At 63.1% G+C, this 54713-nt stretch carries 60 protein-coding genes and 1 tRNA gene (1 of these 61 running past the window's edge); 27 read left to right on the top strand and 34 right to left on the bottom strand.

The window, feature by feature from the left end:
* The 5 genes from prf1 to QZ650_RS06500 form a co-directional block, all read right to left on the bottom strand.
* Positions 1–376 carry the 5' end (the start) of a peptide chain release factor aRF-1 gene (gene prf1 / locus QZ650_RS06520; protein WP_292518519.1) on the bottom strand. The gene continues 896 nt to the left of window position 1, outside the view, so the window shows 376 of its 1272 coding nt (coding positions 1–376); the start codon lies at positions 374–376; its stop codon lies off the left edge, out of view.
* Between the two features lie 120 nt (positions 377–496).
* Positions 497–991, bottom strand: coding sequence for an NUDIX hydrolase (locus QZ650_RS06515; protein WP_292518521.1), 495 nt, complete (start codon positions 989–991; stop codon positions 497–499).
* 4 nt (positions 992–995) lie between these two features.
* Positions 996–1661: a 7-cyano-7-deazaguanine synthase QueC gene (queC, locus tag QZ650_RS06510; RefSeq protein ID WP_292518634.1), complete on the bottom strand. Its 666-nt coding sequence runs from the start codon at positions 1659–1661 to the stop codon at positions 996–998.
* The gene (locus tag QZ650_RS06505; RefSeq protein WP_292518522.1) at positions 1661–2269 is read right to left on the bottom strand and encodes a radical SAM protein; all 609 of its coding nucleotides are present in this window, start codon (positions 2267–2269) and stop codon (positions 1661–1663) included. The genes queC and QZ650_RS06505 overlap by 1 nt, the downstream gene beginning before the upstream one ends.
* Positions 2256–2669: a 6-carboxytetrahydropterin synthase gene (locus QZ650_RS06500; protein WP_292518524.1), complete on the bottom strand. Its 414-nt coding sequence runs from the start codon at positions 2667–2669 to the stop codon at positions 2256–2258. Before QZ650_RS06500 ends, QZ650_RS06505 begins: the two co-directional genes overlap by 14 nt.
* A gap of 173 nt (positions 2670–2842) precedes the next feature.
* Between QZ650_RS06500 and QZ650_RS06495 the strand changes: the two genes are divergently transcribed.
* The 3 genes from QZ650_RS06495 to QZ650_RS06485 are packed head-to-tail and all read left to right on the top strand — an operon-like array spanning position 2843 to position 6093.
* Positions 2843–3271, top strand: a complete 429-nt coding sequence (locus QZ650_RS06495) for a 30S ribosomal protein S12 (protein WP_292518526.1) — start codon at positions 2843–2845, stop codon at positions 3269–3271.
* A gap of 7 nt (positions 3272–3278) precedes the next feature.
* Entirely contained in the window at positions 3279–3869 is a 591-nt protein-coding gene (locus tag QZ650_RS06490) for a 30S ribosomal protein S7 (protein ID WP_292518528.1), read from the top strand.
* 31 nt (positions 3870–3900) lie between these two features.
* Positions 3901–6093 (top strand): elongation factor EF-2, encoded by a 2193-nt coding sequence (locus tag QZ650_RS06485; RefSeq protein WP_292518530.1) that lies wholly within the window; start codon positions 3901–3903, stop codon positions 6091–6093.
* A 192-nt stretch (positions 6094–6285) separates the two neighbouring features.
* On the opposite strand, the gene QZ650_RS06480 is transcribed toward QZ650_RS06485, so the two are convergent.
* Both QZ650_RS06480 and QZ650_RS06475 read right to left on the bottom strand, forming a co-directional pair.
* Positions 6286–7257 carry a hypothetical protein gene (locus tag QZ650_RS06480; RefSeq protein WP_292518531.1) on the bottom strand — a complete coding sequence of 324 codons (972 nt, stop codon included), beginning with the start codon at positions 7255–7257 and terminating at the stop codon, positions 6286–6288.
* 251 nt (positions 7258–7508) lie between these two features.
* Positions 7509–8069 (bottom strand): hypothetical protein, encoded by a 561-nt coding sequence (locus tag QZ650_RS06475; protein ID WP_292518532.1) that lies wholly within the window; start codon positions 8067–8069, stop codon positions 7509–7511.
* A 112-nt stretch (positions 8070–8181) separates the two neighbouring features.
* Here QZ650_RS06475 and QZ650_RS06470 point away from each other — a divergent pair, with 112 nt between their 5' ends.
* The gene (locus tag QZ650_RS06470; protein ID WP_292518533.1) at positions 8182–8880 is read left to right on the top strand and encodes an MBL fold metallo-hydrolase; all 699 of its coding nucleotides are present in this window, start codon (positions 8182–8184) and stop codon (positions 8878–8880) included.
* Positions 8881–8990: 110 nt separating this feature from the next.
* Here the strand turns inward: QZ650_RS06470 and QZ650_RS06465 are convergent, their stop codons facing one another.
* From QZ650_RS06465 to QZ650_RS06440, 6 genes are all read right to left on the bottom strand, one after another.
* A complete protein-coding gene (locus tag QZ650_RS06465) occupies positions 8991–9485 on the bottom strand; it encodes a protease inhibitor I42 family protein (protein ID WP_292518536.1) in 495 nt (164 codons plus the stop codon).
* Between the two features lie 286 nt (positions 9486–9771).
* Positions 9772–10347 carry a class I SAM-dependent methyltransferase gene (locus QZ650_RS06460; RefSeq protein WP_292518538.1) on the bottom strand — a complete coding sequence of 192 codons (576 nt, stop codon included), beginning with the start codon at positions 10345–10347 and terminating at the stop codon, positions 9772–9774.
* Between the two features lie 104 nt (positions 10348–10451).
* Positions 10452–10628, bottom strand: coding sequence for a DUF1059 domain-containing protein (locus tag QZ650_RS06455; RefSeq protein WP_292518636.1), 177 nt, complete (start codon positions 10626–10628; stop codon positions 10452–10454).
* Between the two features lie 179 nt (positions 10629–10807).
* Positions 10808–11494, bottom strand: coding sequence for an ABC transporter ATP-binding protein (locus tag QZ650_RS06450; RefSeq protein ID WP_292518540.1), 687 nt, complete (start codon positions 11492–11494; stop codon positions 10808–10810).
* A 4-nt stretch (positions 11495–11498) separates the two neighbouring features.
* Entirely contained in the window at positions 11499–12701 is a 1203-nt protein-coding gene (locus QZ650_RS06445) for an FtsX-like permease family protein (protein WP_292518542.1), read from the bottom strand.
* A 5-nt stretch (positions 12702–12706) separates the two neighbouring features.
* The gene (locus QZ650_RS06440; protein ID WP_292518544.1) at positions 12707–13984 is read right to left on the bottom strand and encodes an S-layer protein; all 1278 of its coding nucleotides are present in this window, start codon (positions 13982–13984) and stop codon (positions 12707–12709) included.
* A 384-nt stretch (positions 13985–14368) separates the two neighbouring features.
* On the opposite strand from QZ650_RS06440, the gene QZ650_RS06435 reads away from it, so the two are divergent.
* Both QZ650_RS06435 and QZ650_RS06430 read left to right on the top strand, forming a co-directional pair.
* Entirely contained in the window at positions 14369–14632 is a 264-nt protein-coding gene (locus QZ650_RS06435; protein ID WP_292518546.1) for a hypothetical protein, read from the top strand.
* 89 nt (positions 14633–14721) lie between these two features.
* Complete coding sequence (locus tag QZ650_RS06430; protein WP_292518548.1) at positions 14722–15402, top strand: hypothetical protein; 681 nt, start codon at positions 14722–14724, stop codon at positions 15400–15402.
* Here the strand turns inward: QZ650_RS06430 and QZ650_RS06425 are convergent.
* The gene (locus tag QZ650_RS06425; RefSeq protein ID WP_292518550.1) at positions 15394–15786 is read right to left on the bottom strand and encodes a hypothetical protein; all 393 of its coding nucleotides are present in this window, start codon (positions 15784–15786) and stop codon (positions 15394–15396) included. The genes QZ650_RS06430 and QZ650_RS06425 overlap by 9 nt on opposite strands.
* A gap of 122 nt (positions 15787–15908) precedes the next feature.
* Between QZ650_RS06425 and QZ650_RS06420 the strand changes: the two genes are divergently transcribed.
* Together QZ650_RS06420 and QZ650_RS06415 are read left to right on the top strand one after the other, a co-directional pair.
* Positions 15909–16409: an SRPBCC domain-containing protein gene (locus QZ650_RS06420; protein ID WP_292518552.1), complete on the top strand. Its 501-nt coding sequence runs from the start codon at positions 15909–15911 to the stop codon at positions 16407–16409.
* Positions 16410–16547: 138 nt separating this feature from the next.
* Positions 16548–17387 carry an MBL fold metallo-hydrolase gene (locus tag QZ650_RS06415; protein WP_292518554.1) on the top strand — a complete coding sequence of 280 codons (840 nt, stop codon included), beginning with the start codon at positions 16548–16550 and terminating at the stop codon, positions 17385–17387.
* A 10-nt stretch (positions 17388–17397) separates the two neighbouring features.
* On the opposite strand, the gene QZ650_RS06410 is transcribed toward QZ650_RS06415, so the two are convergent.
* From QZ650_RS06410 to QZ650_RS06400, 3 genes are all read right to left on the bottom strand, one after another.
* Positions 17398–20256, bottom strand: coding sequence for a M1 family metallopeptidase (locus tag QZ650_RS06410; protein WP_292518556.1), 2859 nt, complete (start codon positions 20254–20256; stop codon positions 17398–17400).
* The gene (locus tag QZ650_RS06405; RefSeq protein WP_292518558.1) at positions 20253–20783 is read right to left on the bottom strand and encodes a HEAT repeat domain-containing protein; all 531 of its coding nucleotides are present in this window, start codon (positions 20781–20783) and stop codon (positions 20253–20255) included. Before QZ650_RS06405 ends, QZ650_RS06410 begins: the two co-directional genes overlap by 4 nt.
* 106 nt (positions 20784–20889) lie before the next feature.
* A complete protein-coding gene (locus QZ650_RS06400) occupies positions 20890–21237 on the bottom strand; it encodes a hypothetical protein (RefSeq protein ID WP_292518560.1) in 348 nt (115 codons plus the stop codon).
* Positions 21238–21430: 193 nt separating this feature from the next.
* Here QZ650_RS06400 and QZ650_RS06395 point away from each other — a divergent pair, with 193 nt between their 5' ends.
* Both QZ650_RS06395 and QZ650_RS06390 read left to right on the top strand, forming a co-directional pair.
* The gene (locus QZ650_RS06395; protein ID WP_292518562.1) at positions 21431–21916 is read left to right on the top strand and encodes a GTP-binding protein; all 486 of its coding nucleotides are present in this window, start codon (positions 21431–21433) and stop codon (positions 21914–21916) included.
* A gap of 40 nt (positions 21917–21956) precedes the next feature.
* Entirely contained in the window at positions 21957–22781 is an 825-nt protein-coding gene (locus QZ650_RS06390; RefSeq protein ID WP_292518564.1) for a hypothetical protein, read from the top strand.
* 19 nt (positions 22782–22800) lie between these two features.
* Here QZ650_RS06390 and QZ650_RS06385 read toward each other — a convergent pair whose 3' ends face one another.
* The 3 genes from QZ650_RS06385 to QZ650_RS06375 are packed head-to-tail and all read right to left on the bottom strand — an operon-like array spanning position 22801 to position 25176.
* On the bottom strand, positions 22801–23640 hold the full coding sequence (locus QZ650_RS06385) for a hypothetical protein (protein ID WP_292518566.1): 840 nt from the start codon (positions 23638–23640) through the stop codon (positions 22801–22803).
* On the bottom strand, positions 23606–24268 hold the full coding sequence (locus QZ650_RS06380) for an HAD family hydrolase (RefSeq protein ID WP_292518568.1): 663 nt from the start codon (positions 24266–24268) through the stop codon (positions 23606–23608). The genes QZ650_RS06385 and QZ650_RS06380 overlap by 35 nt, the downstream gene beginning before the upstream one ends.
* Entirely contained in the window at positions 24244–25176 is a 933-nt protein-coding gene (locus QZ650_RS06375) for a phosphotransferase (protein ID WP_292518570.1), read from the bottom strand. The genes QZ650_RS06380 and QZ650_RS06375 overlap by 25 nt, the downstream gene beginning before the upstream one ends.
* A 130-nt stretch (positions 25177–25306) precedes the next feature.
* Here QZ650_RS06375 and QZ650_RS06370 point away from each other — a divergent pair, with 130 nt between their 5' ends.
* Genes QZ650_RS06370 through QZ650_RS06355 form a run of 4 tightly spaced genes read left to right on the top strand, consistent with a single transcriptional unit; the run spans position 25307 to position 27405 of the window.
* On the top strand, positions 25307–26245 hold the full coding sequence (locus QZ650_RS06370; protein ID WP_292518572.1) for a polyprenyl synthetase family protein: 939 nt from the start codon (positions 25307–25309) through the stop codon (positions 26243–26245).
* A 32-nt stretch (positions 26246–26277) separates the two neighbouring features.
* Positions 26278–26463, top strand: coding sequence for a 4-oxalocrotonate tautomerase family protein (locus QZ650_RS06365; RefSeq protein ID WP_292518575.1), 186 nt, complete (start codon positions 26278–26280; stop codon positions 26461–26463).
* A gap of 60 nt (positions 26464–26523) precedes the next feature.
* Entirely contained in the window at positions 26524–26871 is a 348-nt protein-coding gene (locus tag QZ650_RS06360) for a hypothetical protein (RefSeq protein WP_292518577.1), read from the top strand.
* A 51-nt stretch (positions 26872–26922) separates the two neighbouring features.
* Positions 26923–27405 (top strand): DUF2124 family protein, encoded by a 483-nt coding sequence (locus QZ650_RS06355; protein WP_292518579.1) that lies wholly within the window; start codon positions 26923–26925, stop codon positions 27403–27405.
* Here the strand turns inward: QZ650_RS06355 and QZ650_RS06350 are convergent.
* On the bottom strand, positions 27389–28831 hold the full coding sequence (locus tag QZ650_RS06350) for a PAS domain-containing sensor histidine kinase (RefSeq protein WP_292518581.1): 1443 nt from the start codon (positions 28829–28831) through the stop codon (positions 27389–27391). The two genes, QZ650_RS06355 and QZ650_RS06350, sit on opposite strands and share 17 nt — an antisense overlap.
* A gap of 351 nt (positions 28832–29182) precedes the next feature.
* Here QZ650_RS06350 and QZ650_RS06345 point away from each other — a divergent pair, with 351 nt between their 5' ends.
* The 3 genes from QZ650_RS06345 to QZ650_RS06335 all read left to right on the top strand — a co-directional run bounded on the left by QZ650_RS06345 (position 29183) and on the right by QZ650_RS06335 (position 33253).
* Complete coding sequence (locus QZ650_RS06345; protein WP_292518583.1) at positions 29183–31516, top strand: ATP-binding protein; 2334 nt, start codon at positions 29183–29185, stop codon at positions 31514–31516.
* Positions 31517–31558: 42 nt separating this feature from the next.
* Entirely contained in the window at positions 31559–32158 is a 600-nt protein-coding gene (locus QZ650_RS06340) for a DNA polymerase ligase N-terminal domain-containing protein (protein ID WP_292518585.1), read from the top strand.
* 648 nt (positions 32159–32806) lie between these two features.
* Positions 32807–33253 (top strand): S-adenosylmethionine decarboxylase, encoded by a 447-nt coding sequence (locus QZ650_RS06335; RefSeq protein WP_292518587.1) that lies wholly within the window; start codon positions 32807–32809, stop codon positions 33251–33253.
* A gap of 679 nt (positions 33254–33932) precedes the next feature.
* Here the strand turns inward: QZ650_RS06335 and frhB are convergent.
* The 5 genes from frhB to mptA all read right to left on the bottom strand — a co-directional run bounded on the left by frhB (position 33933) and on the right by mptA (position 38967).
* Entirely contained in the window at positions 33933–34820 is an 888-nt protein-coding gene (frhB, locus tag QZ650_RS06330) for a coenzyme F420 hydrogenase subunit beta (protein WP_292518588.1), read from the bottom strand.
* Positions 34821–34830: 10 nt separating this feature from the next.
* Positions 34831–35592, bottom strand: a complete 762-nt coding sequence (frhG, locus tag QZ650_RS06325; protein ID WP_292518590.1) for a coenzyme F420 hydrogenase subunit gamma — start codon at positions 35590–35592, stop codon at positions 34831–34833.
* Between the two features lie 268 nt (positions 35593–35860).
* The gene (gene frhD / locus QZ650_RS06320) at positions 35861–36421 is read right to left on the bottom strand and encodes a coenzyme F420-reducing hydrogenase, FrhD protein (protein ID WP_292518592.1); all 561 of its coding nucleotides are present in this window, start codon (positions 36419–36421) and stop codon (positions 35861–35863) included.
* A gap of 10 nt (positions 36422–36431) precedes the next feature.
* Positions 36432–37799, bottom strand: coding sequence for a coenzyme F420 hydrogenase subunit alpha (gene frhA, locus QZ650_RS06315; protein ID WP_292518593.1), 1368 nt, complete (start codon positions 37797–37799; stop codon positions 36432–36434).
* A gap of 226 nt (positions 37800–38025) precedes the next feature.
* The gene (mptA, locus tag QZ650_RS06310) at positions 38026–38967 is read right to left on the bottom strand and encodes a GTP cyclohydrolase MptA (protein WP_292518595.1); all 942 of its coding nucleotides are present in this window, start codon (positions 38965–38967) and stop codon (positions 38026–38028) included.
* Between the two features lie 127 nt (positions 38968–39094).
* On the opposite strand from mptA, the gene ilvC reads away from it, so the two are divergent.
* Positions 39095–40084, top strand: coding sequence for a ketol-acid reductoisomerase (gene ilvC / locus QZ650_RS06305; RefSeq protein WP_292518597.1), 990 nt, complete (start codon positions 39095–39097; stop codon positions 40082–40084).
* Positions 40085–40138: 54 nt separating this feature from the next.
* The gene (locus QZ650_RS06300) at positions 40139–40633 is read left to right on the top strand and encodes a flavodoxin (protein ID WP_292518599.1); all 495 of its coding nucleotides are present in this window, start codon (positions 40139–40141) and stop codon (positions 40631–40633) included.
* Here the strand turns inward: QZ650_RS06300 and purL are convergent.
* Positions 40627–42699 carry a phosphoribosylformylglycinamidine synthase subunit PurL gene (purL, locus tag QZ650_RS06295; RefSeq protein ID WP_292518601.1) on the bottom strand — a complete coding sequence of 691 codons (2073 nt, stop codon included), beginning with the start codon at positions 42697–42699 and terminating at the stop codon, positions 40627–40629. The genes QZ650_RS06300 and purL overlap by 7 nt on opposite strands.
* Positions 42700–42793: 94 nt before the next feature.
* Here purL and QZ650_RS06290 point away from each other — a divergent pair, with 94 nt between their 5' ends.
* Positions 42794–43411, top strand: a complete 618-nt coding sequence (locus tag QZ650_RS06290; RefSeq protein ID WP_292518603.1) for a translation initiation factor IF-2 subunit beta — start codon at positions 42794–42796, stop codon at positions 43409–43411.
* Here QZ650_RS06290 and QZ650_RS06285 read toward each other — a convergent pair.
* The 6 genes from QZ650_RS06285 to QZ650_RS06260 are packed head-to-tail and all read right to left on the bottom strand — an operon-like array spanning position 43392 to position 48438.
* Positions 43392–44024 (bottom strand): class I SAM-dependent methyltransferase, encoded by a 633-nt coding sequence (locus tag QZ650_RS06285; protein WP_292518605.1) that lies wholly within the window; start codon positions 44022–44024, stop codon positions 43392–43394. The two genes, QZ650_RS06290 and QZ650_RS06285, sit on opposite strands and share 20 nt — an antisense overlap.
* A gap of 7 nt (positions 44025–44031) precedes the next feature.
* The gene (locus QZ650_RS06280) at positions 44032–44310 is read right to left on the bottom strand and encodes a DNA-directed RNA polymerase subunit L (protein ID WP_292522477.1); all 279 of its coding nucleotides are present in this window, start codon (positions 44308–44310) and stop codon (positions 44032–44034) included.
* Between the two features lie 52 nt (positions 44311–44362).
* The gene (locus QZ650_RS06275; RefSeq protein ID WP_292518609.1) at positions 44363–45091 is read right to left on the bottom strand and encodes an MBL fold metallo-hydrolase; all 729 of its coding nucleotides are present in this window, start codon (positions 45089–45091) and stop codon (positions 44363–44365) included.
* A gap of 4 nt (positions 45092–45095) precedes the next feature.
* Complete coding sequence (locus tag QZ650_RS06270) at positions 45096–46385, bottom strand: ATP-binding protein (protein WP_292518611.1); 1290 nt, start codon at positions 46383–46385, stop codon at positions 45096–45098.
* Between the two features lie 44 nt (positions 46386–46429).
* Positions 46430–47311 carry a type II methionyl aminopeptidase gene (gene map, locus QZ650_RS06265; RefSeq protein WP_292518613.1) on the bottom strand — a complete coding sequence of 294 codons (882 nt, stop codon included), beginning with the start codon at positions 47309–47311 and terminating at the stop codon, positions 46430–46432.
* The gene (locus QZ650_RS06260; protein WP_292518615.1) at positions 47308–48438 is read right to left on the bottom strand and encodes a Xaa-Pro peptidase family protein; all 1131 of its coding nucleotides are present in this window, start codon (positions 48436–48438) and stop codon (positions 47308–47310) included. Before QZ650_RS06260 ends, map begins: the two co-directional genes overlap by 4 nt.
* Before the next feature lie 59 nt (positions 48439–48497).
* Between QZ650_RS06260 and QZ650_RS06255 the strand changes: the two genes are divergently transcribed.
* From QZ650_RS06255 to QZ650_RS06245, 3 genes are all read left to right on the top strand, one after another.
* Complete coding sequence (locus tag QZ650_RS06255) at positions 48498–48731, top strand: hypothetical protein (RefSeq protein ID WP_292518617.1); 234 nt, start codon at positions 48498–48500, stop codon at positions 48729–48731.
* 29 nt (positions 48732–48760) lie between these two features.
* Complete coding sequence (locus QZ650_RS06250; RefSeq protein WP_292518638.1) at positions 48761–49060, top strand: hypothetical protein; 300 nt, start codon at positions 48761–48763, stop codon at positions 49058–49060.
* A 39-nt stretch (positions 49061–49099) separates the two neighbouring features.
* Positions 49100–49172 (top strand) — tRNA-Asn (locus QZ650_RS06245).
* 508 nt (positions 49173–49680) lie between these two features.
* On the opposite strand, the gene QZ650_RS06240 is transcribed toward QZ650_RS06245, so the two are convergent.
* The gene (locus QZ650_RS06240; RefSeq protein WP_292518619.1) at positions 49681–51156 is read right to left on the bottom strand and encodes a CorA family divalent cation transporter; all 1476 of its coding nucleotides are present in this window, start codon (positions 51154–51156) and stop codon (positions 49681–49683) included.
* A gap of 156 nt (positions 51157–51312) precedes the next feature.
* On the opposite strand from QZ650_RS06240, the gene QZ650_RS06235 reads away from it, so the two are divergent.
* The 4 genes from QZ650_RS06235 to QZ650_RS06220 are packed head-to-tail and all read left to right on the top strand — an operon-like array spanning position 51313 to position 54326.
* Entirely contained in the window at positions 51313–52503 is a 1191-nt protein-coding gene (locus QZ650_RS06235; RefSeq protein WP_292518621.1) for an epoxide hydrolase family protein, read from the top strand.
* A gap of 2 nt (positions 52504–52505) precedes the next feature.
* Positions 52506–53684: an epoxide hydrolase family protein gene (locus QZ650_RS06230; RefSeq protein ID WP_292518640.1), complete on the top strand. Its 1179-nt coding sequence runs from the start codon at positions 52506–52508 to the stop codon at positions 53682–53684.
* A gap of 40 nt (positions 53685–53724) precedes the next feature.
* Positions 53725–53871, top strand: a complete 147-nt coding sequence (locus tag QZ650_RS06225; protein ID WP_292518623.1) for a hypothetical protein — start codon at positions 53725–53727, stop codon at positions 53869–53871.
* A gap of 47 nt (positions 53872–53918) precedes the next feature.
* Positions 53919–54326, top strand: coding sequence for a hypothetical protein (locus QZ650_RS06220; protein WP_292518625.1), 408 nt, complete (start codon positions 53919–53921; stop codon positions 54324–54326).
* Positions 54327–54713: the final 387 nt, after the last annotated feature.

Here is a 54713-nt window from a genome sequence, read left to right as displayed (position 1 = left end):
ACCGGTACATGTAGGTGTTGAGCGGCTCGGGCGGCTCGATGATCTCGCAATCGAGATCGGTGCGGTCGCCTCCGACGTTGATCGTGCCGCAGAAGACGGCTATGCCGTGCTCCGGCGGGCGCTTATAGTATTTGAGGCGGGAGAGGATGGAGGATATGGCACTCTGGACGTTTGTCCGGGTCTGTTTGCTCTTGATGTTTGAGCACTGCCCGAACTCGTCGCGGAGCTGGGCGGTCACGTCGTATATCTGCTTATCTGGTGGTATATACAGTGTGATAAGCTCGGTGCCGCTCCCCTCCTTCTCCGCAAGCCTCTCAAGCATCTTTTTAAATTCGTAGCGCTTTCGCGCGGTATCCATCTCTTGCGTCTCTTCCATTGGAGTTCACCAAGCTATCTGAGTAATGTTCATTGGTCGAAGCTACTATGTGTTTCTCCGGGGAAAGCATAAATATGCGCACATTCGGCGCTCTCCCCGCGCGCGCTCTGCATGGCCCCGTCACTGCAGGCACCGGCAGATGAGGCAGATCGTTTTTGCATCGACGATCCTGCCGTCCGCGATCATTGCTGCAAGGTCCGCGACCGGGGTACGGACGACCTCGATCACCTCGTCATCATCCATCCCGTAGTCGGAGCAGGGGGAGAGCCCCTCTGCGAGGTAGAGCCAGATCCGCTCGTCGGTGTAGCCGGGCGAGGGGTAGATCCAGCCTTTCGGGACGAACCTCTCCGCCTTCATGCCGGTCTCCTCGATCAGTTCCCGATACGCCGTCTCGTCCGGCTCCTCGCCCTCGTCGATGGTGCCCGCGGGAGCCTCGAAGATGTAGTCGTCGATCGCGAACCGGTACTGCCGGATGAGGTAGCAGTCATCCCCCTCGATCGGGAGGATTGCGACCGCCCCGCCGGGATGGATGATCACCCGCTCCTTCTTTTCTCCGTCCGGGAGGGTGACCTCCCTCTTCTCGACGGTGAGCCGTTTGCCTCTGTAGATCTCCATGGGTTTATTCCTCGTAGGCGATCGGGTCCTCGAGCCCGAGTTCCCGAAATGCCTCCCTCCTGTAGTGGCAGGAGGAGCAGATTCCGCACGCTAAGTCGTTATTCTGGTAGCAGGACCAGGTATGCTCGTAGGGGACGCCGAGTTCGAGGCCCTTTCTGATGATATCCACCTTCGACATCCGGACGAAGGGTGTCATCAGGGTGATCCGGGGGTCTCCTGCCGTGCCGATGTCGACCACCCGCTGGAACGCCTCGATGAACTCCGGCCGGCAGTCGGGATACCCCGGGTAGTCTCCGGTCTGGACGCCTATGAAGATCGCCTCCGCCCGCCGGGCCTCCGCGAGGCTGGTCGCGATGGCGAGGAGGTTCGCGTTGCGGAACGGGACGTAGGTGCTCGGCATCCCCTCCTCCTCGCCGCCGTACTCCTCGACCGGGATCGAGGTATCCGTCAGGCTCGACGCCCCGATCTTCTTGAAGTGCTCAAGGCTGATCTCGACGAACTCCGCCGCGTCAAGCATCCGGGCGATGGTCCGGGCGCACTCGCGCTCTTTTGCCTCTGTGCGCTGGCCGTAGGTGAAGTGGAGCGCGATGATATCGTAGCCCATATCCTTTGCGACGTAGGCGAGCGTGGTGGAGTCCATGCCGCCCGAGAGGAGGCAGACCGCTCTCATCATTTCACCCCCAGGATCTTGTGGAGCTGCACCTGAAACCTCACCGGGAGGTTCTCTTTCACGATGTGGTCCGCGATGGCGCGGTAATCGGACCCTTCCACCGGCGAGATGAAGACCTCGCCCCGGATCTCGCACTGGCTCATCACCGCCCGGGCGTAGAGGAGGTCGTCCTCGTCCGCCACCACGAACTTGACGCAGTCGCGTGGGCTGATGCGGGAGAGGAGTGATAGGTCGCTGCGTTCACCCGATGAGGGGCATTTCACGTCCATGCAGATGGAGGCATACGGCTGCATATCGCGGAAGTCGCGGGTGCCGTTCGTCTCGATCTCGACGGAATAGCCATGAAGGCTGAACTTCTTGAGGAGTTCGAGGACCTCCGCGGACTGCAGGAGCGGTTCCCCGCCGGTTATGCAGATCTGTTTCCCGTTCTGCAGCCAGACCCGGTCAAGGACCTCGGTGACGCTCATCTCCCGTCCGCCTTCCCAGGCATACGAGGTGTCGCACCAGGCGCACCGGAGGTTGCACCCGGCAAGCCGGATGAACGTGCAGGGCCGGCCCTGGTTCTTCCCCTCCCCCTGGAGGCTCCGGAAGATCTCACTGACGAACATAGGTACGCTCTGCGTAACAGGACGTCGACTCCCAGACCCGGATCTTTGCGACGCGGGCGTCGTGTCCCTGCCGTGCGGCCTCGGCATCGATCATATCTGCGATGAGGCCGGCAAGAAGTTCGCTCGTCGGGTCTCCTGATGTGGTGACGACCGGGTGGAACTCCTCGATGCATGCCGCCATCGGGTCGTCTTCGTTTAAGATCACCTGGTGATCGAACCGCCCGACGACCTCTTTGATGCTGTTGTAGTCAAGGACGATCCCGGTGCGCTCATCCGCCGTCCCCTCGATCCAGACCTCTACCCGCCACTGGTGGCCGTGCAATCGGAAACACTTCCCCTGATAGTGGATCAGGCGATGGGTCGCCTCGAAAAAAACCTCCTTGTATATCCGGGTTATCATCAATGAAGGTTGCCCGCCAGGATATAATATTATATCAGCTCACGATCAAATAACTAGGGCGAAAGATCGGCGCGCGGGCGGGTTCCACAATATATAAATCCGCAACGCGCGTTGCTTTATAGCACACCAGGAGTTACTCCTATCCACAAATTCAACCGATACGAGGGTATTCGATGGGAAATGGTAAATTTGCAGCCCGAAAACTGAAGCGCGACGCAAAGGACAACCGGTGGCACGACACGGTCTACGCGCGGCGTCAGCTCGGGCTCGATGTGAAATCCGACCCCCTTGAGGGAGCACCGCAGGGCCGCGGGATCGTTCTTGAGAAGGTGGGTGTCGAGGCAAAGCAGCCGAACTCTGCGATCAGGAAGTGCGTCCGCGTGCAGCTGATCAAGAACGGCCGTCAGGTGACCGCATTCGCCGTCGGCGACGGTGCCATCAACTTCATCGACGAACACGACGAGGTCGAGATCGAGGGCATCGGCGGCAGACTGGGCCGGTCAATGGGTGATATCCCCGGTGTCCGGTTTGTCGTGACCAAGGTCAATAACGTCAGCCTGAGTGAAATGGTCATCGGGCGCAAGGAGAAGCCGCGGAGGTAAGTAAGCAATGGTAGAAGCAGCAGAGGCAGCAACCCAGGCGCAGCTCCTTTTTAACCGCTGGGACATGAGCGAGGTGGAGATCCAGGATCCGAGCCTTGCCCGTTACGTGAACCTGCACACGATGATCGTGCCGCACTCCTGCGGCAAGCTTGCCGGCCAGCAGTTCAACAAGAGCAACATGCTGATCGTCGAGCGTCTGATCAACAAACTGATGCAGACTGAGAACAACACCGGCAAGAAGGAACTTGCCATCCGCATCGTCCGGGATGCCTTCGAGATCGTCAACAAGAAGACGAAGAAGAACCCGGTCCAGGTGCTGGTGGACGCAGTCGCGAACACCGGGCCCCGCGAGGAGACCGTTCGTCTGAAGTACGGTGGTATCAACGTCCCGAAGTCGGTCGACACCGCTCCCCAGCGCCGTGTCGATACCGCTCTCCGGTTCATCACCGACGGCGTCCTGCAGGCGAGCCACAAGAAGAAGAAGAGTGTGAGCGAGGCGCTTGCCGAGGAACTGATCGCGGCCGCGAACGGTGATACACGCTCCTACGCCGTCTCGAAGAAAGAAGAGAGAGAACGTATTGCAAAGGCTGCCCGTTAAACCCCACTACCCCATTATTTTTTGGTGAACTATGACCCGACGAAAGAAGATGGTAGAGCGGGTGACGGAGCTGATGGACAAGCCGGAGCGGATCCGGAACATCGGCATCGTTGCCCACATCGATCACGGAAAGACAACCCTCTCGGACAACCTGCTTGCAGGCGCAGGCATGATCAGCGAGGAACTCGCCGGCAGGCAGCTCTTCATGGACTCCGACGAGGAGGAACAGGCACGCGGTATCACCATCGATGCGAGCAACGTCTCGATGGTCCACGAGTATGGCGGCGATGAGTATCTGATCAACATGATCGATACCCCCGGCCACGTGGACTTCGGCGGTGACGTGACCCGTGCCATGCGTGCGGTCGACGGCGCCGTCGTCGTGGTGGACGCCGTCGAAGGCACCATGCCCCAGACGGAGACGGTGCTCCGGCAGGCCCTCAAAGAGGGTGTCCGCCCGGTTCTCTTCATCAACAAGGTCGACCGGCTGGTCAACGAGTTGAAGGTGGACGAGCAGGAGATGCAGATCCGCCTCGCGAAGGTGATCGACAAGGTCAACAAGCTGATCAGAGGCATGAACGAGAAGATGTACAACGAGGGCTGGAAGCTCGATGCCGCACTGGGCACCGTCGCCTTCGGCTCCGCGCTATATAACTGGGCCGTCTCCGTTCCCTTCATGAAGAAGAGCAATGTCTCGTTCAAGGACGTCTTTGAGAAGTGCAACGCCGGCGACATGAAGTGGCTGGCAAAGAACAGCCCGCTCCACGCAGTCCTGCTCGACATGGTGGTCAAGCACCTGCCAAACCCCCTCCAGGCCCAGGACCGGCGTATCCACATCATCTGGCACGGCGACTACAATACCCCCGAGGGGAAGGCCATGGTCAACTGTGACCCGAACGGGCCTGTCTGTATGATGGTCACCGACATATCCTTCGACCCGCACGCGGGCGAGGTCGCCACCGGCCGTCTCTTCTCGGGGACGCTCCGCCGGGGTACCGAGTGCTACATCGTGGGCGCGGCAAAGCGCGCGAACCGTCTCGCTCAGGTCGGTATCTTCATGGGTGCCGAGCGGATCGAGGTCGACGCGCTCCCGGCCGGCAACATCGCTGCCGTGACGGGCTTAAAGGACGCCATCGTCGGTTCGACCGTCACGACGCTCCTTGAGATGACTCCGTTCGAGTCGCTGAAGCACTACTCGGAGCCGGTCATGACCGTCGCTGTCGAAGCGAAGAGCATGAAGGACCTCCCGAAACTCGTCGAGGTTCTCCGCCAGGTCGCAAAGGAAGACCCGACGGTCCAGGTCTCGATCAACGAGGAGACCGGCGAGCACCTGATCAGCGGCATGGGCGAGCTCCACCTCGAGATCATCACCGGCCGTATCAGGCGCGACAAGGGCGTCGATATCATCACCTCCCCGCCGATCGTCGTCTACCGCGAGACGGTCACGGGCAGTGCCGGCCCGGTCGAAGGAAAATCGCCGAACCGCCACAACCGGTTCTACATCGAACTCGAGCCGATGGACCCCGCGATCGTGAAGCTGATCCAGGACGGCGAGGTCTCGATGAACCAGCAGGCGGTCGAGCGGCGTGACGCCCTGGTGGCAGCCGGCATGGACAAGGATGAGGCCAAGAACGTCAAGGCGATCGAGGGCACCAACATGTTCATCGACATGACGAAGGGTATCCAGTACCTGAACGAGACGATGGAACTGGTCCTCGAGGGCTGGCGCGAGGCGCTTCACGGCGGCCCGCTCGCCGACGAACAGGTCCAGAACCTGAAGATCCGGCTGGTGGACGTGAAACTCCACGAGGACGCTATCCACCGCGGTCCCGCCCAGGTCATCCCGGCGGTCAGGAGCGCCGTCAAGGCAGGCATACTGATGGCCGGCGACTCGCTCCTCGAACCGACCCAGAAGATCCAGATCACGGTCCCGAGCGAGCAGATGGGCGCGGCAACCTCGCAGGTCCAGGGCCGGCGCGGCCAGGTCTTTGATATGCAGAGCGACGGCGACACGATGACGATCGTCGGCAAGGCACCGGTCGCGGAGCTCTTCGGTTTTGCCGGGGACGTCCGGTCGGCCACTGAAGGCCGCGCGATGTGGAGCACCGAGTTCGCCGGGTTCGAACTCGTCCCCTCAGGCCTCGTCGACGAAGTGGTCAAGGGTATCCGCCGGCGCAAGGGTCTGAAGGAACAGATCCCCCGGCCGGAAGACTACCTGGCGTAATCACCCCCGATACCCTCCCTTTTTGTTTTTCGTTCCGGCGAGCGGATGCTGTGCGCTCTGCCCACCTCCCCAATCGGGCTGATCTCCGGCACCCGGGCCTTCATATGGCCCACCGATGGGTGCACCCGGTGGAACGGCAGGGGCGACGTTCCGCCGGGGGTATCCGGGGTTTTACCTCGGTTCGGGCCGCGTTCAGTTGAGCTCTTCTATGGTGGGCGTTGGGGTGATGAAGACCGGCGGAGCGCTGATATCACCGGGTCTGGAGACCACCGGGATTGTCGGTGTGACCCGTGTCAATCCACCGCTCGTTGGTGTGGGTGTCGGTGTGACCCGGGTCAATCCACCACTTGTTGGTGTCCCGTCATCTGATCCGGGCGTGGGTGTATCCCCTCCCGGTGCCGGGGTGACTGTCGGTCTCTCTCCCGGTGGCAAGGTCGTCGTTGCGTTCGTCGGGGGCGATGTCTCCGGCACTGAAGTCACTGGCGGCGCGGGCGGCGCGGGGGGTGCACCCGGAGCAGAGGGACCGGCCGGTCCCGGCGCAGAAGGCGCAGACGGTGTGGATGGCGCTCCTTCGTCGGGGGTCCAGGCGTAGATGTCCCAGTTGCCGTTCCGGTAGTCGTTCCAGACGACCATACTCCCGGTGACGGCAGGCGTCATCTGCGCGCTCTCGTTTGTGGTGATCCGGGTCTCTTCTCCCGTGGCGATGTCGTAGAGGTAGATATCCCAGTTGCCGTTCCGGGCATCCTGCCAGACGATCCAGTCCTCGGCGACGGCGGGGCTGGTCTCGTGGCCGGTCCCGTTCGTGATCCGGGTCTCCTCGCCTGTGGCGAGATCATAGAGGTAGATGTCCCGGTTCCCGCTCCGGTTGTCCTCCCAGACGACCCGCTCGCCGCTCATCATCATGCCTGCAGGGAGTGCCGTCGCGAACTGATCGCTCTCCGGCGGGGTGAGTGGGCGTTCGCTCTCCCCCGTCAGGTTGTAGAGGTAGACGTCGTAGTCACCCGTCCGGTTATCGGACCAGAGGATCCGGTCGTCGAGGACCGATGCATAGACCTGGTCCACCGAGGCGTTCGTGACCTGGTGCTCGGCGGCCGTTGCGGCACCGGTGAGAAGCGCAAGGGCTATCAGCGCCAGTGCAGGTAAAGAGAGATTACGTTCACTCATCGTTTGACCTCCGGAGGATTCCCGGGAAGGCATCCCGGAGGGAAGACGGCCGGGGAATCCCTTATAGTAGAAGGAGACGCCCGGATTGAACTGCGGCAACCGCTGAACGCACGGGTATTCCTTCCCCGGGCGGGGAGTGCGCGTGGCCATATATAATACCAACCCACAGCCGGAAGGATCCTCGGGATGGTTCTTTCAGGCTGCAGAAGAAGGGTGTGGGACCGCCCTGCCGGCAGGGAGCCGGCGACCTTCTACCGTCGTGTGACCGCCACGAGCAGCCCCGCGATCGCGATCACGGCAATCAGTCCCGGGAGCGGTGCCTGCGTTGGCATTGTTGTGGTTGTGGCTGTGGCCGGGAGCGGCGTCTCGGTCCCGGTTGGAGTCTCTGTGGTCGCGGTGATGGTCACGGTCGGCTCTGTGGGGGTGGCCGTCGGAGCGGGGGTGAACGTGATGCTGCTCTGCCGGATCAGACCGCCTTCTTTGCTGAACGCGAAGTAGCGTCCGTATTTTCCGCCGAGTGTGTGAGCGTTGATCTTGAAGTATCCGTCGTTTGGCACCCCGATGACACGGACGATCTGTTTTGTGGGGTTATCGTCCCGGTAGTGCCGGAGTTCTGTGATCGGGTTGAGGGTATCTGCGCTCCGGAGGTTGACGAGGTCGAGGACGAGCGGTTCGCTCCCCACCGCGATCGTCTCGCCGGGTTGTACCGCCCGTGGCGCGGTCCCCTGTGCGGCTGCCGGGACGACGAGGGCCAGAACAAGGACCGCCAGGAAAACGAAAGTGTATGGAGATGCCATTCTCTCGTAGGTCATACGTGCAACCTCGTTTTCACGATATATATGCGTGTTGAAACGCTACCGGGGGTGCGGCGAACCCTGACCGGATCGTTGATGTGGGGTGAGGGTATCTCACACCGGTACTCCCATGAAGACCGGCGATCGCTCTTTGCCGGAGGTCATCCCTGTGCCGCTCAGCCTGACGACTGCGTTCATCGTCAGGGATCATCGGGGTGCGCTCCTGGTTGATACCGGCAATGCCGGGGACGAGACGGCCATCCTGGCCGCGATGGAGAGGGCCGGCATCAGGCCCGACGAGGTCACCCTGATCCTCGTCACTCACGGCCATCCGGATCACTGCGGGAGCGCCGACGCACTCCGGGCCCGGACCGGTGTCCCGGTCGCCGTTCATGCGGCCGACGCCGGTCTCATGCATCTTGGCTTTAACGGTCTGCGTTTCCCGGCCGGCACCATCCTCCGCCTCCTCGGGATTGCGGGCGGCAGAACGGGCGTATTCGATTCCTGCGGCGTTGAGCCCGATATCATCATCGAGGGCGCCAGGGACCTTGCAGCCTTCGGGGTCCGCGGGATGGCCATCCCCACACCGGGGCATACCCCGGGCTCGGTCTCGGTCCTTGTCGCCGGCGGGACCGCCATCGTCGGTGACCTTCTCTCCGCCCTGCTCCCGGGCGGAAGGCCCCGGCTGCCCCTCGGGACGGACGACCCTCCCACGGCGAGGAGAAGCATCCGGGGACTCCTTGCCCTGGGGGTGGAACGGATCTATGCGGCGCACGGCGGGCCGTGGTCGGGCGAGGAGGTATCAAGGAGGTTTGGGGCCGGCTGGTGATGATGAGGTGTCCCGGATGGAGGCGGTACGGAACTGGTTCTCCGGTCATGCCCGTTGTTTATACCGGAAGGCTGGTCCGGTAATAACTCCGCGAAAAAGTGGGTGAAGGGTTACTCGATAACGAAGGCCATCGAGAACGTGGTCTCGTTCCCGGTCATGTTCTCCCAGGACCGCATGTAGACTGCAGAGAACTCGGCGTCGCCCTCATCGGCAGCGATGTACTCCCAGATGTGGACTCCGGGAGCGCCCACGAGTTCGGTCTCTTGTGCGTCGTGCGTCTCATTCACGAGCTGGAGCCCGGTCGAGGAGGTGACGTTCCACTCGTACCCGGTCGTCGGGTTCTCTTCGAGGCTGATGGTGATATTGCTCCCGACCGGGAGGGTGACGGTCGTGTTGTCGTCCGTCTCGTTGAAGGCGTATGCCCCGGTGGCCGGGGTGGGGGTTGCCGTCTCGTTTGCCGTCGGAACGGCGGTGGTCGCCTCCGGGGTGGGGGTTGCGGTCACGTTTTCCTGTTCCGTCGGCTGTGTCGTGCAGCCGGCACCAAGCATGCACAGGGCGAGGAGCCCTGCAACCAGGACGGTATAGAGACTCTTTCTCTGAACCATGCGTTAAGGTAGCTTAGAATTGTTAAATACCTTTCTTAAACTTTCAGGGAGATGATCGCCGTGCCCGGTGCATTCGGGCCTGATTTCGGTCCCGCCGTCCCGGAGGATGTGCCTGAGCAGTCCAGAGCGCGTTTAGGCCGGTCTCTATCCCCGGTATCGGTGAATGCCATCAGATACGGCCCCGCCCAAAGGGGTCTGTCTGCGACACCTGCTGCCGGCGAACCGGCGTGGGCGGGTCGAGGACGGTCCAGGGCCGCTCTTCACGACCCCCATCCCTTCTTTTCCCTCACTCCGGCACGGCCGTGACGATGTAGTGGTACGGCCCGGATTCTACAATCCCCGTAACCCGGAGCCCGGCCTCTGCCATCAGCGATGCCGCATGCTCCGTGCTGAACTTCTTTGCGGCCGGTGGGCCGAGAGGGAGGGGCTCCTTCTTCCAGTCTACGTCGACGATCCTGCCTTCCGGGGCCGCCATCCGCTTTGCGTTCCGGAGCACCCGGACCGGGTCGGCGAAGTCGTGAAGCGCGATCCCGAAGAAGACGATATCTGCGCAGCCGTCGCAGAGAATGACCTCCTCGGCCATCCCCGGATGAAGGATGACGTTGTCAAGCCCCTCGCCAAACGCCTTATCCTGCAGGAGGTCGAGAGCCTCGGCGTCGATATCGATCCCGCAGACCCGGCCGTGCGGCCCGACCATCCGCGCCGCCGGGAGCGCGAAGAACCCGTCACCGCACCCGACGTCGATGAACGTATCGCCATCGGCAAGCCCGATCCCCTCAAGGACGGACTCGGGATGCTGCCAGCGCCTGCGGGCCGCCTCGTCTTCGGGCGTGTGTCTCCAGGAACCCATATGGTGTGCCATACCGGTCCGGTGGTCTGCATCCTCAAATAACCTGCTGTTCTCCCCCTTCCCGCAGGCTCCGGGGTGATGGTCTTCAAAAAGAAGTTGTCGGGGCCCTGCCGCCCTCACTTCACCGCTTTTTTGAGTTTCTCCTGCACTTCAGGCTGCTCCGGGTTCATCTGGTGAGCGGTCTGGACGTGCCCCTCGATACGTTTCATCAACTCGTTCTCGTTCTCCGCCTTCTCCTCGAACTCGCACGCAAGGCCGAGATCCCTGCACCTGAACGTCTTCTGTTCCTGCATGCCTCTCACCGGCCCGGGTTGTATGCCGGGTTGTATATAAAATTATATCGCCGTTGTTTCCGGCCCGGCCTGAGCGGCAGGGCTCAGGCGGTCCGGCCGCACCCGGCTGCCCGGGAAGGACCGCAGCCGTCCCCCACCGATTGACCCGGTTTACGCCCACGGCGCGCCGCCGTCAAGTATCAGGCCCTCCTGCACTCCGTCATCTCCTCGATCAGCCCGTCTCGGAGGGTGACGATCCGGCAGAAGTACTCCTTGTGCCAGTCCTCGTGCGAGACCATCACGATCGTCTGGTCCAGTTCCTCGTTTAAGCGGGCAAAGAGGTCGAGGATGCTCTTTGAGGTCTGGCTGTCCAGGTTCGCGCAGGGTTCGTCGGCGAGCAGGATGCTCGGGCTGTTCACGAGCGCCCGGGCGATCGCCACCCGCTGCTGCTCCCCGCCCGAGAGTTCGCTCTGCCGGTGATCTATCCTGTCGCCGAGCCCGACCCGTTCCAGGATCTCGACGCTCTTCTTGAGGTACTCCTCCTTTGGGTCCCCCCGGACGAGCGATGTCAGGTAGACGTTCTCGAGCGCCGTGAGTTCCCCGATGAGGGCGTAGTCCTGGAAGACGTAGCCGAGCCGGTTCAGCCGGAACAGGGTCCGCCGGCGGTCGGAGAGGGCGAGGACATTGGTCCCGTCGATCGCGACCGTGCCGGAGGTGGGCCGGTCGAGGAGCCCGAGGATGTGGAGGAGCGTCGATTTGCCGCTCCCGCTCGCCCCCATGATCCCGACGAACTCGCCCTTTGCTACGGAGAGCGAGACCCCCCCGAGGGCACGGACCTCCACCCTCCCCATGGTATAGACCTTCGTGAGATCTTCTGCGACGATCATCCTTTCACCCCCGGATTGCGGAGAGGATCTCCTCGCGGACGATCTGCCAGGCGGGGATGTAGCCCGCCACCACCGAGACCGCAAAGAGGCTTGCGATGCTCCGGAGGATTGCCGACGCCTCCACCGCCGGGTAGACCGGGCCGCCGGGGAAGACGAGCGGGTAGGCGGTCAGGTAGGTCGTCACGCCGGCGTTCAGCGCTATCCCGACGAGTGCCCCGACGGCGGTGATGAAGAGCACCTGGAGAACGTAGGAGTTGATGATGATCTGCTGGTCGATCCCGATCGCTTTTAAGATCCCGATCTGCCGCCGCCGGTTCACGGTGTTGATGAAGATCACGATGAAGACCACCACGACGGCGATGATCAGGCTGACGAGCGTTGAGATGGTGTTGATGATGTTGAAACTCTGGATCGCCTGGTCGACGAACCCCCCGGCCTTCTCCCGGAATGTCCAGACGTTCTCCTGGATGCCGTAGGAGAGGAGTTCCGTCTTGTACTCCTCCTCCCTGCCGTTCACCTCGGTCTTCACCAGGACCATGGACGCCTGGTCACGAAGCCCGAGCACATCGCTCATCTCCTGGCCCGTGACGAAGGCTGCCGTATCGACGCCGAACGACTGGGTCTCGAAGATCCCCTTCACCCGGTAGGTCCGTGTCTCGCCGTTCGGGTAGCCCACCTCCACCGAGTCGCCGACCGTGACCCCCTCGAGGGTGGGGAGACCGCCGCCTTCCTCTCCCTCTCTCCCCGCGAGGGTCGCGCCCATGACGATTGCGTCGGTATCCCCGTTCGAGAGGAACTCCCCTTCGGTCATGTAGTCGGCGATCCTGGTCACCGACCGTTCGTCCTCCGGGGTTATGCCGTAGAGGGTGCTTGCGGTGTTCCGGCCCCGGTAAAAGTAGGTCACCCCGGCGGTTATCCGGGGCGATGTCCCGGTGACCCCCGGGACCCGCTCGATCTTCTTCTGGAGACCGGCCGCACCGCTGATGTACTGGCTGCCCTCCCGGGGTTCGACGACCAGGTTCCCGAAGTCGAAGTCGATCGACTGGGTGTTGAAGGTCTCGACGACGCCCGATATGATGGAGGGGAGGAAGACCAGGTTCACGAAGATGAGGGCGATGATCATGATCGTGAGGGCGAGCGTCCCTTTGCTCCCACGCTGGATGGCCTTCCACGCCAGGAACGCAGAGACCCTGAGACCTTCAAGCACGGGGGTCAGCCCTCCTTCCGTCTCCGGTACCAGAAGACCGCGGCCACGGCGGCGATGATGAGGACGACCGCCGCGATGGCGATGGTGGGGACCGTATTCGACTCTCCGACGGTCAGGTTCAGATCCTGCCGGGTCGTATGTGGCCCGTAGTCATCGGTGTACTGGACGGTGAGGGTATAGGGGAACTCACCCTCACGGTCGGCCTGCAGGGAGAAGACCGCGGGCCCGTCGTTTCCCGGCTCTATCGTCCCGAGGAAGGCTTCTTTTGTCCCCGGGAGGGGCAGGCCGTTGACGGTTGCCCGGACCGATTTCGCGTCCGCCGTCCCGGTATTCTCTATCCGGATCGTCAGGTCTACGGGGTTTCCGGCGGTCACCCGGGACGGTTCGGTCCTGATGGAGGCGACCCCCATCTCGGCGCGGCCGACGATGGGCACACCGATCGTCGCCGCCTGCCGGAACGCTGCAAGATCGGCGCCCCGGTAGTCGATGGTGACGAGGACCGGTGTCAGTCCGAGGGGTGCGCCGGTATCGGTCTCAAACGTCAGGTCGAGGACCGACTCCTCCCCGGCTCCCAGTTCGGGGATGTAGTAGTTCTCCGAGGTCTTCGGGGTGATCGCGTTCGAGGTTGTGTTGATGTCGACGGAGATGTCGCTTGCACTCGCCTGGCCGTCGTTAATGAGCGTGAGCGTGACGTTGAAGGGGGTGCCCGGGTCGACGGATGCCGGGACGGTCCTCTCCACCCGGAGCGCGGGTTTTTTAGCGAGGGCGTAGGCCGAGTTGACGTTCACCGGTATGGGATAGCGCACACCGGCCGCGTCCCGCACCCGGACCCAGACCTCCGGGAAGTAGACGCCTTCCTTGCCGGGGGCGCGTATCTGGAAGGTGAGCGGGAAGGACTGGCCGGGACCGATCTCGCCGATATCCTGGAAACTCCCGGTCAGAACCTCGACCCCTTCGCCGTTTACGAGCACGTTCTCGATGTAGGCGTTCTCCTGCGTCCCTGTCGAGGTATTCATCCCTCCGGTGCCGCTGTCCACCCGGATCTCGAACGGTGCTCCCTGGGCTACGGGAGCGGTGCTTGAGAGCACCACCGTGATCGTCCCCTCATCCCCGGGCATCAGGACGGCCGGGGTGACGGTGTAGTTGGAGACGATCACTGTCGGGGCCTGTGCCGTCGCTACTGCCGGGATGAGCACCAGAATTACGATGAGCGCGCTCGCGATACAACCGGCCGCTCGTCTCCCCGTGCCTCCCCGGGAGCCAGCCTCGGAGTCTGGGAACATCTCTCTTCTCTCCTTGATATGGTTCTCCGGAGCCCCAGAATCCCTGATGTTTGTATATATTCGTTGTGCCTGACGCATCCTGCCGGGTCCGGGTAGCACGATCTCGCCGGGACCGTCGAAACTATTTTTATGAACTACGAATTATAATGTGTCTGGGATACGGAAGGGTCAGTGCCGGGCTGATCAACCGGATGAGTGATCGTAATACCTCCATTAAGACTGCAACGCTCTATACCTCTCTACGTCAATAAACCGGGCATACCCCCGGCGTCGTGCTGGCTCTCCGGTCTCATGCATCAATCCTGTTTTTTTGCCTCTGCAGACGCCTCATGACCGGCCGCCGTCCACGGGAGGTGATACCCTGACCGGGGAAGATGCCTCCCGATGGTGAGCTGCCTTTATCTCCCCCGGGCGGTATACCCCCGCCCACGCTACGAGGGGGAAGAGATGGAAACGACCCAGTGGCTGGTGACGCTGACGTTCAGGGTGACGGTAAGCGGCGTGCGGTCGAGGGACGACTCGGTGGCTGCGGGCCTTGAGCAACTCAAGCAGGGCCTCTGCCGCGGAGAGGATATCCCGATGGAGGCGAGTGTCCGGAGGATAACAAACATCGTCGAGGAGGAGCCGATCTTCGGGGTGAAGTGGTGAGCGCGGCCTGATGCAGACCTGGAGCATTACGGCGGGGCTGCCGGTCCCGGAGGAAACCCTTTTCTATCCCTGTTGCCTGACCGGCCCCCATGCACGAACTTCCCGATACGGTTGCCATCGATATCGTCCTTCTGCCGCCCGGACCGGTCATGGATACGGCGATCAGCGCGAACCGGACCCTGCTTGCCGGCAACCCGGATGGAGGGATACGTCTTGACAGGGAGGACTGCCTCCCGCACATCTCGGTCGCAATGCTCCCGGCACGGCGGGAGAACCTCGGGGAGATCATCAGGAGGGTGGACCGGATCTCCCGGCAGTGCTCCCCCATGACCCTGACGATCGATGCTGTCGCAAAACACCGGACGAGCACGGGAGAGACCGTCTCGGTCTTTCACATCCTCCGGTCAGAGATCATCCAGCTCTTTCATAAGAGCGTGATGAACGCCATAAAGCCGTTTCCGGTACCGCAGGCCGGACCCGGGATCTTCGTGGACGAGGCTCCGGCGTCGTCTCTCGATTGCCTCTCCCGGTTTCCAAAGACTTCTGCGTATGAACGCTACTCGCCGCATATCACGCTCGGGTTCGGCGATCTGCCGGAACTCATCCCCGGGATAGACTTTCCGATCCGGTTCGAGGCAGCCAGGGCTGCGATATGCCACCTGGGCAGCCACTGCACCTGCCGGCGGATCCTCGCCGGGTTCGATCTCGGGACCCGGGAGCCGGTCCCCCGCAGCTGGACGGCCGGGAGCCGTGCCGGGAGGCTACAGTAGCAGTCCCTTCACGTACGGCCTTATGCACTGGACGCACCCGGAGTAGCGGTTGATCGTCCCGGTCTCCAGGATCTCGACAACCGGGGGCTCCTGCTGCATCCGGTCGGAAAACTCCGGATCATGCTCTGCCATCACCTGCAGAAAGACCGGGAGCGGCATGAACGGCCGGGCCTGCACCGGGACGATCCGGAAATCCATATGGTCCGCATCGAGCGTCGAGTTCCGGGCGAGGTTCTCGTCGAAGTAGAGGATGGCCTCAAATCCGTGGCGTTCCTGCAGGTCCTTCAGGCGGCCGAGCGGGAGGTGCACGCCTGCCGCAAGGCCGAGTGATTCGAGAGTTTCCGGTCTGTCGGGAGAGAAGAGTGCATATTCTGGTTCCGTCATGGTATTTCTCCTCTTGAGGTGTTGTGCGCCCGGCGTCTTCATTTCTCCGCCGCAAGGTGGTCTCTGGATACCTCCTCTCCCAAAGAAAGCCTTTTCCCTCTTCCGCCCCATCCGGTGCCATCGTGACAGGAGCGCAGAATCCCTCTCTCCCGGCACTCTCCAGGGCCCTGGTCCGGGAAGTCCGGGCCGAGACCGTCATCGCAGCCCCGCCCGCGGTCGTCTGGCAGGTGCTGACCGACTTTGCGGCCTATCCCGATTGGAATCCTTTTATACGGTCGATCGAGGGGAAACCCTGGGTGGGGACCCGCCTCTCGGTCGAGATCCAGCCGCCGGGACGGCGGAGCATGCGGTTTTCCCCGATGGTGCTGCGGGTCGCAAAAGACCGCGAACTCCGGTGGATCGGCCGGGTCCTGATTGCGGGGCTCTTTGACGGCGAACACCGGTTCACCATCGTCCCTGAGGGCGACGGCTCCCGGTTCGTCCAGGCCGAGGTCTTCACCGGGCTGCTGGTGCCTGTCGTCGACCTCACCGGCACCCTCCGTGCGACCCATCTCGGGTTTCTGCTCATGAACAAGGCGCTCAGGGAGCGGGCGGAACAGAGCGTCGCCGGGAAACCTTCTTAACCGCGACCTTCCCAGTATCTGCATGGATCCGTCCACGGCCCGGACACCCTTCTTGAGGCCTTCTTCTGCCGCCGTTTCCTGCACGGCGGGGATACCGGCCGTCTCCCGGGCCCACCGCTCCTCCCGGGGGTGCCGTGCATGAAACTTGCGGTCCTCGTGGATAACGCCACCCTCACCGACCGCTACTTCCTCGCGGAACCCGGGCTCTCGATCTACGTCGAGGACGGGCCAAGGCGCCTCCTCTTTGACACCGGCTACTCGGGCGTCGTCATCGCCAACGCCCGAAAGATGGGGATCGACCTCCTCCGCGTCGAGGAGATCGTCCTCTCCCACGGCCACCTTGACCACACCTGGGGCCTTGACGCCCTGCTCCGGCTCCATACCGAGGCGATCCTCGAGGGCCGCGACCGGATCGAGCCCACGTTCGTTGCCCACCCCGATGCGTTCCTCACCCGGAGCTGCGAGGGCGTCGGGGAGATCGGGTGCCACCTCTCGGTCGAGGAACTCTTCCGGCACGGGAAGGTCCTCCTCACGACGGGCCCTCTCTGGCTGACGGAGAACCTGGTCTTCCTCGGCGAGATCGAGCGGCGGTTCGAGTTCGAGCAGGCGCCGCCGAGGGGCTACATCTACACCCCGGACGGCATCCGGGACGATACCGTCCCCGACGACACCGCGCTCGCCTGCCGGACGCCGGCGGGACTCGTCGTCATAACGGGGTGCTCTCACGCGGGCATCTGCTCAATCGTCGAGCAGGCCCGGGAGGTCTGCAGCGATGACCGCGTCGCCGACGTCATCGGCGGGTTCCACCTCCTCAACGCCCCGGCCGAGCAGATTGAGGGGATCCTCGACTACTTCTCCGAGGTGCAGCCGGCCGCCCTCCACCCCTGCCACTGCACCGACCTTGCGGCAAAGATTGCGCTTGCAAAGGTTGCGAACGTCTGCGAGACGGGTGTCGGGCTGCACCTCGAGTATGGGTGAGCCCGGAGCCTCAGGCGTTCAATCCCCGGAGCGCCGGGATCTCCCCGTGCTCCGCCTCGTAGGCGCGGACGGCTTCCGGGGCGCCGAGGAGGAAGCGGCGAACGTTGTTGTAGACGGCCGGGTGCGCACCCGCATCGATAGAGCCGAGGAGGTCCGCGAGCACCGCGACGGCCGGCACCCGATGGCGGGGCTCCATCCCGTCGATGAACGCGAACGCATCGAGGACCCGGACGGTGCTGTACTCGTTGACCGGGGCGAGCCGCCGGAGCACCTCCGCGAGGTATATCCGTCCCTCTTCGGTCTCAAGCGACCGCTTCCTGTTCAGTGCGAACCGCCCGTAGAGGGCCCGCTGCTGGTCGGCCTGCTCGATCGCGAAGGCAGGCGAGGATTCGATCCGCCGCAGGATGGGGACAAGGTCATCGGCGTCGCTCCCGGCGATCGTTGCGAGGAATGACTCCCATGCAACCGGGCGCTTCGCCGATTCGGCGGAGAACGCCGCAAGGGTCTCCAGCCGTCCGGGAGCACTGCTCTCAAGGATCAGCCGGAACGCAGTGAGGCGGTCGGTCGCGTTCGTCGCCTCCTGGAACTGGCCGAGAAGCAGTTCGTGGACCTTCGGCGTGTCGCGGGTCGCGAGGATGGCGAGTGCGGTGTTCTTTCTCTGCCGCCGCCGGATCGCCGCGGCCTCCGCCTCCAGGCCATCCGGCCCGCCGGGAGCGGGCGCTCCCGCCCGCCGGTAGAGCGAGAGGAGGGTCTCCTCGTCCCGTGCGGCGATGGCGGCGTAGATCTTCTGTCGGGCGTCGTGAAGCGCCCGGTAATGATGAGCGAACCGCTCGTCCTCGACTGACGGGAATATGGTCAGGAACTGCCCGCCCGCCTCCTCCATGAGGCGGTCGTCGGCGAGGAGACCGATGCAGAGGTCGACGAACCGCTCTGAGACCGCCGCATCCGGGTTTTCGAGCAGCCGGACCATCTCCCGGTCGACGAGCGCGAGGAATGCGGTGAACCGGCCGACGATATCGCTGTCCCTCTCTACCTGGATGTAAAGTTCATCCTCCGGGGGCCGGTACGTCACCTTTCCGTAGAACGAGTAGCCGCGGTTGAGGGAGAGGAACGCCGGACGGTCGACGTCGTCGAGGGTGACCACGCCTGCTTCGTCCGCAATCCGGATGGTCCGGTCCGCGATATCCCGGCCTTTCTCATCCACGAGTGCGAACCGGAACGGAAACTCCCGGACCCGGCCGCCCGGCGAGCGGCTCTGGCGGTAGGCGAGGCTGAACCGCCGCATCTCCGGGTCGTAGGCTGGGTTCACGGTGAGGACCGGGTACTCCTTCTCCTTCAGCCAGACCGCCGCCATCCCCGAGAAGTCCTGGCCCGCGGCCTCCTCCATGCAACGGAGCCAGTCGTTCCGTGAGGCGTTCGCGTGCCGGAACCGGTCGTGGTAGCGGGCGAGCCCTTCGGCAAACGCCTCCTTTCCCATCAGCGTCTCGATCATCCTGACGAACTCGGGGGCCTTCACGTAGGTGACGCCGGTGATGAGGTCGTTTGGGTCGTTGAAGCCGTCCGGTTCGATCGGCATCGAGCCTGCCCCACGGTCGAGCGTGAGCGTCCCGGCCGCGGGATCGAAGAGATCGAGCACGGTCTGGAGGCGGGAGTAGGCCTCGCCGAAGAGGAAGGCGTGGTACTGGTTCTCGATGTGGACCGTCACGGCTTCGTTCAGCCAGATCTCGAACGGGCTCCATCCCGTCACCTCGGAGCCGTTCTCGTTGTGGTAGTACTCGTGGACCTTCACCCGGATCATGTACTCGAAGGCCGGGTCGGTCGTGTCCGGCCCTGGCATGAGCCGGTTTGCGGCAATCGTCGTGTTCCCGACGTTCTCCATCCCGCCGAAATCGGAGTTCTGCATGGCGATCTCCCGGTAGACCGCTCCCGTGTAAGCGTAACCCGGGGTTATCGTCGCAATCAGCCCGGCAAGCGTTCTTCGGGACGCTTCAAGCGCCTCGTGGTCACCGGAACGCTTTGCCTCGTCCCGCACCCGGGTAAGACGCCATATCTCCTCCCGGGTCTCCCGGTCGCGGTACTGCTCCGGGCCGGTGAAGAGGTGGACCCAGATCACCGCGTCCGCGAGGATATCAAGCGCACGCTCCGCACCTTCCAGGTCGGAGCCGGGTTTTGCGAGGAGTTCGAGCGCGAATGTCCGGCCGTCGGGGTACTCGAACTCCCGCCGGTAAGTGTCATAGCACCCCACCCCGAGGAAGAAGAGGTAGGGGGCCATCGGGGTCGTGGTGTTCTCGTACCTCTGGATGGAGCGGCCGGGGGCGCAGGGAAGCCGCGGTCCCGCCGGGTCGCCGTTTGATATGGTATTCGTATACCCGGTATCAGCGACGATCGCCGTCGTGTAGGTGCACTTTGCGGTCATGTCGTCGAGGCAGGGGACCAGCCGCTGGAACCCCCACTGCTGGCACTGGGTGATCTGGGTGGGCGGCCCGCCGGGGCAGAACCCGTCGAAGTAGAGCCCTTCAAGGACGTGGCTGCTCGGGCGGCAGATCGTCCTGGTCTCGAGGGTGAACCGGGTCCGGGGCGGGACGGGCGGATCGAAGGTGACGGTGAGGATTGCGGCGTTGCGGTCGTAGGTGTGGGCGACGGCGTATTCGGTGCAGGCGACGGTGAGGATGTCCAGGTCCCGGGCGTTCAGGGCGAGGGATGCAAGCGGTGATTCAAGGGTCTCTGCGGTGAGGGCGGAGACGACCCGGGTATGCCCGTCGTAGACATCGAACATGAGGTCCATGTGGGCGACCCGGACGGGGAGCGCCCCGAAGTCCTCCGGATAGTAGCGAAAGAGCCTCTCCCGCCCTTCGCGCTCCCCGGTCAAAGTCCCGCCTCGCCGGTGATCTCCCGGAGCGCGCGGCGGATGGCCGTCCTGACCTCGGGCTCCTCCTCGTCCTCAAGCGCGGCGGAGAGGGCCGGGACGGCCCGCGTGTCGTGGAGTTTCCCGAGCGCATCGGCGGCAGCCACCCGGACGTCCATCTTTTTATCCGCAAGAAGGGGAAGGAGCGGCTCGACCGCGCGAGTATCCCCGAGTTCGCCGAGCGACCAGGCGGCTCCGCGCCGCGCCCACCGGTCGGGGTCGCCGAGGAGGGAGAGGAGCGGCTCGACAGCCCGCGGGTCGCGGAGTTTCCCGAGCGCCTGCGCCGCGACCCAGCGGACCTCGTTCTCCCGGTCGTTGAGGGCGGCGATCAGCGGCTCGACGGCCCGGGGATCGGCGCACCCCCCGAGAGCCTCGGCCGCCCGGAGCCGGTAGGGGGTGCTCTCGTTAGAGAGCTGCTCGATGTATTTGCCGATGTACTCTTCACGCCGCTTCTCTTTATCTTCTATGAGCCGTTTTACTGAGCGTTCCATCTCATGTCACCAGCATTCTACTGCAGATTAATCTCGCTTACGGTATATAGCAGGTACGGCGCTCCACCGCGCGGGAAGTGAGGAGTATTCCGTCGCCTGTAACCCTTCAGACGCCCTCGTCCTCGCCGATGACGTCGAACGCAACGATCCTGTAGTTGTAATACCGCCCTTCTGCGGCGGTGAAGGAGAGGAAGACCATCAGCCCGTGCTCATCCGAGATCCAGAGTTCAGCATCGTCGTCGACGCTATGGTAATCGAACCCGAATCCGGTGAGAGCCTCCTCGATGGCGTTACCGACCTCCATCTCCTGGACCATCCCGAACGTCGCCGCCAGGGCGTACTGCCGCTCCTCAAGGGCGGATACCTGGAGCCTTGCACGCTTCTCCGCAAGGAAGATGTTGTCCAGGGTTGCCATGATCTCCTGCGCGACGGTATCCATCTCCTCCATCCCCATACCCGGTACCTTGGATCTGGCGGTATATCTTTCTTAAGACTCCGGCGGGCACTTGCACCCCCGGAAAACGATCTCGCTCTCTCCGCGGGCTTTGGGGAAATAACCGTTCCCGGAAGGCCGGGATACGCCTCTATCCCGTTCAGGGCGCCGCCATAGCGAAACCCTAAAACAGTTCAGAGGTAATAGAAGGCTGATGGCAGAAGGCAGGCTCAAAATTGTCGTGTTCGGTTCATTCAACGCAGGCAAGTCCAGTCTCATCCAGGCACTCGATCCCCGGAGCCGCCATATCGAAGCGCCCTCGAGCGAGGGGCCCACGACCGTCGCCTTCGATTTCGGCAGACTGCAGGTGAGAGGCCAGGCGGTCTACCTCTTCGGGGCGCCGGGCCAGGAACGGTTCGAGTTCGTCCGGCAGATCCTCTCGCGGGGGATGGACGGTGCGATCGTCGTCGTGGACGCCACCACGGGGGTGGACGCCATGACGTGGCACCTCTATCTGCAGTTGAAAGCCCTCGGGGTGCCGCTCGCGCTTATGGCGAACAAGTGCGACTGCCCGGGCGCAACGCCCGAGAGCATCAGCCGCGACCTCCCCGGGGAGACGGTGCACCCCATCTCTGCCCGGAACGGCGAGAACGTTCACGCGGCACTCGATGCCTTCGTCGCAACCCTGGATGCCCGGTAGCGATCACTTTTACTCCCTGCGGGTCGTTGATTCTAAGACGATGACCCGCAAAGAGACCTATATCAAGGAGGTTGCCCGGTTGCTCTCGGGCTTCCTCGCGAGCGGGAACGCCGGGGATCTCCTCGCCTATCTGGTCGCGGAAAGCCATCTGCCCGGCTCCCGGGCAAACCTGGAACTTGCCGGAGCCTTCAGCGAGACCGTGCGGGAGTTCGCGGCCGCCGATCCGGACGATCAGAACGCCCTGTGGCGGCTCTGTGTCGAGCTCGCCTGCGTCGCCCCGGAGGACGCACCGACGGGCGACCCGCACGAGTTCCTCTCGTTCTGCGGTGTCCGGGGCATCGGGGCGATCGGGTCTGTATCCCCGGCATGCGCGGAGGAGGCGGCCGCCCACCTTGCGGAGGCCTCCGCCGATCCGCGGTGGCGGGTCAGGGACGCGGTGGCGATGGGGGTCCAGGATCTCCTCTCCCGGCAGCCGGATACGGCCGTCCCGGAACTTGAGGACTGGGTGGAGGGCGGTTCCTGGCTCGCGATGCGGGCCGCGGTTGCCGGTGTTGCCGAGCCGGACCTGCTCGCTGAACCGGAACTCGCCCGGATGGCGCTCCGGCTCCACCGGAAGACGCTGATCCGCGTCTACATGGCGAAAGAGAGGGAGTCGGATGCGTTCCTCGCGCTCAAGAATGCGCTCGGGCACACGCTCAGCCTGGTCATCGCCGCTCTCCCCGGGATCGGTTTTGAGTACCTGCGGCAGCTTGCGACCCTTGACGATCGGGATATCCGGTGGATCGTGAAGGAGAACCTCAAAGAGAGCCGGCTCGGGAAGCGCTACCCGGAGACGGTGGGGCATATCCGGGCGCAGATGGCATAACGCAGGGGGGCCCCGTCTCTCACGCCACGATCGCCGATGCCGTCTCGTCGAAGGGGTTTGTCCGCATCGCAAGCGAGAAGAGGTAGGGGTAGTTCTTCTGCAGGTAGCGCATGTAGTCCAGCCACTCCCGTATGAGAAGGCCGTAGATCCGCTCAAGGTCTCCGCCAAGATGGGTTATGTCGCTTTCGGGCAGGCGGGAGAGGTCGGGTCGCCGCTGCAGTTCTTCGTCGAAGTGGAATATCGCCCGGAGAAGCCCGGCAAACGTCTCGTGTTCAAGGAGCATGGGGTTCTCCAGCAACCGCAGGAGCAGGTCCTCACGGGATCCGAGGAACCGTTTGACGGCGGTGAGGTCGACCGAGTCTATCCTGACATGAGAGGGATGCCGTTTCAACCGCGCCGCCACCTCTCGGAACGTCTTGGCGGTCCACGTATCGGCGACCATCAGCAGCGGCCGGATCCTGTCCCGGTCGGGATCGTTATCGGAGACGTAGGTGAGGAGCTGCGTCCCGAGAGCCGAGAAGAAGACCCCGATGAGCATGTTCTGTTTCTCCTTCCTCTGCCGCCGGTCGCGGAACGCGAGCACCTGGTGGAAGACGAGCGTCACCAGGAGGACCTCGAGCGGGAGGAATGCAAGGTCGCCGAGCGTGTAGCTCGTAATGTAGTAGAGGTCGTGGAAGGCCAGGAAGTGCAGGACGTAGAGCACGACCGAGAGGATGATAAGCCCCGTCCCGAAAGTGACCAGCCATCGTCTGTCGCTCATCGTGGGGTCTGAGTGCGTCCGGATCCCATGAAACCCGCACCCGGGCGGAGTGGCCTCGTCGTCCTCACACCCCGTAGCGCCGCCACGCCTCCTCGACATGCAGCCCCTGCATCCCGAGTCTCCGGGGCGCATCGACGTCGTTTTCGTAGTTGTCCCCGATGAAGAGGACATCCCGGGCCGAAAGCCCCAGCCGCCGGAGAGCCGCCGCGTAGATCCGGGGGTCCGGCTTCTGGTAGCCGAGGTCTGAAGAGAAGATGACGAAGCCGACCCGATCGTAGACCCCGAGCACCCGCATCTCCTGCTCGGAGAAGACCCGCTGCCCGTTCGAGACGACCCCCGTCCTCGCTGTACCGAATCGGTCGAGCAGCCTCCGGCTTTCTTCGATGACCCCGAGCCGCCGGAGCGACGCGGCCCGGAATGCCCGGGCTGTCTCGGCGCCGAGCCGATCCGTATCGACCTCCCAGACTGCGTGCTCAGCGCAGATCCCGGCAAAGACCTCCTCGACCCGCACCTCCGGGTAGCGCTCCCCGGTCCGGCCGGCCGCCTCCGCGACCCGGCCGGAGTAGGTTGCCCGCAGGCGTTCGGGCGCAATCCGGACGCCCTGGTAGAGAAGCCACCGGGAAAGGAGCCGGTAGGTCTCAATATCGTGCTCATCAGTCAGGACGTCGACGAGTGTCCCGTAGCAGTCGAAGAGAACCCCCGCTACCCCTGGATCGCGGCGAGACACGCCTCTGCCTCCGCTAAAAGCCAGTCGCGTTCCGCCGCCCGCCAGGGCAGCCGGGCAATCCTGAGGTGGCCGAGCGCCATGAAGAAGGGGAGGACGGCGGTATGATACCGGAACTCTTCTTCATCGCTGCTATACTGCCAGAGGAGGTGGCCGATGTAGTCCTCCGCCCGGGCGGACCCGGGCGATGCCTTGATCTCCGCGGCGAGGATCCCGAGATCGCGGACCGGGTGGGCGTGGTCCCGGGAGCCCTCGAAGTCGATCGCACAGACGCCCCCGTCGAAGAGGTAGTTGCCGGGCGTGGCGTCGCCGTGGACCATGCAGCCGGTGCCGGGGCCGATCCGCGGGCTATGCCACCACGCCCCGAGCAGGCGGTTGAACCGCTCCCTCAGGGGGGCCGGCAGGTTGTTCTGGTCGAGGAGAGCGTGGAAGTAGGCGAAGTCGCGCTCCCGGTCGCCGTGGGTCCGGGTGCCGTCGTGAAGCCGGCGGAGCAGGCGCGCGATGCCGGTCAGGGGTTCGTAGAGGGAGGCCCCCGCCGCGAGGAGTTCCCGCACGGTCGTGCCGGGGACGCATCCGGTCACGATGACGGAGTTGAACCGGCTGCCCGTCGCGATCGCCGGAGGGACGCGGACCAGGCCGGCTGCGCGCCGGAGCCGGCGGAACTCGTTCTCCATCGCCGCATCGGCGTTATAACGGGTCTTTGCGCCCGTCGGCGCGCCGAAGAACTTTCCGATCACGCTGACTCCGGTACCGGCAAACTCATACCGGCAGACGAGATGGGATGCAGGCTCTATCCGGTAGACCCGGACGTCGCCTCCACCATCCGGCAGCCGGTCGGCGAGGATGCCCGTGAGCCAGTCCCTGAACGCGTCGCCGGCCTCAAGATGCCCGATCTCCCTCTCAACGCTCAACCGCCGTCCCACCACCGGAGGGTCCGGGGGTTCTGCACGGCAATGAATCTACCCCGGGAGAGGATCGACCCACACCTTTTTTACCGGCCGGGCGTCTAAGCGGGTGCACGCCATTCTGGGGTGATGAGCCATGATGCCGTTTCGCGAGTTCCTGGAGACGATCAGACCTGCCGTCAACCGGCGGATCGAAGAGGTGGCGAGCGGTGAGGGTGATATCGATCCTGCTGTCCTCCCGATCCTTGCCAGGGGAAAGCGGATGCGGGCCGGGCTCCTCCTCCACATCTACACCGGCCTCACCCGGGCGGCGGCGCCCATCCGCCAGGCGCTCGACCTTGCCTGTGCCGTCGAACTTGCCCACGCCGCAAGCCTCATCCTCGACGATATGCTGGACGGCGATACTGTCCGGCGGGGCGTCCCCTCCCTCCATCTCTCCCGGGGGGAGGGACGGGCGGTCCTCGACAGCATCGGCATCCTTGCTCTCCCCTACGCGCTTGCTGCCCCCTACGGTCCCGGGTACGTGACGATGCTCGCATCGGCCCAGCAGACCATGGCCCGGGGGGTGGCCTGGGAGATGCTCGGGAGGCCGGACCTCCCGACGGCGGACCTCTACGACGCGGTCATCACCCGAAAGACCGGCTGCCTCTTCTCGCTCGCGGCCGCCTGGGGCGCCATGGCGGCGGGAGCGGAGAAGATGGTTGTTTCGGCGTTTGCGGACTACGGCCTCTCTGCCGGGAGGGCGATGCAGATCGCCGACGACATCACGGACCTGGGCGCGCTTGGAGAAGGAGTCCGCGATTCCCGCCCGGGATCCGAGACGCTCCTCCTCCGGTGCGTTGCGGAGCGCGCCGGCGGGCCGGGGAACAACGGCACCCAGCAGGCGCTGGAGTCGGTGCTCGAGCGGGAGGTCCGGTCTGCGGCTGCCCGGCTCTCAAGCGAAGGCTGGGAGCGGGTGCCGCCGGAGGCCCGGGAAGCCTTCGGAGAGGCGGTCCGGGATATTGTGGGGCTCACGATCACGGGGGAGGCGCCGGGTGGGGGAGCCCCGCTCCGGGCAGCCCTCCCGCAACGATAAATACCGCCCCGTCTCACACTCTTTTGAGATATATGCCGGTTGTAACAATTCGCATGGCAAACGGGCGGACACTTGAGCAGAAACAGATACTTGCCGCCGAGATCACCGCCGCAATCACGAGGACGCTCGGCGTCGACCCGGAACGGGTCATCCTCTTCTTTGAAGAACTCGATACGGAGAACATAGCACGGGCAGGGACCCTCGTCTCGGAGTCGTAGTCCACCCATCGAGACATTTTTGACCGAGGACCCCTCACCCTCCCGGGAGTGAACAGACGTATGGCACGTGAACTTGACGAGAAAGACTTTGCCATCCTGCGGAAACTGGCGCCGGAATACAGCGGAATCCTCTGCCCGGAGTCCGGGCACGAGTTCCGCTCGATCCTCCCGCCGGTCTCAAACCACATCGCCGCGGACGAGGAAGACTTTGCGGAACGGGTCGCCCGCCTCTCGGGCGAGGACTGGGGGTATCTCACCGACCAGATCCTCTCCGGCCGGGAAGACCTCGGGTGCATGCCCGAGGAGGATATCGAGACGATCATCGCCCGCATCCGCGAGGCAGTCTCGGAGCAGGCGGCGGAACGGGTCGAGAGGCTCTACCACCTCTCCGGGTGCGGGATGCTGTAGGGATTGGCCGCATTCGGAAACGGTTTATGCCGGGGGGACAACAGAATTCCCATGGAACTCATTGAGGAACTCTCCGGCGTCCCCGGGATGCTCCGCCCGTTCAAGGCTTACCTCCGCGAGGCAGGACTCGGTGCGGGCGACCAGGTCGCCTACTACGGCTGCCCGGGCACCTGCACCCCCTTCATCGAACTCCTGGGGTTCGCCGTCCGGGAACTCCCCATCGCGCAGGTCTACGTGCCTCTCCTGGATGAGGCGAGAGCAAAGGCAATCCGCCCGGTCGAGGGCGTCGGGATGCGGGTCTCCGATGACGCGGTCAGTGTCGACCCGAAGGTGATTGTCCTGATGGGCGGGCTTGCCATGCCGGGCGTCCCGGTCACGAAAGAAGCGGTGCAGGCGGTCGTCGATGCGCATCCCGACGCGAAGATTGTCGGGATCTGTTTCATGCAGATGTTTGAGAAAGGGGGATGGCTTGATGCCTTTGATTTCGACCTGATCGTCGACGCCGCCCTCAGACCGGTCAGGGTCTGGCGGTGACTATCCGGTCGGGCGCCGCCGGTGCGGGGTGTGCCGGCGGCCTCCGCGGCGGGGCGGCGCACCCCGGCAGGGTGAACCGGAACGCCGCGCCCTCCTCCGGTCTTCCGGGTACCCGGTCCTCCACCCGGATGCTCCCGCCGTAGCGCACGACAAGCATCCGCGTGATGTAGAGGCCGAGCCCTTTGCCGCTCCGTCTGTTCGTCCCGCGCGCAAATCGGGTGAAGAGGGTGGGTTTGACCGCATCAGGCACCCCGGGTCCGGTATCCTCGACCGAGACCCGGACGAACGCCTCCTCGTTGTCCACCTGGATGGTGACCATGACCCCGGGCTCCCCGAACTTGATGCTGTTGCCGACAAGGTTTGCAAAGACCTCCGGGAGGAGGTCGTCGGCCATGACCGAGACCGGTCTCTCCCGGTAGATGATCCTGGCGTCGGGATGGCGGGCGATCTCGGCCCTGATGACGGCGTCGAGGTCGATGGGTCGTGTTGCCGTCTTGTGGGAGTGGAGTTGCCGGATCGTCGAGACGTTCTGGATGATCTCGATGCTCTGGTTGATGCCGCTCCTGAGTTTCTGGACCATCTGCCGCTCCGTCCCCTCCAGTCCCTCGACCAGGAGGTCGGCGTAGCCGAGAGCGATGGCGTTTGCGTTGTTGATGTCGTGCGCCATGATATCCAGGTAGAGGTTCGCCTCGTCCCGGGCTGTCCGGAGTTCCTTCTCCGCCCGGATCCTGTCGGTGATGTCGGTCCCCGAACCGATGATCCAGGCCGGCCGACCGTCGTCGCCGGCGAGGACCGTGTCCTGCCACGCGAGGATCAACTCTTCTCCGCTCCGCGTGACGACCGGGTTCTCCCGCCGGTTGGGGGAGGCGGCGGCGCTGGCGATCGCGACGTCGAACTCCCGTCGTCGTGCATCGCGGGACGCTTCGGGGACGACGGTTGCAAACCAGTCTCTCCCGACCAGTTCCTCCTCACGGTAGCCGAGCAACTCGCAGCCGTGGCGGTTGATGAGCCGGACGGTATGGTCGGCGTTGATGACGACAAAGAGGACGCCTGCTACGTCGAGATAGCGCTGCGCAAGGTCTCTTTGTTTCTCCACCTCCTGTTCCCGTCCTCTGAGCCGCCTTGAGAGGGAGGCGACGGCGAAGGCGATGACGACGAACATCAGGGCGCGTCCGTAGTCGTTGAGTGTCAGGATATCCGGCCTGTGCTGGAGGCTGCTCGCGACGACGATCCCGCCGAGGAAGAGGGCGACCAGGACCCCCTTCCTCTCCCACCAGAGCGCGGCCAGGATGATCGGGATATAGAAGAAGTGCGAAAAGACGGTCCCGAGCATCAGGACGGTATGGAAGTAGCAGGTCAGCAGGATCGAAACGGCAAGGAGGACTATAAGGATGGCCACTCTCTGCTTTTCAGTGCTGGTTATCACGGGGACCCACCTTGAGTGATAATATATATAATATTCATTATATAAAAATGTCCTCATGATCAATATTTGCAGATTCAGGGCACTATCCCGGCGGCATCCCGCGGAAAAACCGATCTCCGGTGGGCAGGGTATCCCGTTGCCTTTTTGTATCAGGATAGAAGAATAGTCCCTGTGCCGCCTCTCCTGGTGCGGAAAAAAATTCTCCCGGATGCAGCCGATTTTTGCAAATAACCTATTTTTAATAGTTTGTAGAGCAAACCTATTCCTATCGCCCGCTTCACTGAAGCGGTACCATGCCGTCCCCTGCCCGGGAGCTCCCGGCACCACGAGAATGCATCCGCTGGTGAAACCGTGTCAACAGACCTTACTGAAGCACTCAAAGCGATGGGGTATCGAGATGCCGAGATCCCGACCCTGGTGGAGTCGTTCCCTCCCGCTGTCATCGAGTACCTGCGGGACTTCCGGTCACATGAGGTCCGCGACATCGTTGAGACGCTCCTCTACATCTACATCGCCCTGAACAGCTCGTCGTCCCGGGGAGAGGGGGAGGGCGTGGTCGAACAGAGTTGTTACGCCTATACATCGGGCCCGCTCTTCGCCCTTGCGCAGGTCGACCTCATCGAGTCCACGTCCTGGCACGGCACGACGGTGATCAGGACGACGGCCGCAGGAGCTGCGATTGCCCGCCCGCTCGTGGAGGCCCGGATCCGGGCGCTGGATATCCAGGCCCTCGCCCGCGAGATCCACGAGGTCGTCCCGGCCCTCCTTGCAGGGACCGTGAAGGGCTCGTATGTCAACAAGACCTTCCCGTCCACGCTCCCCCGCACCGAGGAGACGTTCATCGGGTTTCTCCTCAACAACAGCCCCGGCCTCTTTCTCGAGTGCGAAAGGTTTGCCGCCCGGCTCAAAGCCGCCGGGTGCGCGGTCCTCGCCTATGCCTACGACCTCGACGGATTTTCGTCCGAAGGCGTCGTCTATACCTTCCCCCCGGAGTTTGCGTACATCCTCAAGGGGATGCTTGAAGCGATCGACCCCGGGGCGAGAGAACACTACGATATGCTCCTTGAGTCGTTCTACTCGACGTTCACGGTTCTGCGCTACCTCGCCTGCGGCGAGGACGCCGACCGTATCCGGGCATCGCCGGCCCACCGCCGGGAACTCTCACGGGTGCTCTCGGAACTCACCGACGCGATCTACATCCTTGAGCAGGTGCCCCAGGACGACGGGGTCGATCTCTCCCGGTTCATCATCAAGGACCGGGACCTCTACGATGCGCGCCTCCGCGACCTCGGGCGGGCGCTGATGGCCGAGGTTGCCGAGAAGATCGTCGTCGACCGGCCTGCCCCGGAACCGGCGGCGGAGCCTCTTTTCTATGAGGAAGAGGTTTTCCCCGCTCCTGAGGAGATCCTCCCCGTTCCCGGGGAGACCCCCGTCCCACCCCCCGCGCCGCCGGTCGAGGAGGAAGAGGCTGAGGAGGAAGAGGATGCTTGGGACGGCGCATTCTTCGCCGACGAGGAGGAAGAGGAGGAGAGGATTGAGCCGCTCCCCCCTGTCCTGCCTCCCGCACCCCGCCGGGCCGCGGCACCCGCCCCTGCTCCGGAGCCTCCCCGTCCGAACGGGTTTGACATCTTCCTCGGCCATGCCCCGGACGGGCGGCAGGTCAACTGGTCGCCCGGAAGGCTCAACAACGGCCACATGATCATCCTCGGCGGCTCGGGGGCCGGCAAGACCGAGACGATCCGGTGCATCGCAGGGGATCTTGCGGCACAGGCGATGCCGGTCGTCCTGATCGACTTCCACGGGGATATGGCCGCGAGCTCAGGGGATATCCGGACCTACAAGATCCGCGAGGGCGGGCAGTATTACTTCAACCCGCTGGAACTCGATCCTGCCATAGACGAGATCACCCCGCTCCGGGCGACCTCGGACTTCGTCGACGCCATATCGATCAACTTCCCGACGCTCGGGATCCAGCAGCGCCGAAAGATCAAGAACATCATCAAGGACTGCTACCGGATGTCCGGGATCACGGGAAACACCGAGACCTGGAAACGGGTGCTCGACTTCGACGACATCGAAGGCGAGATCATGAACTGCGAGGACGAGGCGATCCCGGCCTACCTTGAGGACATCTTCGACTACAAACTCTTCTCGGGCGAAGAGAAGATCTCAATCCCCACGATCCTCGCCGGCGGGATCACCCATATCAACTTAAATGCCCTCCCGGAGAACCTGCGCTACCTCTTTGCGGACCTGTTTCTGCGGCGGATCTACTACACCCTCCAGGCGATGGGCGAGATTCCGCGTGGAACGGCGGACGAGCGGGCAAAGTTCCGGCTCTTTGTGATCGTCGACGAGGCGAAACTCCTGGTGAGCCAGAAGAGCGGCTCAAAGACCTCAATCAAGGCGGTGCTGAACAAATACGCGACCGAGATGCGGAAGTTCGGTGTCTCGCTCATCCTCGCGTCCCAGCTCATCGCCCACTTCAACGAGGAGATCCTGGCAAACATCGCGGTGAAGTTCTGCATGCGGGCCGAGAACAAGAAGCAGGCCCAGGAGAACGCCAAGTTCTTCGAGGTGAGCGAGAAAGACCTCCTCAACTTCCAGCCGGGGGAGGGGATCCTGATCATCGGCTCGGAGAAGATGAACGTCCGGATCGTCCCCGCATCCGGACGAAGCCCCTAAGGCCGGAAAACCCTTATCCTGGGGCAGCGCGGGTGTCTTTGTATGGCCGGATCGGATACGCTCGACGAGTACCGGGCAAAGAGGGACTTTGCCCGGACGCCGGAGCCGCCGGGAGGACGCGAGGCGGCGGCTGCGGACCCTATCTTCGTCATCCAGAAGCATGACGCGACCACGCTCCACTACGACTTCCGTCTGGAGGTCGACGGCGTCCTGAAGTCCTGGGCGGTCCCGAAGGGGCCGTCAACCAGCCCGAAGGAGAAACGCCTCGCCGTCCCGACCGAAGACCATCCTCTTGGCTACGCCGGGTTTGAGGGCGTCATCCCGGCGGGGAGCTACGGGGCGGGGACGGTCCTCGTCTGGGACCGGGGAACCTACCAAAACCTCACGCAGAAGAGCGGGCGGGAGGTCGGGGTCGCCGAGGCCCTCCGGCAGGGTCACGTCTCGGTCTGGCTCGAGGGGGAGAGGGTCCGGGGCGGGTATGCCCTCACCCGTTTCCGGACCGGGAAGGGCGAAGCCTGGCTGCTTGTGAAGAAGGACGATCCCGGGGCGGAGCCTGGCCGGGACCCGGTCGCGACAGAGCCCCGGTCGGTTATATCCGGGCGGACGCTTGAAGAGATTGCGGCGGAGGCGCGTGGTGGGTGAGACGGTTGAGCTCGTCTGCCCGATTACGGCCGGCGGCGATAGCCCTGTCCATGCCCGGCGCCCGCACCAGCGCCCCCCTGCTGTCCGGCGAGGACTGGAGACGTGCCGCAGGTCTGCCCGGAGCTCCCCGGCGGGGTGCGTGAGGGGAACCCGGGGTGCGCGGCGGAGCGGCAAAGATACCCTGTTTCTTGACCCGGCAGGGGGGGCCCGTAGTCATCGCCCGATTGGCTTTCGGTCGGCGTTCTGGCCGGTGGGGGAGTAAAATTTTCAAACTCTGGTTTAATGGTTTTTATCCCTGGAAAAGTGGCCTGGGAACCTTACTGGAAAAAGAACTATTTCCTGAGGCCCCAATTCTCCGCGAACCCCCGGAACAGGGCCTGCGGGGAAAAATTGGGTGCGGGGGTGGAATCACATCTTGTGTTATTAATGGTCTGGGTTTTTCACACTAAACCACAAATAAACCAATTAATGTCACCAATTTCAAAATCTGTCAAAAATACGGCGTAGAATTTCAGATACGCTGGGATTGCTCCGATGTAACGGGGAAATAACGGCTATTTTCCATTAGTATGATGGATAAGTTTAAAATCTGTACTATCAATAACTACAGAGATCAATCGATCAGAAGATCCGCTCGAAGGTGAGATCATGGCAAGTAAAGTTATGACAAACAACGCTGCCGCAAGCGGCGTTATGGCAGAGGCAGTAAGCGACGCAGAGATCGTTGCACAGTTCAAGCAGCGTGACTGCTGGGGGCTGTACACGAGCGTGGATTTGAAGGGATGCGACCCGGCATCGATCAGGGACGCAGAGAAGATTCACCAGTTCGTCATCGAACTGTGCAACCTCATCGACATGAAGAGATTCGGTGAACCACAGATCATCCACTTCGGCCCGAATGAGAGGGTCGCAGGATTCTCCATGACCCAGCTCATCGAGACATCGCTGGTCTCCGGCCACTTCGCGAATGAGACCAACGCAGCTTACCTTGACATCTTCAGCTGCAAAGAATACGAGCCTTCGAAGGCAGCCGAGTTCTGCAAGGACTTTTTTGGAGCACAATCAGCAACCTACCAGGTACTGTTCAGGGACTGAATACGAACAAGGCACCCGGCAAGCACTTTAACAATACCCTATGACGGCAAAGAGCCGCAGCCATCTCCCGCCGGTCTAACCGGAAACTACGGCGGGGCGGCCCCCACCCTCGATTTTTCTTGGAGAAGAATGGTCCGGACGTCCGGGTCTGTATACCCTGCCTCTACGTGAGGGTCCGTTTTGTCCCTGGGACCTGCCTTTTTCCTCGGGCATATCACCATGCGGTGGACCGTGGTGGCTATCGCCATTGGGGGAGGGGCTGACGGGGAGTGCGAGCGTAACGAGCTTGAGCACCGACAGGTGCGAGGTGCGATGCTCCGAAGGAGCGGAGCACGAGAAGGCCGAAGGCCTTTGAGGGAGCATCCCCCCTCCCCTGTCTCTACCCCGGAAGGCTATACCTGTGACCCCCACCTCGCCCGGCCTCCGGCCTCCTCCTCTGCACCTAGCGGTGCTCATGCTCCGGCCCTGCGGCCCATCGCACCCCACACCATGGGGCGGGGGCAATCATGGCGATACCCGGTGGAAAGCCGTGTCTCGCTTTCCCTTTTTCACTTCTAATCAGCGACGACCCGGGCCGCTTGACCGGGGTTGGGCGACTGATTTCACGTAAACCCGGTAAAACTCAGTCAACGGAGATATTCGATTGAGGGGAGACCGACCCGACCGAAAAAAGAGAGTTTCAGGGGGACTCGTAGGGGTTCCGGAGACCCTTGGGGGTTCCGTCCGCCTTGAGACCGATCGTCTTACGAGCATCCACAGTCTTCTGGTTCTTCGTGATCTTCTCGGTGGCGAGCTTCTTGACGAGGTCGAGACCGGGCTTGACCTGGTCAATCGGCTTCGTCTCGAAGAGGCCGGCCGCCATGGCGCCGTCCCAGACGGCGTTGCCCTTCATGCTCCGGACAAAGACCGTGCTCCAGCCGTCGGGGCTCCCTACGGAACCGCTCGAGATATCGGCGAGGTTCGCGACGTAGTCCAGACAGACGTTGCAGCCGGGCTGCACGTACTTGTGGATCAGCTTCAGGGGCATCTGGCTGACTGCACCGCGTTCGGTGTAGACCGTGAACTTGCCCTTGCCGATGTCCATCTTCTTGACGGACTCCATCTTCTGGTTGCAGTGATCCTCGACGATCGCCTCGAGTGCCTGGTAGGAGAGGTTCTCCATACAGTAGATGCCGAGCGCAAGAGCGATCTTGTCATCGACGTCGCGCATGCCGATCGGGTAGAGCTGGGCCTTGCGGACAGCCTGGATCTGGCAGGGCACACCGACGATACCGACGCGGTCAAGACCGTAACTGCGGGTCGCTTCCTTGATCAGGTAGAGGTTCGGGCTGATGGTGTAGCGCGTTCCGGCAGCGGCCAGAAGTTCAGCCTTCGTGGTCGCGACCATGGGTTCCGGTCTCCAGGGCTCGTTGCTCGGGCCTGCGACGATGGCACCGTCGATGATACCCTCTTCAAGCGCGTACGCGAAGAGCGTCGTGATGATACCGCCGTCCTGGGACTTCTTTGTGATGTCCTTGTCGGTCGAGCGTGCCGAGATTACGGACTTGTAGTTACCGAGTACGTCCATCTTTCTCACCTCACTGCATGGCTCCCTTGATGGCATCCATGATGCCCTCGTAGTTGTTCATGACGTCGAAGTTGAACCAGCTCCTGGGGCACTGCGAGTAGCAGGCGCCGCACTTGATGCACTGGTCGCGGTTGACGTTCGGCTTGCCGTACTCCATGGTGATGGCACGGACCGGGCAGGTGCCGGCACAGGTCCCGCATCCCATGCAGAGACCCTGGTTGATGACATCATACATCAGATCGCAGCCGCAGGCCTCGTTGCCGCGCTTTGCCAGCTGCATCAGCGGCGTCAGGTAGGCGGTCGCGAGGGCCTTCTGCTCCTCGTTGCCCTTCAGCAGCAGGTAGGCCATGACGGCGACGTTCCTGACTTCCTGGGGGCACGGGGGACACGATGGGATGTAGAGGTCAACGTCGACGACCTCGCTGATCGGCACGAATGCCTCGTGGCCGGGCTGGTTCCACTGACCGCCACGGCAGAACCGGGTGATGTTCCCGTAGGCCGCGCAGGCGCCGTAGGCGACCAGCACCTTCGACTTCTCCCTTGCTTCTTTCAGTTCCTCTACCGAGAGTTTGTCGTTCAGACAGCACGAACCCTCGACCAGGCACACGTCCATCTCCGGGACGTGGCGGGTGTCGACCAGGGTCAGCGCATAGACCAGGTCGGCGTAATCATCGAGCAGCTTGAAGAGACCCTCGTAGTTATCTGCAATCGTCACGAGGCATCCCGTACATCCGCTCAGGTGTAATTCACCTATCGAAATCTTTTCTGCCACAGGCTTTTCCTCCTTTTGTACAACTTCCACCTTTTCTTTTACAATCACATCAGAGGGCTTCACCGCGGGCTTCTCCTGCGCTTTCGTTGCAGCAGGCTTTGCCTCCGGTTTCACCTCCGGCTTTCCCTCAGGTCTTCTGTGCGGTTTACTTCTCGCAGTCTTTACCTCGGGCTTTGCCTTGGGCTTCGTCTGCGGCTCTGTCGCAGCAGGCTTTGCCTCGGGTTTCACCTCCGGCTTATTCTGCGGCTGGCTCGCCGCTGGTATCACCTCAGGTTTGCTCTCCGGTTTTACCTCCGGATCCTCCGGTGGTTTCTCCCGGCGACGCCCAAAGATGCGTTCCTTGATGGTTGATAGCAGCCCCATATTCTACCCCAATTTCCTCCAGTACGATACGTACTGTTTTGGGAATGGCACCCTCAACCTCCTCAGTGAGCCCTAGTTCAAACTCATGGCTCGCGACACGCTTGGGCTGGCACCCGATGATCGTGATATCAATGACGTCTTTTAATCGCTGCAGTGGTTCGGAAAGATCCCACGAATGGGCGTCCCGGTAGGAGCCCGGCGGCAGGTCCTCGGGCCGGAGTTTCGTCACATCACCGGGGTTGGCGCCGAAATCGGCGATATCGATGATGATCAGTTTCCTCACCGGCACCTCTGCATCTTCCATCAGCGTAAAGAGGAAGTGAGGGGCGCCAAGGCCGGCGTCGATCACCTTGACGTTGTCGGGCAGTTGTAGTTTCTGGAGTTCCTCGACGACTGCAGGGCCGAACCCGTCATCTCCGAAGAGGGGGTTGCCGCATCCTGCGATCACGATCTCACGGAATAGCATGCGTGTACGCTCACTGAATGAGTTTCTGGGCCACCAGTCTCTTGTCTTCGTCGATCACAATCATGTGCGTCGCACAGGAGACGCAGGGGTCGTATCCACGCATGACGACTTCCGCGAGCCTCCAGGGCGCACCGGTCAGTGCACGGCTGCAGGTGGGGAAGTTCCAGGTGGTCGGGACGAGCATCCCGAAGTACTGTACGCGGCCGTCTTTGACCTTGGCAAGGTGGACGTCGGTTCCACGGGGCGCTTCGTTTGCGGCCCATCCAAGGGAGCCGTCACCCTGCGGGATCTCGTCCGCGAGGACCGAGCCGGAGGTGTCGAGCGCGTCGAGGGCGTCGATGATGCCGTAGGCGGTCTCGGGGAACTCCATCTGGCGGGCGATCTGCAGGCCGATGGTGCCCTTCTCGTCGTAGTTCTTGAAGATGGCCTGGCGTGCACGCGGTCCGACCTCGACAGGCTGGCCGTCGTAGAGCGGGACGCCGGTGCAGGCTTCCATCTGGGGCCATGCCTTGTTCCCGACGGGGGTGGTGCCGCCTACCGGGTAGTTCGGGTCGGCTTCATCGATCTCGACCTCACCCATGTACCAGTCCCAGGGGCGGACTTCGGTGAACCGCTCGGGGAACCACATCGGGGTCTCGTCGAGGCTGGAGCTGCCGTAGACCGGCGCGGTGGCCATGTAGCCCTGGTTGTGGTAGCCGAGGTCCTTCGGGATCGGGACTTCGACGCCGCCGACTTCAGACCAGTCGCGGTTCTGGTAGTTCCGGAAGACCGCGATCATGAACTCCATCTGTTCATGAGTGAGGACCCGGGCCTCTTTTGCGAGGTCATAGATCTTTGCCTTCGCACGCGGGGTGATGTTCTTGTACATACCGCCGACGCGGGGGTTGCTCGGGTGGATTGCCTCTCCGCCGACGATCTCGCCGATGGTCTGGCCGATCTCACGGATCCGCTGGATCCGGAGTGCAACACTCCTGACCGGTTCTTCCTTGGTGAAGGGGTTGATCTTCACGTCGGTTCCGGGGATGTACATGTCCGGGAGGGACAGGATGTTGTGGATCGCGTGGCTGTGCATCCTGTTGGCACACTGCAGGATGTAACGCAGGAGTTTCGCGTCCTCGGGGATCTCGCACCCGATGGATGCTTCCATCGCTTCGATACCCGCCAGGGTGTGGGCGATGGGACAGATACCGCAGACACGCGATGCGATCTTTGGAACCTGCTCCATCGTCTTTCCGATGGCGAGTTTCTCGACACCCCTCACCGGGGTGATGCTGAGCCAGTCTCCACGCTCGACGATGCCTTCATCGTTGACCTTCAGAACGAGCTTTGAGTGGCCTTCATGTCTCGTTGTTGGGGAAATCTCTACAACTTTCGACAAATATATCGCCTCATTCCGATATTTTGGTGTTCAGAACACTATACCGGTGTTACCACACAATTTTGTACTGGAAACGTACGCGTGTACGTCAACAGGAAATATGAAGAAAACAGAGTTTATAACTTTCGTTTCAGTACGTCCTTGAATTGCATGACAACTGCTTAACGTAATAGCTATTATTAAAATTCATCTAATGATTATAATGGATTTAAAAATATTATTGGGTCTATAGCGCTCCCTCGTCCATCTCCGCAACGAGTTCCGCTATTGTCGCCTTCCGTTCCGCATAGGCGTTGTGCTGGTGGATGCTCTCTTCGTTGGTCTGCTTTATGGTGACTACGGTATCTCCGGGGAGATCCCGGAACTGCGCGATCACCTTGCGGGCCATCTCGCGAACACAGTCTTCTACGAACCGGGGGTTCTTGTGGGCTTCCATCACCACGTAACTCTCGTCACCCCGCTTGAGAAGTTCGTAAATGCGCGCACTCATGGAATCCTTCAAGATCTTGATGATCTTCTCAAGACTGATATGCTGGTCATCATCGATCTCGATGCAGAGGAAACCCCGTCCACGCTGGTTGTGCGTGGCCATCGGCACCTCCTTGAAGAACGTCTCGATCTTCTCGTCTTCCACGCCGAGGTTCTCGAGGACATGCAGGGCATGGTCCTTCATGATGTTCTGGGCGCAGGGGCAGGCGGTCATCCCGGTCACTTCGGCCCCGATGCTCTTTCGGATGATCGGGTCGCCGTCGTTCCTCTGAGCGACTGCGCTCGCGTGGACGTTCACGACCTCATGGCAACTCGTCTCGCTGACCGGTGTCTCCCGCCGGACCATGAACTGGCTCCGCATCCGAACCTCGGTCCGCTCCGCGTACTCGTGCCGGTCGAGGAGTTTGCGCGCCACCGCGCTGCAGAGTTCCTCGATCTCCTTTACGTCCCCGTCGATGGCCTGCTGCAGCACATCATCGATCACCTCGAAGTTCCGGGAGAGGTTTGCCCCTTTGAGGCTCCCCGGCAGGTCGACGAAGACGTCGAAGTTGGAGATGAATATGACCGGCCGCTTGCCGGGTCGGGCGACTTCAACAAGTTTTTGGACGTTTTTCACACCCACCCTGGTCAGGTTGATACGGACCTCCGGCAGGCTGGACTGGACATCTGGCAGTTCCATTACAAATCCTCAATAGCGTATAGAGAATAAGGTTTCTCTTCATCAACCTTAAAATGACCCTCCCGGCAACTGCAGTTATATTATATAGTATTTATCAGGTCTGCTGACCAATCGGGTGTGAGAACCTATGGTGCAGAAATACTACGAGTCCGACGCCGATCCCCGGACCCTGGAGGGTAAGACCATCGCCGTCATCGGCTATGGTTCCCAGGGCCGCGGACAGGCACTGAACCTGCGTGATTCCGGGTTCCAGGTCGTCATCGGCCTGCGGCCCGGCAGCAGCTGGCAGAAGGCATCCGAGGATGGTTTTGACGTTTTCTCTGTGGCGGAAGCCGTCAAACGTGCCGATCTCATCCAGATCCTTCTCCCCGACGAGAACCAGGGGGCCATATACCGCACGGAGATCAGCCCCAACCTCAAAGAGAACGCCTGCCTGATGTTCTCGCACGGGTTTAACATCCACTACGGCCAGATCGTCCCCCCGCCCACCGTCGACGTGGTGATGGTCGCCCCGAAGGGTCCCGGGCACATGGTCCGGCGGACCTACGAGGAAGGGAAGGGAGTGCCGGCCCTCATCGCCATCCACCAGGACGCCACGGGGGAGGCACGCGCCATCGCGCTCGCCTATGCCCGCGGAATCGGCGCGACCCGCGCGGTGGTGCTTGAGACGACGTTTGCCGAGGAGACCGAGACCGACCTTTTTGGTGAGCAGGCGGTCCTCTGCGGCGGGGTGACCTCGCTCATCAAGGCGGGGTTCGAGACCCTGGTGGATGCGGGGTATGCGCCCGAGATGGCATACCTTGAGGTCCTGCACGAGATGAAACTCATCGTCGACCTGATCTACGAAGGCGGGTTTACGAAGATGCGTGACTCGATCAGCAACACCGCCCAGTACGGCGACCTGACGCGCGGTCCCCGCGTCATCGGGCCGGAGACGTATGCTGCGATGCAGGAGGTCCTTGAGGAGATCCAGAACGGCGAGTTCGCGAAGGAGTGGATGCTTGAGAACGCCGTGAACCGCCCGGTCTTCACCGCGCTGACAAGAGCGGACGAGGAGCACCTGATCGAGCAGGTAGGAAGAGAGATCCGCGGATTCATGCCGCAGTTCAGGAAGTAATACTCCTTTTTTTCACCCGACACCCGTTTATATCAATCTGCCGTACCCTCCGGTATGGCTGTCTGTATCATCTATCACTCCGAGACCGGCAACACCCGGGCCGTGGCCGAACGGCTCGCTGCCATGGTCGGCGGCGACCTCCTCGCGGTAAGAGACCTTGCGGGCTACTCGAAGGTGGGCATGTACCTTAAAGGGGCTCCGCGAGCCATGCGTGGAGAAGCGGCTGTAATCGAGCCTGCCACCATCGTCGTCTCCGGCTACGAGACCGTCGTCGTCGGAACCCCCGTATGGGCCCGGAGCCCGACGCCGGCCGTCAACGCGGTGATCAACGCCCTCGCGGGCATCGAGGGGAAGGCCGCGGTCGTCTTCTGCACATCGGGCGGGATGCCGGGGAAGACGCTTGAGACGATGACGGCGATGCTTGCGGGCCGGGGCGCCGACGTCCGCGGTGCGGTCGCGTTCACGGTGCGGGACGTCCAGAAGGGGGAGGGGATCGAGAGCCTGGTGGATCTCGTCCGCCGGTCGGAGAAAGAACTGGTTGTTCAGTAACGCATCGTCCGGCTCGTCGTGCCAAGCGCCGTCGCGATCTCCTCCGGCGTGATGACGACCGTCCCCTCCTTCAGCCGGAGGGTGAGGGCGTCGCCGCCGACGGTGCCGATGAGTCGGTGCTCCACCCCGGCGAGGGCCGACTCATCGGGAACCGCGACCAGGAACCGGCCGCAGGTCTCGGAGAAGAGTTCCGCGAGGGGGTCGCCGGCGAGGGTGACGTCCGCACGCGGGGCGACCTTTGCCAGCGCGGCAACGAGGCCGCCCCGGGAGAGGTCGGTCGCGGTGGTGACCCGTCCCTCCCGAACAAGGTCGCGGACGACGGCGACGACCGCCGGGTCCGCCATTGCGGGTGCGGATCCGCCGCATCCGGTGACCGCGTCGAGGACCGATCCTCCATAGTCGGGCTCAGTCCTCCCGATCAGGGCGAGTTTTTCGCCTTCGGCAGGGGCCGTCCATTTCCGGATCTCGCCTCGCCCGATCATCCCGAGCGAGGGTGTCGGCTTGATCTCTGTCCCGAACTCGTCGCTCTCGTTGTAGAGCGAGACGTTGCCGCCGACGATCGGGACCCCCATCCTCCGTGCCGCATCCCCGAGGCCGAGGACGGCCTGCTCGATCTGCCAGTAGGTCTCCGGGTGCTCGGGGCTCGCGAAGTTCAGGCAGTCGACGATGCAGAGCGGGTCGGCGCCGAGGCAGGCGAGATTGCTGGCGTTCTCGATGACGGCGTTTGCCGCTCCCTCGAAGGGCTTTAGGTAGATGTGCCGGGGGTTGCACCCGCAGGAGAGGACGAGCGCTTTCTCCTCCAGGCGGAGGACGGCGGCGTCATGAAGGAGTGAGACCGACCGGAGCTGGACATCCCTGTCGTACTGCTCGTAGACCCAGTCCTTGCGGGCCACGTCGGGGTGTGCGAGGACCGCGAGCGCGAGGTCCTTTACCGGCGTCGCCGGGCGGACGAACGATTTCTCGGCTGCATACGGTCTCGTCTCCCACCTGCAGAGCGGCGCCCCCCCGACAAGGAGATAGATCGGGAGGTCCGCGACGGTCTCGCCGTGGAACTTCACGATGTAGCGGGGCTCCTCGATCACCTCGCCGATGTCGCTCCAGGCAAGATCGTACTTCTCCGCGATCGCCCCCATCAGGGCGACGTCTTCGGGGGCCACCTCGATGAGCATCCGCTCCTGGGACTCGGCGAGCATGATCTCCCGCGGCACCATCCCCGTCTCCCGGAGGTGGACCCGATCGGCGTGGATGACGGCGCCGAACGTGCTCGCCATCTCGCTTGACGCCCCGGCAAGACCCGCCGCCCCGAGGTCCCGGCAGGAGAGGACCTTCCCGGTCCCGGCCATAGCAAGGATGGCGTCGATGAGGAGTTTTTCCGTGTAGGGGTCCCCGACCTGGACGCTCGGGCGGTCGACGGCCTCCGCGTTCTCGGAGAGGTCACGGGATGCAAACGATGCTCCGCCAAGCCCGTCCCGGCCGGTCGAGGAGCCGACCAGGACAAGATGGCTTCCCGGCCGTTTGACCCTGGCGGTGATGTAGCGGTCGGAGTCCACGACCCCGACGCAGACGACGTTCACGAGCGGGTTTCCTGAGTACGAGGGGTCGAAGACGAGTTCGCCCCGGACGACCGGCACCCCGATGCAGTTGCCGTAATCCCCGATCCCGGCGACGACGTGTTCGAGAAGGTAACGGTTCTTCTCGCTATCGAGGGGCCCGAAGTAGAGCGGGTCCATCAGGGCGATAGGACGGGCGCCCATCGAGAGGATGTCGCGGACGATCCCGCCGACCCCGGTGGCGGCGCCGTCGTAGGGGTCCACGTAACTCGGGTGGTTGTGGCTCTCCATCCCGATGGCGAGGGCACAGGTCTCGCTGAACCGGACAATCGCAGCGTCGTCCCCCGGCCCGAGCAGCACCTCGCTCCCCTCGGTCGGCAGCGTCCGGAGAAGCGGTCTGGTGGACCGGTAACTGCAGTGTTCGCTCCAGAGGTTTTCAAAGCAGGCGATCTCGACGTCGGTTAGGTCCCGCCCGAGGGTTGTTCGCAGCAATCCAAGGTCCTGTGCCGGCAGCATACTGTCAGGCTGGTGGGTTGCCCACCTACATAAGCATGCCCGGGCCCGGGGATGAGGTACTCACTTTTTGACGTCGCGCAACCAATACTGGGGTATGAGCCCGTCATATGAAGACCTTCTGAAGAAGGCTTATACCAATATCACGGAACCGACGGAGTTCGAGGACCGGTTCACGGTTCCGGTCGCCCGCGCCTTCATCGAGGGGAAGACCACGGTCCTTGAGAACTTCGCCGAGATCGCCGATACCCTCCGGCGCGACCCGGACCACCTGATGAAGCACCTTCTTGGTGAGCTCGGGACCGCCGGCAAGATCGAGGGGACGCGGGCCGTCTTCTCCGGGAAGTTCGAGCAGGAGCAGATCAACACGATCATCAAAGGCTACATCGACGACTACGTCATCTGTTCCGAGTGCGGAAAGCCCGATACCCGGCTCGTTAAGACCGAGCGGGTCCTGACGCTCCGGTGCGACGCCTGCGGCGGTCACCGGCCGGTCCGGAAGCGGAAGGCAACCGCAGACCCCTCTGCAGCCTCGAAACCGACCGAGGGCGCCATCATGGACGTCACCCCGCAGTTCCTCTCGAAGCGCGGCGACGGTGTCGTGAAGATCGACCGCTACACGATGTATGTCGCGAACGCAAAACCGGGCCAGACGGTGAAGGTGAAGATCACCCGGATCGCCGGGACGATCATCTTCACCGAGCGTGTGGATTAAAGGGATCTTTTCGGATCTCCACCCACATCCCCTCCTCTTCTTCACGGATACGAGAGTGGGCGACGCCGCTCTCCTCAAGCTCCCGGCGGAGTGTCTCTGGAGTCGCCTGCCCGCTTCGCCGGGCTATATCCCGGTCCCAGTCGGGGTTTCGCCGGCGCATCTCATCAAAAATGGTTTTTCGGATCTCGGGAGTCCCGAAACTGCCGCCGACGAACGCGAACCCGCCGGGTCGGAGGACCCGCTCGATCTCGCGGAACGCCTGCGGCCGGTCATGCCAGAAGTAGATCGAGCCGCGGCTGACGGCGAGCGCAACGGTGTTGTCCCGGATGGGCATACCGTGGACGTCGCCGGTGACCGGGACCACCTTGCCCGGCGAGCCTGCGGCGGTCTCCCGCGCAATCTGGCCCGCCGCCGGGTCGGTGTCGAGCGCGATGACGGTAAGATTGCTCTTTTCCGCCAGCGCGAGTGAGAGGAGGCCGGGGCCGCTCCCGATATCGAGCGCGAAGCCGTTCCGTATCCCCGACCACGCGAGCGCCTGCTCGGCGATGACGGGGTAGATGGGGGCAAAGACTTCCCGGGCAATCCGGGCGAAGCCTTCCGCACTCTTTCTCATGGCCGGTCTATGCGGTCTCGAGGCTTTCCATCTGCTGGAGGAGTTCGCCAGCGTAGCCGGAGAGCCGTTTTGCGGCGTCCGTGATTGCAAGAAGAGGTGGCCGGCCGCCGGTCGTGGTGACGATCAGTTCCGGGTCGGTGAACCGGAATGCCTGCTTACGCTGCGCCACATCCACCTGGGGATCGTTGATGAGTTCGGCGGCGAGCGCGTCGACGTAAGTGTTGCCTTCGCCTTCAAAGAGGATCCGGGCACTGTCGTCGGTCAGCTCCAGAAGTTTGAGTTTCATGGCCATACGCACCTATGTTTGGTCCCGGGAGGAGTATATAGATTGTTGTAGTTCACTCCCAGCAGAACGTCTCCATGTCGTACCCGGCGTGCGGCATATCCGGCGGGACCATGTGGCTCATGTGGACGCACCGGTAGTCTCTCGCCCCGATATCGCGGGCGAACCGGACCGCTTCGGCGTAGTTCATGTGCTTGGTGATCGAGTAGCCCTCGGGAGCGATGGCGTCCACAAAGAGGAGGTCGATATCGGCCTCGGAGAGGAGGTCCCGGCTCTTCTGCGGGATGTCCTCCCGGGTGTCTGCGGTGTAGGCAACCGTGGTATCCTCGTATTCCATCAGGAGGCCGCAGGTGTAGACCGGGGGGTGGTTCACCGGAAAGAACGTGAAGGTGATCCCGAAGAGGTCGAACGGCTCGTAGACGGGGACCGGGTGCTTCTCAAACGGGAGGAAGTGGAGGTAGCCGGAGCAGTAGTCCATCACCGGCGGCGCCGCGTAGGCCGGGGGGACCTTCTGCACCCGGTAGAACTCTCCGAACCCGATGAAGTGGTCGTAGTGGCCGTGCGACCAGAGGACCGCGTCGATGTGCGGCGAGCAGGCCCGGAGGAGCTGCTGCCGGAGGTCCGGCGACGACTCTATAAGGATGTGCTTACCCCCCGTCTCGATGAGGAGGGACGTCCGGAGCCTTGATCGCCCCGCGGCCGTCATCGCCCGGCAGTTCTCGCAGTCGCACCCGATCTTTGGTGTCCCGATGGCGTCACCGGTCCCGAGCAGTGTTATCTGCATGCGCTCAGTACCCGGTGCCGCGGATGACGTTGCGCTCCTCGACCCTGAGGAGACCCTGCTCAATGTCCACCGCATCGAGGCGCCGCCGGTCCTCCATCAGCGCCGACATCACCGCCTCCTTCATCATCATCCGGAGATCGGAGCCCGAGAACCCCTCCGTCCGGGCGGCGAGGTCCGCGAAGTCGCAGTCGCACTCGATCGTGGCGGCGATCTTTTGGAGGATCGCCTGCCGCATCGCCTGGTCGGGGAGCGGGAACTCGACGACCTCGTCGAACCGGCGCCAGGCAGCCTCGTCGAGGATCCGAGGGTGGTTCGTCGCGCCGATGAGGAGGACGCCGTTCTTGACGAAACTGATCTGGTCGATGTTCTTTAAGAGCATGTTCACCGCACGCTTCATCGCACCGTGGTCGTCGCTGACCCGGGTCTTCGCGACGAAGTCGAACTCGTCGATGAAGAGGATGCAGGGGGCGAGTTTCTTTGCGAGGTCAAAGATCCGGTCGATGTTCTTTGAGGTCTCTCCCAGGTACTGGGAGGTGACCATCGCGAGACGGACCTCGAGGACCGGCATGTGGAGCGTCCGCGACATCGCGAGTGCAAGCGACGTCTTCCCGGTGCCGGGCGGGCCGACGAAGAGGAGCCTGCCGAACTCGTAGATGCTGTGCTCCTTCAAAAACTCCCGGTGCTCGAGGGCGACGCCGATCTTACGGATGATCTCCTCCTGGCGTGGCGTGCAGACCAGTTTATCGAGCGTAAACTCGACCTCGTCCGGCGCGCTGATGATGATGAGGTCGCGGGCCTCCCGCATCTCCTCGCTCTCCCCGATGAGCCGGGAGATCTTCGCCTCCATGTATTCTCTGGTGTCCTCGAACCGGGGGTTCTTTGCCAGGACGTTCTGGTAGTTGACGTCGACGCCGTCCTTTCCCTCGAGGAAGTATGCAAGGACGGGATTCCTCCCGACTCTCTCCGTTCCGCCCTTCTTGATGAACCATCCTGCGGCTGCGTCGAGCGAAGGCAGGCTCAGGCGCTGACCGAACTCGTCGTAGCCGACGAACGGGTTTTTGCGGACGGCCTGGCAGACGGCATCCGGGCTGCCGAAGGTCTTCCGGATCGCTCCCTCGCTCACGATCAGAGGACGCTTCACTTCGGTGCTGCCGCCGCTTCCGGCGCCAAAGAACTCCCGGCAGCGCGGATGAAGGTCGTTGATGCCGAGGCCCTCGTTCCGGTTGAATATCTCCGCGGTGAGCAGGACCTCCATGATGTCGAGGACGTCACGCGTACCCGTTTCAATGGTCATATCTATGAGCTGACATGTTGGCGTGCGACATCAATAAGCGTAACTCACCGGGTGGTGACCTCGCACCCGTCCTCCGTAACGATCAGGGTATGCTCCGCCTGGGAGACGAAGGACCCCGGCACGTCGTGCAGCATCGGGAAGGGATGGAGGATCCCTGTCCGCACAAGGGTGGCAAGGCCGATCTCGACCTTGTCGCCCGGGACCCAGCGGCGGGAGAATGGGAGGCCCCGGCGCGGCCGTGCGGTCTCGAGGACCCGTTTTGCCGACGGGAGGCGGGCGGGTCGGGCGGCGATCTGCTTGTAGATCTCCACGCGCGTCGCCTCGCCGACCTTCCCCGACCCCGTGGTGGCGAAGGGCTCGATTGCAAAGACCATTCCCTCCTCAAGCACGGCTCCCCCGCTCATCGCGACGTTCGGGATGGTGGGCTTTCCGTGGAGGTCGTAGCGGTCGAGGCCGTGCCCGGTGAGGTTTGCGACCGGCCTGTAGCCGTGCTCCTCGATCGCTGCCTGGATGGCTGTCCCGAGTTCCCCGGTGGTGACCCCCGGTCGGACGGCGGCGATCGCCGCCTCGAGGGCTGCCCGGGACGCCTCAACGAGCGGACCGTGGTCGCCCAGGTTGACGGTCAGTGCGGTATCGGCGATGTAGCCGTCGATATGCACGCCGAGGTCGACCTTGACCAGATCGCCCCGGGCGAACATCCGCTCGTCGCCGGGCATGGCGGTGTCGTGGGCCGCGGCCTCGTTGAAGGAGACATTCAGGGGGAAGGCAAGGAACGCCCCTTCCTCGGTCACCATCGCTTCCGTCGCCTCAACCATCTCAAGGAGGCTTGCCTCCTCCTTCACCATCCCTGCGGCCCGGTGGAGTATCTTCTGTGCCAGCGCCCCTGCTTCGCGGTAGGCGTCATAGACAACATCATCCATGATCATAACGTGAGCTCCTCTCCGTATTGGGTGAACCGGTCAAACCCGGTCTCTGTCACCGCGCCCATATCCTCCAGGCGGACGCCCCCGGTCCCGGGGTAGTAGAGCCCCGGCTCGATGGTGACGACGTTCCCGGCGACGAGCGCTCCGCCCTGGGGTCCGAGCGACGGGTCCTCGTGCACTTCGAGCCCGACGCCGTGTCCGAGGCTGTGGATGAACCCACGCGTGTCGCTCTCGTAGCCGCGGTCGCGGAAGAACTCGACCGTCGCGCGATAAAGGTCAGCGCCGACGGCCCCGGCCCGGACCATCGATGAGGAGAGGGCTTTTGCGTCCCGGACGGCCTCGAACATCTCCCGGATCTCCGGTGACGGTTCGCCCTTCACGACCGTCCGGGTCATGTCGGCGTGGTAGCCGGTCTGCTCTTCCTGCGGGAAGATGTCGATGACGATCGGCTCGTTCTCAAGGAGCGGACCGAACCCTTCGTTGTGCGGGAGGGCGGTGTCGGGGCCGCAGGAGACGATGGTATCGACCCCTCGGCACCCGTGGGCGAGGAGGACGGCGTGCATCCCGGCACGGACGGCTTCGGAGGTGAGGGGCAGACCGTCCCGGTACAGGACGCCATCTTTCGGGACGGCGCTCCGGATGAGCGCGATCCCTCGCTCCATCGCCGTCTCGGCGACCCGCTGGACCGAGCGGATCCGCTCAATCTCTTCGGGAGTCTTGACTGCCCGCATCCCTTCGACGGCTCCCCGGGTGTCGAGGATGACCGGGTGGAACGACTCGAGTTCCCGGGCGAGGGCGAGGGGGAAGGTTGCGGGGACAAGGATGGGGCCGCGGGCGAGGTCCGCGATCATGTGGGCGGTCGCCCGCCAGCGCGGCTCCCCGGCCTTGATGTACTCGAGGTAGCCGGCATCGGCCCGGGTGACGACCGCTGCGGTCGATTCCCGGACCGCCCGCTCGTGCTCCATCTGCGGGACGACGATCATACCGCGCTCGCCGGACTTCTGGACATAGACCACGGGGTCGGTGGTGCGGAACCGGGTCAGGTAGCGCACGTTGGCGTCTTGAGATGAGCCGTAGGCCGCGTATGCTGCTGCTCCTGCCTCCTGGAGAGCCAAATCCAGTCCATTCATTCTACCACCTCTTCCGTTGAAACCACAAGTACTTTTACCCCCGCGTTCAAGTATGAATAATGGATGAGGCAACCAAACAGGTCTTCAAAGCCAAGTTCGTCATGCTGGCGATCATGCTAAACGTCATAGTCCTCAGTTTTGCCATGGCTGTCTTCGTCCTCTTCCGGTTCGCGCCAGAAGGAACCCCCGGGCTTGTTATCGGGCTCCTCCTCCTCGCTGTCGGGGTGGTCTTCTCCGTCTCGTTCCGGAAGCGATATACTCTGACGAAGGCCTGGCTGCACGAGCAGCCGTAACGCGCATGAACCCGGAGTAGATGGCGGATATGCTGACAAAACTCAAATCCGAGATCGAACTCGCCTCACGGCACCTTGAGGTGATCCGGGCGGTCGTGGAGCACCAGCCCATCGGCATCATGAAGCTCTCCGAGGTCCTGGACCTCCCCTACCACCGGGTCCGCTACTCGCTGCGGATCCTCGAGCAGGAGGGGTATATCCGCGCTTCGCCGGCCGGCGCAGTGGCCACACCGCTCGCGGCCGACCTCCTTGACGGTCTGGAGGGCGAGGTCGACGACCTGATCGATCTCCTTGAGACCATCAAGCGGGAGAACTCCCGTAATGTTTAATACGGTTCAGACAAGACATTATAGAGCACTTGTTATGGTGCCGCCATAACTCAGTTGGTAGAGTGGCTGGCTGTTAACCAGCATGTCACAGGTTCGAGTCCTGTTGGCGGCGTTTTCACTTTTGCCCCGATCTTTGTTATATCCGTGGCTCCTTGAGCTCCCGTCACCTCTCACGAAGAGAGTGTGGGTATATCAGCCCGTCAGAACATGCTACGGCTCCCGCTCTTCAAGAATGCTGTTCTGCACCGCTACGCACACAACCTCACGGCGAGGCAGGGCCTGTCCGGCCGGGTTACCGGCACCAGGGGGATCGGCCCGAGACCAGGAATCTCTCCGGCCGGTGCTCTCCCTGGCCGGCACCCTGCTTCGTTGCCGCCGTCAGGCACTCAGGGCTGCAGAAGGGTGCACCTGTACCTTGCTCTTCCATCAAGAACTCTCGACCACAGTATCCGCAATACACTGATGTGGGCATCGAACTCACCGAAGGTGGAGGAGGCCTGTCAGGGGATAAGCCTTTCTTTGCTCCGGAAGACCACCGTCTCCCGGATCCCGGGAGAGGCGTCCGGCGGCCGGCCCCGTGCATGGAAATACCTGTTTTACAAAGAGGTTGAAGACCCCCCTCATCTCAGCCACCCGATCTTGTAAAAGACCCAGCCGACCCCGAGCATCGCAATCAGGGTCCAGACGGTCACCTGCCAGAGGTAGAGGCTGAAGGGGATGTCGAGGGTGTTCATCCCGAGCATCTGCCCGACAAGCGTCGGGATCAGCACGAGGGCCGAGAGGACGGCGATCACCCGCATCGCCCGGTTCATCTCGTAGGAGACGGTGTTGATGTGGACGTCGATCAGGGAGAGAAGCCCTTCGCGGATGTTCCCGGCGGTCTCGTGCAGGTAGTCCGTCTCGCTTGCGAGGGCATCGAAGATACTCTTCTCCCCTGTCCACGATTCTGTAGCCGAGATGCTTCTTGCGAGGATCGTCGTCACCTCCCTCTCGTGAAAGAGGTTTGAGGCCAGAACGCTGCTCACCCGCTTGAACTGGAAGACGGTATCGAGGAAGTTCTTCGGCATCTCGTTGTTGGGCGTCTCCTCAAGCCGCATCAGTTCGGCCTCCAGCTCCGCGAGGATCCGCGCGTAGTTCTCGTTGATACGGTCAAGAGATCCGTAGAGGACCCGGGCGTCCAGGGGCACCCCGGGGAGGGCGCTCTCGTCGAGACCCGCCCGGGTCTGCTCGAAGAAGTGGTCTTCTGCCATTGAGACGGTGACGATCTTCGTCTCCCGGTGCAGGATGATCAGCCCTGTGGTCGTCACGACCTGGGTCCGCGCCCCTTTACGAACCCGGTCCGTCCGTTCTGGCTCCTGCACGAAGATGAGCCGGGTTGTGCCGGCAACCGTTATTCCCGGGCGCGAGGGGCGCATGAGTTTACTCTCGAGGAAGACGGCGGGGATCCCGAGGAGGTCGGAGAGGACCGGGAAGTCCAGCCGGGATACACCGGAGATGTCAAGCCAGGCCCCGACCGAGGGGTCCTGGAGATACCGCTTTCCCTCCTCTGGAGTGAGGCCATCGATCACGCTCCCGGGTTCTCCCACCACCCCCCGGATCCGCATCGTCGAGAACGCTGGCGGTGCTGGTCCGGCAACGGTGACCTCCGGCTCGATCCGCCGTTCCACGGACCGCCCGCCGGCCGCCGCCACCCGGACCACCCGGAGGAGCCGGAGCGCCGGTGAGGACCGGGCAAGGGTCGAACCGGCGACCGGCACCACCTCTAATACTGGGAGCGTGATGATGACGAGGTCGAGGAGGTGCCAGCGGTCCAGGAAGTGGCTCACCGGGTCCTCGGCGAGCCCCAGTTTGAGGACGTATTCGAGGACGAATATGGCGATGATCACGGTGTCGGCGGTATTCAGGAACTCGATGAGGGGTTCGGGGAGGGATGGGAAGAGGAGGGGCAGGATGACGATGGGCGCCATCATCAGACCGAGGAAGATCATCAGGCCGTCCGGGAGGAGGAGGTAGACGAGGTCCCGCAGAGCCGCTTTCCGCCCCGGCCGGCTCTCTCCGGCGGGGTTCTCCTCCCCTAAAGGCCGGTTTTCCAGCATACGATCCAGTCCCGGTTCTTCAACCTTCAGCCACGGTCCGGGCGAGATGAGGGGGTCGCTGCATATATATTAGCGGGTCACGGGGCCGGCTGAGGATCGGGGAGGCAGGTCCGGCAGCGCGAAAGAATTATCTCATCTCTCTCCAGCAGTCCCCGCATGGTGGTTGATACGTCAGTGCAGCCGTTCCGGGTCGAGACTTCCCAACCGGTCCTGGACGACCTCCGGGATCGGCTCTCCCATACCCGCTTCCCCGACGAGGTCGAGGGCACGGGCTGGGACTCCGGGACGAATCTGGACTATATGATGGAACTGGTCGATTACTGGTTGAACCGGTTCGACTGGCGGGCCCGCGAAGCGGAGTTGAACCGGTTTGCCCATTACCGTGCCGATATCGACGGTATGGGCATCCACTTCATCCACGAGCGGGGCAAAGGCCCCGACCCGCTCCCGATCATCCTCACGCACGGCTGGCCGGACTCCTTCTATCGCTACGCTAAGATCATCCCGATGCTCACCGACCCGGCGGCGCATGGCGGTGACCCTGCCGACGCGTTCGACGTCGTCGTCCCCTCGATGCCCGGCTACGGTTTCTCCGACCGCCCGCACGAGCGCGGTATGACGTCGGCGCGGATTGCCGAGATCTGGGGGCGGCTGATGACCGACGTCCTCGGCTACAAGCGGTTTGCCGCCGGCGGCGGGGACATCGGGAGCGGGGTCTCCCGGTTCCTGGCGCTCGGGCATCCTGGATCGATCATCGGCCTCCACCTCACCGATATGGGCTTCATTCCTCTCGGCGTCGATATCCCCGACCTCTCGGAGAACGAGAGGCGGTATTTCGATGCGATCCAGCAGTTGTGGACGCAGGAAGGCGGCTACAACATGATGCAGTCGACAAAACCGCAGACCCTCGCCTACGGGTTAAACGACTCGCCCGCCGGTCTCGCCGCCTGGATCGTCGAGAAGTTCCGCTCCTGGAGCGACTGCGGCGGCGATATCGAGCGGCGTTTCAGCAAGGACGAACTCCTCACGAACATCATGATCTACTGGACGACGGAGACGATCGGGTCGTCGGTCCGGCTCTACTACGAGAACGTGCATGCTCTGCCGCTGGACTTCCTCAAAGAGCGTATCGAGGTTCCGGTCGGGATGGCCGTCTTCCCGAAGGACTTCATCCCGCCTCCCCGCGAATGGGTGGAGCGGAGGCTGAACGTCGAGCGGTGGACCGAGATGCCGCGGGGCGGCCACTTCACCGCGATGGAGGAACCGGACCTCTTCGTTCGGGATATCCGGGGGTTCTTCCGCCCCTTGCGGGCGGAGTACCGGGAGGTTCTGGGGGTGTCGATTTGACGGTGCGGCCCCACACCATCAGTGTCCCGGAGGAGACGCTCGACGACCTCCGGGAACGGCTCGCCCGCACCCGCTTCCCCGACGAGGTCGAGGGTGCGGGTTGGGACTACGGCACGAACCTCGGTTACATGAAGGAACTCGCCGACTACTGGCTGCACGCCTACGACTGGCGGGCTCGCGAAGCGAAGTTGAACCGATTCCGGCACTACACCACCGATATTGACGGGATGGAGATCCGGTTCATCCACGAGCGGGGCAGGGGGCCGGACCCGATGCCGCTCATCCTCTTTCACGGCTGGCCGGACTCGATCTGCAGGTACCTCAAACTGATCCCGATGCTCACCGATCCGGCATCGCACGACGGCGATCCCGCCGACTCGTTTGACGTCATCGTCCCTTCGCTCATCGGCGACCCAGGGATGTCACGATCGGACAAAGGGCAGCCGCTCGCAAAGATGGCGGAGATATCGTATCGGCTGATGACCGAGGAGCTCGGGTATGAGCGGTTCGGCGCCGGCGGCGGGGACGGCGGCAGCCCGATATCGCAGATCCTCGGCGTCCGCCACCCCGGGTCGATCATCGGTCTCCACCTCACCGACATCGGCTTTCCTATCATGACGGCGAACTTTCCGGACCTCTCCGATACGGAGCGGGAGTACCTCACGAGATCGCAGGCGTGGGGTTTTTCCGAGGGTGCGTATGCGGTGCTCCAGGGCACGAAGCCGCAGACTCTCGCCTACGGGTTAAACGACTCTCCCGCCGGCTACGCCGCATGGATCATCGAGAAGTTCCGCACATGGAGCGACTGCGACGGAGACCTGGAGACGGTCTACTCGAAGGACGAATTGCTGACCAACGTCATGCTCTACTGGACGGCCGGCCCTTCGGTCAGGGCGATCAGTTACCGCGAGGAGTGGGTATCGGGTTCGCTTGCGCCGGACCAGAAGGTCGACGTCCCGGTGGGGCTCGCCCTCCCCCCGAAGGATATCGACCCGATCCCCCCGCGGGAGTTTGCGGAGCGTAACTTGAAAGATATCCGCCGGTGGACGGTGCTCGAGCGCGGCGGCCACTTTGCGCCGATGGAGGTCCCGGAGCTGATGGCCCGGGAGATCCGGGCATTCTTCCGGCCGCTGCGTGCGGCGGGGCCGGGAGAGGGCGGCCGCGAACGGAAAGATTCGTAACCCCGGCGGTCGAACTCCATGCATCGACGGTGGTCTTCGGATGTCGAGGCTGGTACTGATCGACACGGCGACGGGGCGGCGGGTCCGGCACCGTATCAGGAGCATGAAGCAGGCCTTAAAGCAGCAGGAGTGGTACGAGGCGGTGCTCGGGCGGCGGGTGCGGATCGAGAAGGTGTTTGAGCGGTAGCGTTCGCCGGGAAAGGCTGATGCTTCCGCCAGGCGTACCTGAGAATCATGCACGGCGATGCGGCGGAACCGGTCTCTCTCGGGGACGCTATGGCAGCGGCGGAGGTCTCCCGCCGGGAGGGAAGGAAGAACCCGGCGATTGCAGCAGGGCTTTCGCTCCTCTTCAACGGTCTCGGCCAGGCCTACAACGGGCAGTTCGTAAGAGGCGTCCTGGTGCTGCTCGGGAGCCTCTTTGGTCTCTTTCTCATGATCGTTCCGGGCGTGGCGATCTGGGTCTGGGGCGTCTACGATGCCTACCGGACGGCGAAAGGAATGAACGAAGGGCTCGTCCCCTACCGGGAGACGAGTCCGCTCGCGATTGTGGCGTTCGTGGTAGTCTGGGCGGTGACGATCTTCGTGCTCTCGGCGGCGTCGGCGATGCTGCTCGTCGAGATGGGATTGCAGGGAATGATGTAAACAGGTGTTCTGCAGCGGTCAAAGCGGATTTACACCTGCTGATCAACCGAGGTTACAGGCACTGGATTATCGGCGCGGTTATAGCACAATATTTATCTTCTTCGCATACACACTATGCATCTAGTGAGTAAGTCCTTCCCGAAACGGATGAGGCTACCTTGAGGTAGGTGGGACAAAGTAGGGAAGGGTTCACCGTTCTATTTCTGGCGACCCTCGAAAAAGTCGAGTGCAATCGTTGTTTTAGGTTCGATGATGTTATAACCCACATTCCGCAGGTCTTCCATCACAAATAGTATTTTTCATATTCCTTCCCTAACAACCCCAAAATCTTCCACAACTCCTCATTCAGATTCGCCACCCGTTTCACCCTCCTCCCCTCCTCGACCA

This window comes from Methanoculleus sp. (genome assembly GCF_020696975.1).
Lineage (GTDB): Archaea > Halobacteriota > Methanomicrobia > Methanomicrobiales > Methanoculleaceae > Methanoculleus.
The sequence above is the reverse complement of the archived record's forward strand: the minus strand, read 5'-3'. Positions and strand labels throughout refer to the sequence as shown.

Bases quoted from the DNA above. Each gene is read 5' to 3' on its own strand.
- QZ650_RS06480 (WP_292518531.1), bottom strand. From the start codon at position 7,257: ATGAGTGAACGTAATCTCTCTTTACCTGCACTGGCGCTGATAGCCCTT.
- QZ650_RS06235 (WP_292518621.1), top strand. From the start codon at position 51,313: ATGGTGGTTGATACGTCAGTGCAGCCGTTCCGGGTCGAGACTTCCCAA.
- QZ650_RS06260 (WP_292518615.1), bottom strand. From the start codon at position 48,438: ATGAATGGACTGGATTTGGCTCTCCAGGAGGCAGGAGCAGCAGCATAC.
- QZ650_RS06400 (WP_292518560.1), bottom strand. From the start codon at position 21,237: ATGGGGATGGAGGAGATGGATACCGTCGCGCAGGAGATCATGGCAACC.
- QZ650_RS06425 (WP_292518550.1), bottom strand. From the start codon at position 15,786: ATGACGGAACCAGAATATGCACTCTTCTCTCCCGACAGACCGGAAACT.
- QZ650_RS06430 (WP_292518548.1), top strand. From the start codon at position 14,722: ATGCACGAACTTCCCGATACGGTTGCCATCGATATCGTCCTTCTGCCG.
- QZ650_RS06460 (WP_292518538.1), bottom strand. From the start codon at position 10,347: ATGGCACACCATATGGGTTCCTGGAGACACACGCCCGAAGACGAGGCG.
- QZ650_RS06370 (WP_292518572.1), top strand. From the start codon at position 25,307: ATGATGCCGTTTCGCGAGTTCCTGGAGACGATCAGACCTGCCGTCAAC.
- QZ650_RS06470 (WP_292518533.1), top strand. From the start codon at position 8,182: ATGAAGACCGGCGATCGCTCTTTGCCGGAGGTCATCCCTGTGCCGCTC.
- QZ650_RS06280 (WP_292522477.1), bottom strand. From the start codon at position 44,310: ATGAAACTCAAACTTCTGGAGCTGACCGACGACAGTGCCCGGATCCTC.
- QZ650_RS06220 (WP_292518625.1), top strand. From the start codon at position 53,919: ATGCACGGCGATGCGGCGGAACCGGTCTCTCTCGGGGACGCTATGGCA.
- QZ650_RS06450 (WP_292518540.1), bottom strand. From the start codon at position 11,494: ATGATCGTCGCAGAAGATCTCACGAAGGTCTATACCATGGGGAGGGTG.
- queC (WP_292518634.1), bottom strand. From the start codon at position 1,661: ATGAGAGCGGTCTGCCTCCTCTCGGGCGGCATGGACTCCACCACGCTC.
- QZ650_RS06455 (WP_292518636.1), bottom strand. From the start codon at position 10,628: ATGCAGGAACAGAAGACGTTCAGGTGCAGGGATCTCGGCCTTGCGTGC.
- frhB (WP_292518588.1), bottom strand. From the start codon at position 34,820: ATGGACGTACTCGGTAACTACAAGTCCGTAATCTCGGCACGCTCGACC.
- QZ650_RS06390 (WP_292518564.1), top strand. From the start codon at position 21,957: ATGACCCGCAAAGAGACCTATATCAAGGAGGTTGCCCGGTTGCTCTCG.
- map (WP_292518613.1), bottom strand. From the start codon at position 47,311: ATGATCATGGATGATGTTGTCTATGACGCCTACCGCGAAGCAGGGGCG.
- frhD (WP_292518592.1), bottom strand. From the start codon at position 36,421: ATGCTATTCCGTGAGATCGTGATCGCAGGATGCGGCAACCCCCTCTTC.
- QZ650_RS06395 (WP_292518562.1), top strand. From the start codon at position 21,431: ATGGCAGAAGGCAGGCTCAAAATTGTCGTGTTCGGTTCATTCAACGCA.
- QZ650_RS06485 (WP_292518530.1), top strand. From the start codon at position 3,901: ATGACCCGACGAAAGAAGATGGTAGAGCGGGTGACGGAGCTGATGGAC.
- purL (WP_292518601.1), bottom strand. From the start codon at position 42,699: ATGCTGCCGGCACAGGACCTTGGATTGCTGCGAACAACCCTCGGGCGG.
- QZ650_RS06240 (WP_292518619.1), bottom strand. From the start codon at position 51,156: ATGCTGGAAAACCGGCCTTTAGGGGAGGAGAACCCCGCCGGAGAGAGC.
- QZ650_RS06465 (WP_292518536.1), bottom strand. From the start codon at position 9,485: ATGGTTCAGAGAAAGAGTCTCTATACCGTCCTGGTTGCAGGGCTCCTC.
- QZ650_RS06360 (WP_292518577.1), top strand. From the start codon at position 26,524: ATGGCACGTGAACTTGACGAGAAAGACTTTGCCATCCTGCGGAAACTG.
- QZ650_RS06490 (WP_292518528.1), top strand. From the start codon at position 3,279: ATGGTAGAAGCAGCAGAGGCAGCAACCCAGGCGCAGCTCCTTTTTAAC.
- QZ650_RS06385 (WP_292518566.1), bottom strand. From the start codon at position 23,640: ATGTCGAGGAGGCGTGGCGGCGCTACGGGGTGTGAGGACGACGAGGCC.
- QZ650_RS06415 (WP_292518554.1), top strand. From the start codon at position 16,548: ATGAAACTTGCGGTCCTCGTGGATAACGCCACCCTCACCGACCGCTAC.
- QZ650_RS06255 (WP_292518617.1), top strand. From the start codon at position 48,498: ATGGATGAGGCAACCAAACAGGTCTTCAAAGCCAAGTTCGTCATGCTG.
- QZ650_RS06365 (WP_292518575.1), top strand. From the start codon at position 26,278: ATGCCGGTTGTAACAATTCGCATGGCAAACGGGCGGACACTTGAGCAG.
- QZ650_RS06505 (WP_292518522.1), bottom strand. From the start codon at position 2,269: ATGTTCGTCAGTGAGATCTTCCGGAGCCTCCAGGGGGAGGGGAAGAAC.
- QZ650_RS06500 (WP_292518524.1), bottom strand. From the start codon at position 2,669: ATGATAACCCGGATATACAAGGAGGTTTTTTTCGAGGCGACCCATCGC.
- mptA (WP_292518595.1), bottom strand. From the start codon at position 38,967: ATGGAACTGCCAGATGTCCAGTCCAGCCTGCCGGAGGTCCGTATCAAC.
- QZ650_RS06475 (WP_292518532.1), bottom strand. From the start codon at position 8,069: ATGACCTACGAGAGAATGGCATCTCCATACACTTTCGTTTTCCTGGCG.
- QZ650_RS06340 (WP_292518585.1), top strand. From the start codon at position 31,559: ATGGCCGGATCGGATACGCTCGACGAGTACCGGGCAAAGAGGGACTTT.
- QZ650_RS06250 (WP_292518638.1), top strand. From the start codon at position 48,761: ATGCTGACAAAACTCAAATCCGAGATCGAACTCGCCTCACGGCACCTT.
- QZ650_RS06300 (WP_292518599.1), top strand. From the start codon at position 40,139: ATGGCTGTCTGTATCATCTATCACTCCGAGACCGGCAACACCCGGGCC.
- QZ650_RS06275 (WP_292518609.1), bottom strand. From the start codon at position 45,091: ATGCAGATAACACTGCTCGGGACCGGTGACGCCATCGGGACACCAAAG.
- QZ650_RS06285 (WP_292518605.1), bottom strand. From the start codon at position 44,024: ATGAGAAAGAGTGCGGAAGGCTTCGCCCGGATTGCCCGGGAAGTCTTT.
- ilvC (WP_292518597.1), top strand. From the start codon at position 39,095: ATGGTGCAGAAATACTACGAGTCCGACGCCGATCCCCGGACCCTGGAG.
- QZ650_RS06435 (WP_292518546.1), top strand. From the start codon at position 14,369: ATGGTGAGCTGCCTTTATCTCCCCCGGGCGGTATACCCCCGCCCACGC.
- QZ650_RS06405 (WP_292518558.1), bottom strand. From the start codon at position 20,783: ATGGAACGCTCAGTAAAACGGCTCATAGAAGATAAAGAGAAGCGGCGT.
- QZ650_RS06290 (WP_292518603.1), top strand. From the start codon at position 42,794: ATGAGCCCGTCATATGAAGACCTTCTGAAGAAGGCTTATACCAATATC.
- QZ650_RS06515 (WP_292518521.1), bottom strand. From the start codon at position 991: ATGGAGATCTACAGAGGCAAACGGCTCACCGTCGAGAAGAGGGAGGTC.
- QZ650_RS06335 (WP_292518587.1), top strand. From the start codon at position 32,807: ATGGCAAGTAAAGTTATGACAAACAACGCTGCCGCAAGCGGCGTTATG.
- QZ650_RS06440 (WP_292518544.1), bottom strand. From the start codon at position 13,984: ATGTTCCCAGACTCCGAGGCTGGCTCCCGGGGAGGCACGGGGAGACGA.
- QZ650_RS06225 (WP_292518623.1), top strand. From the start codon at position 53,725: ATGTCGAGGCTGGTACTGATCGACACGGCGACGGGGCGGCGGGTCCGG.
- QZ650_RS06495 (WP_292518526.1), top strand. From the start codon at position 2,843: ATGGGAAATGGTAAATTTGCAGCCCGAAAACTGAAGCGCGACGCAAAG.
- QZ650_RS06355 (WP_292518579.1), top strand. From the start codon at position 26,923: ATGGAACTCATTGAGGAACTCTCCGGCGTCCCCGGGATGCTCCGCCCG.
- QZ650_RS06270 (WP_292518611.1), bottom strand. From the start codon at position 46,385: ATGACCATTGAAACGGGTACGCGTGACGTCCTCGACATCATGGAGGTC.